We start from the raw sequence: 44,821 nt of genomic DNA on the forward strand, positions 1-44,821 counted from the left end.
GTCCGGTGGATCGCGTCACTACGCGCACGTTCCGATTTTTTGAGGTTTCTTTATGTTTGATTATTCCGCCCGCCCTGAATTGCTCAAGGACCGGGTCATCCTGGTTACCGGCGCTGGTCGCGGCATCGGCGCCGCCGCCGCGAAAACCTACGCCGCCCACGGTGCCACCGTGCTGTTGCTGGGCAAGACCGAAGCCAACCTGACTCAGGTCTACGACGAAATCGAGGCCGCCGGTCATCCACAACCGGCGGTAATCCCGTTCAACCTGGAAACCGCCCTGCCCCATCAATACGATGAGTTGGCGGCGATGATCGAGACCGAATTCGGCCACCTCGACGGCTTGCTGCACAACGCCTCGATCATTGGTCCGCGCACGCCGATCGAACAGCTCTCCGGCGAGAACTTCATGCGTGTCATGCAAGTCAACGTCAACGCGATGTTCATGCTCACCAGCACCCTGTTGCCGCTGCTCAAACTGTCGCAGGACGCTTCGGTGGTGTTCACCTCCAGCAGCGTCGGCCGCAAGGGTCGTGCGTATTGGGGCGCTTATGGCGTCTCCAAGTTCGCCACCGAAGGCCTGATGCAAACCCTGGCCGACGAAGTCGACACCGTCGCACCGGTGCGCTCCAACAGCATCAACCCCGGCGCCACCCGCACCAGCATGCGCGCCCAGGCTTATCCCGGTGAAAATCCGCTGAACAACCCGACACCTGAGGAGATCATGCCGGTCTACCTCTACCTGATGGGCCCGGACAGCACCGGCATCAACGGCCAGGCATTCAACGCGCAGTAACACCGTGCGTCGCTTTTGTGCCGTGGCGAATTACCGTCACGGCACTTAAAAAGCGTCGCAACCGCACCTGTTTTTAGTCAAATAAATGTCATGAAACGGGCCAGACAAAGCCAAAAACACTTTCAAGGCATTGATTTTCAACAGCTTTTATTCAAATGAACCGAATGGCATGACTTTCGCTCTATATCTGCTCAGACACGCCGAGTGAGTGAAAGCAGTCGGGCAGGCCTTCGAGTCGATAGGTTACTAATCTTCAGCAAAGCAGATTAGACTTGCGCCAAATGTCCTACGGGACTGATGGACCAGTATGACGCGCAGCCCAAAGCCGCTCTCACCCAGCCTGTAAGACAGCCTTACTGCTTAGGGGCGCACGCCATATGAAATCACCTTCCCAGACCAACGCAATTGACTTCGATAGCGCCAAATTGCAACGCCTGGGCTTTGGTCAGCAGCCCCCTCTTCTGGAGAGGCCGGTCAGCCTTGCGCAATTGCGCCAGCAACTGAGTTTGCAGCTGCAAACCAGTCTTGAGCCACAACGCATTCTTGGGCTCTTCTACCGTGAAATTCAGCGTCTCGTACCGCTCGACGCCTTGAGCTACCAGCACAAGGCCAGCGACTTGCGCCTGGAATACGGCCAGCGCGGCCACCACTCGATCAGTTACACCCTCAGCCACGAAGGCGAGCAGCTGGGTGAACTGGTGTTCCGTCGCAATCAGCGTTTCAGCGAGCAGGAACTGGGCAACCTTGAGTCGCTGCTGTCCGCATTGCTGTACCCGATGCGCAACGCCCTGCTCTACCGCGCCGCCACTCAAAGCGCCTTGCGCGACCCTCTCACGGACACCGGCAACCGCATTGCCATGGACCAGACGCTGCAACGGGAAATCGACATGTCGCGTCGGCACCTGCAGCCCTTGTCGCTGTTGATGCTGGACATCGACCATTTCAAACAAATCAACGACACCCATGGCCACAGCGCTGGCGATGACGTGCTTAAGGGAGTCGCCGCCTCGATCAAAAGCCAGCTGCGCAACGTGGACATGGTGTTCCGCTTTGGTGGCGAGGAGTTTTTGATTCTGCTGTCCAACACCGGCCGGGAAGCCGCCGCCATGGTCGGCGAGCGCCTGCGACTCGCGGCGCAAGCCAAGGATTTTTCGGCTGATGGCAACCTGATCGAGCTGACCGTCAGCCTCGGCTGTTCGACCCTGCTGCCCGGCGAATCGGCCGAGAGCCTGCTGCGTCGGGCCGACAGCGCGCTTTATGTGGCCAAGCGCGAAGGACGCAACCGCTTGGCGATGGCGGGCTGACTCCCGCCAGCACGGGCTCGCGACAGTAGCGGCCCGCATCGACAGGGATCAGCGGACAGCGCCGCGCAACTCTCCGACCATCCCTTGCAGCTTCGCCGGCTCCGCCGCTTCTACCGCCACCGCCGGCCCCGCCACCAGAGTCACCCGCGACCACAACCGACGGAACAGACCCTTGTCGGGATCGCGACTGAAGAAACTCCCCCACAACCCCTGCAATGCCAGCGGAATCACCGGCACCGGCGTCTCTTCGAGAATCCGCGTCAACCCGCCCTTGAACTCGTTGATCTCGCCATCGGCGGTCAATTTGCCTTCAGGGAAGATGCACACCAGCTCACCGTCCTTCAGATATTGAGCAATACGCGTGAAGGCCTTTTCGTAAATCTGAATGTCTTCCTGACGTCCTGCGATCGGAATTGTCCCGGCCGTGCGGAAGATAAAGTTCAGCACCGGCAGGTTGTAGATCTTGTAATACATCACAAAGCGAATCGGCCGACGCACCGCGCCGCCAATCAGCAGCGCATCGACGAAAGACACGTGGTTGCACACCAGCAACGCCGCGCCTTCATCCGGAATCAGCTCCAGATTGCGATGCTCCACGCGGTACATGGAATGGCTGAGCAGCCAGATCATGAAACGCATGCTGAACTCGGGGACGATCTTGAAGATGTAGGCGTTGACGCCGATGTTCAGCAGCGACACCACCAGGAACAGGTGCGGGATCGACAGCTTTGCCAGGCTCAGCAGCACGATCGAGACAATCGCCGAGACCACCATGAACAGCGCGTTGAGAATATTGTTGGCGGCAATCACCCGTGCACGCTCGTTCTCTGGGGTGCGCGACTGAATCAGCGCGTACAGCGGCACGATGTAGAAACCACCGAAAACCCCAAGACCGAGAATGTCGATCAATACCAGCCAGGTGTGGCCAAAGCCGAGGATTTCGATCCAGCCATGGCCGTCGACACTCTCGGGAATTCCACCGGAATGCCACCACAGCAGCAAACCGAATACTGTCAGACCAAACGAGCCGAACGGCACCAGACCGATCTCGACTTTGCGTCCGGACAGTCTTTCGCAGAGCAGCGAGCCAAGTGCGATACCCACCGAAAACACGGTAAGAATCAGCGTCACCACGGTTTCGTCGCCGTGCATCCATTCCTTGGCGTACGCCGGGATTTGCGTCAGGTAAATCGCCCCGACAAACCAGAACCACGAGTTGCCGACAATCGAGCGCGACACCGCCGGCGTTTGCCCCAGTCCCAGTTTCAAGGTGGCCCAGGATTGACTGAAGATGTTCCAGTTCAGACGCATTTCCGGCGATGAGGCCGCCGCCCGCGGAATGCTGCGACTGGCCAGGTAACCGAGCACGGCAATGCCGATGATCGCCGTGGACACGATGGGCGCGTAATGCGCGGAGGACATCATGATCCCGGCGCCGATGGTCCCGGCGAGGATGGCCAGGAAGGTGCCCATTTCCACCAGACCGTTGCCGCCCACCAGCTCCTCTTCATGCAAGGCCTGGGGCAGGATCGAGTATTTCACCGGCCCGAACAGCGCCGAGTGCGTGCCCATGGCGAACAGCGCCAGCAGCATCAGCGACAGGTGATCGAAGACAAACCCCACCGCGCCGACCGCCATGATGGCGATTTCCCCGAGCTTGATCAGACGGATCAGCGCATCCTTGGCGAACTTTTCGCCAAACTGCCCGGCCAACGCCGAAAACAGAAAGAACGGCAAGATGAACAACAGCGCACACAAATTGACCCAGATCGAGCGATCCCCCTCGATGGTCAATTTGTACAGAATGGCGAGGATCAACGATTGCTTGAAGACGTTGTCGTTGAACGCCCCGAGGGACTGGGTCACGAAAAACGGCAGGAAGCGCCGGGTGCGAAGCAAGGTGAACTGTGAGGGGTGACTCATCTTCCGTGTGCCCTGATGTTGTTAGAGAGTGGCGTGGATACTGTGATTGGAATGCCGCACGCCGATCCAGGCCACACATTACCCGGTTATTTGTTTAAACCTGCAATGCACGGCGAGACAAACAACTCCCCCCGCCACGCGCCTTGTACCGTGCGTTTGGCAACGATCAGCCACATCACCGCCAGCAACGCCACCAGCACACAGCCAAAGGCATTGAAAAACGCCAGGTTCAACGTGCTTCCCAGTTTCAACGTTGCCAGAGAATAGACGCCCAGCGGAAAGGTGAAACCCCACCAGCCAAGGTTGAACGGGATCCCGGCGCGCAGGTAACGCCCGGTGATCAGCAGCGCAATCAGCATCCACCACAAACCGAAGCCCCACAGCGTGATCCCCGCCACCAGCCCCAGCCCCGCCGCGATTTCACCCAGGCCGGCAAACCCGTTGGCGGCGAAGATGGCCGGCGCGTCGGCGCCCAGCAGCAACATGCCCAGCGCCCCGGTACCAATCGGGCCGAGCGCCAGCCAGCTCGACGCTGCCATGTTTTCGTGAGGCAGTTTGTGCAGCGCCATGCGCAGCATGAGAATGGTCAGAATGCTGAACGCCACCGGCAGGGAAAATGCCCAGAGCACGTAGCTGGTCACCAACACCACCAGTTGCCCATGAGCCTCGGCCAAATGCGGCGCCAGCAACCCGCCACTGGCGGCCGCCACTTCCGCCGCCACCACTGGCAACAGCCAAACGGCGGTCATCTGATCGATGCTGTGCTCCTGGCGGGTGAACATCATGTAGGGAATCAGCACACCGCAGGCCAGCGACATCGCCACGTCCAGCCACCACAGCAGCGCAGCCACATGGACGACACCTTCGCCCCAGCGCGGCAGGCCAAACAGCAGGAAGCCATTGATGATGGTCGCCAACCCCATGGGAATCGTGCCGAAAAACATCGAGACCGTGGAGTGCCCGAAAATCCGCCGGGCCTCATCGAAGAACAGCACCCAGCGCGCCGCGTACAGCGCCGTGAACAAGATGAACAGACCGATATTGAACAGCCAAAGGGCTTCGGCGATCGCGTGCAGACCTGGGGTCGCGCCAGGCAACTGGGCCAAGGCCAGCGCCAGGACGCCCGTGCCCATGGTCGCGGCGAACCAGTTAGGCGTGAACTGGCGGATGACCTCGCGCGGGTGCTGCAAGTGGCTGAAAGGTTTGTAAACGGGGGTGGCGTTGGGGCATGTCATAGCGAACTCCTGTCCTCTGTTGAGGTGGAGTTCAGGGTAGGTCCAAATCGAATATCTATATAACGGGTAATATCTCTAACTGTTATCTATTTTGTAGATATAGCGTCAAACGCTGCCTTCCGATTCGATCACCAATATCCTCGCCACCCCCAGCGGATGCGCCACATGCTCGGTGCCCACCGAGGCATAAAAGATATCGCCGACCGCCAACATCACCGCTTTCTCCAGGCCTGCTTCGCGATAGCGCATTTGCACCTGGCCATCGAGCACAACGAACACTTCCTCGCCATCATTCACATGCCACTTGTATGGTTGATCGGTCCAGTGCAGACGCGTGGTGATGCCGTTCATGTTGGCGATGTCCAGAGCTCCCCAGGCACGGTCAGCGGTGAAGGATTGGCTGCGAATGATCTTCATGGGCGGTCCGTCGAAAGAAATGGCGTGCCAAGGCTAACCCAAACCGGCGAACAGCTGCGCCAGCCAATCGATAAATACCCGAACCCGGTTACTCAGGTGCCGGTTCGGCGGGTACAGCACGTGAAACGGATACCGGGGCGGGCGCCAGTCCTGAAGAATCGGCACCAGCTCGCCACGCTCGATGTGCGGTTGCACGGTGTAAGTGAACGTGTGGATCACCCCAAGACCCGCCAGCCCCGAGGCCAGGTGGGCATTGCTCTCGTTGACACTGAATGCTCCCTGCCCCCGAATCTCGAACTTTTCACCGTTGCGCTCGAATCGCGCCGGCATTACCCGCCCGGTACGCGCCGAGTGATAACTGACGATGCGATGATTTTTCTCAAGGTCTCGCGGGTCCGTCGGGGTGCCAAAACGTTCGAGATAGCCTGGGGTGGCGCAGGTGGTCCATGACGACAGGCCCAGAGGGCGCGCAGCCATGGAGAGTTCGGTCAATGGCCCGCCGCGAATCACGCAATCGACGTTTTCGCTGATCAGGTCCACGGGCCGATCGCTGACACCCAACTCGACCTGGATGTCCGGGTATCGGGCATAGAAATCCGGCAATGCGGGGATGATCAGGATCGTCGCCACCGAGCCGCCGACATCGACGCGAATCCTGCCGCGCGGGTGGCCCTGGGCACTGGCGAAACTGTTGTCCAGATCGTCCAGCTCCACCATCAACTGCAAGGCGCGCTCGTAGTAAGCCATGCCATCCGCCGTCACCGTCAACCGGCGCGTGGTGCGCTGTAACAGCCGCGCACCGAGGTGTTCTTCAAGCTCGGCCACCAGTTTGCTGACCGAGGTTTTTGGCATGTTCAGCGAGTCGGCGGCCCTGGTAAACGAACCGGCCTGCACGACGCGGGAGAAAACACGCATGGCCAACAGTTGATTCATGACAGACATCTCAAGGGACGAGCCTTGAGTATTGTCCACAACCATGTACAAACAAACCCGATTCAGGCGATTTTTCCGATGAATCTTCCGGCATAGAGTTTGTTCAACGGCGCACGACAGTGCCAGGAACTTCCTTAACGACTCAGCGGAGATTCACCTCATGAGCAACACACTCACAGGCAAGGTTGCACTGATCACTGGCGGCACCACCGGCATCGGCCTGGCATCGGCTCAAGCGTTCGTCGACCAAGGCGCCACGGTGTTCATCACCGGCCGCCGCCAGGCCGAGCTGGATGCGGCGGTCAGCAGCATCGGTCACAACGTCACCGGGATTCAGGGCGACGTCGCGAACCTTCCCGACCTGGACCGCATCTTCGACGTGATCAGGACCAAGGCCGGTACTCTGGACATCGTCTTTGCCAATGCGGGCGGTGGCGACATGTTGCCCCTCGGCGCGATTACCGAGGAACACTTCGACCGGATTTTCGGCGTCAACGTCAAAGGCCTGCTGTTCACCGTGCAGAAATCACTGCCGCTGCTCAAGGACGGCGGTTCGGTGATTCTCACCGCGTCCACGACCGCCACCAAAGGCACGGAAAACTTCAGCGTCTACAGCGCCAGCAAAGCCGCCGTGCGCAACTTTGCCCGCTCCTGGTTGCTGGATTTGAAAGCCCGCAGGATTCGCGTCAATGTCATCAGCCCCGGCCCGATTCACACGCCCGGCCTGACTGAACTTGCGCCAGCAGATCAGCAACAGGGGTTGCTGGATTACCTCGCCAGCCAAGTGCCGATTGGCCGTCTTGGAACGCCATCGGAGGTGGGCAAAGCCGCGGTGTTCCTCGCCTCGGATGACAGCAGCTTCATCAATGGGATCGAGTTGTTCGTCGATGGCGGATTTGCACAGATTTGATCGCTGCACACAAAAACGCGGCGCCTTGAACGGCGCCGCGTTTTTTTATGGATGACCGGTCGCGCGGCACACTTCGGCAGACCGCGGCCGCATCAGCGCCAGCAACGCGCCGACAGACAGGACGATCAGCACGGCACCATAACCATCGGTGGTCGCCACCAGGCCAAACGTGCGCGTCAGATTCCCCGCCAGCAACGACGGCAAGCAGAACGCCAGGTAACTGAGCACGTAATACGCCGACATCAACCCGGCCCGCTCATGGGGCTGCGCCAGCGGAACCAGACTGCGCACCGCGCCAAGGAAACCGGCGCCGAATCCGCAACCGGCCACCAGCGTGCCGAGGAAAAACAATGGCAGGCTGGCGCTGTGCACGCCCAGCAACAGCAACACGAGGCCGATGGGCAGTAACGTGCCGCCCAGCAATAGCCCTTTGGCGGCAGGCCGGTTGCGCAGGGTAAAGATCATCAGCGCGCCGGTCAGCGTCAATGCGGCGACTGCCGCTCCCCCCATCAGGTTCGAGGTGGAACCGGTGGCCGTGCGCAGCAACGAAGGGCCGAGCGAGGCATAAAAACCGCCGAGCGCCCAGGTCGCGATATTCAGCGGCAACACTCGCCACAAGGTCGAGCGAGCCTGGGTCGGCACATGCAGGGTCGGACGCAACGAGGCCCATGCCCCCGGTTGCGAACTGACGCTTTCCGGCAGGCGCCAGACATACAGCGCCTGCATCACAAACAACGCGAACAACACCCAATAAGTGAGCTGCAGCGGCAACGGCGCAAACTCGGCCAGCAAGCCGCACCCCACGGCGCCAACCGCCATACCAAGCAGCGGCGCGACACTGTTGATCAGCGGCCCCTGCTGGCGATCGGTGTCCAGCAGCGCGGCGCTCAATACGGCGGTGGCCATCCCGGTCGCGAACCCCTGAAGCACCCGCGCGCCGATCAACCACGCCACGCTGTCGGCATTGATAAACAGCAGCATCGCCAACAGGTTCAGCAGGACGGCGCTGAAAATGACCGGCTTGCGTCCCAGGTAGTCCGAGAGCGAACCGACCGTCAGCAGCGCCACCAGCAGACTGATGGCGTAGATGCCGAAAATCACGGTCAAGGTTGCTGCCGAGAAATGCAGCTGCTCCTGATACAAGTGATACAACGGCGTCGGCGCCGTGGAAGCGGCGAGAAAACTCAGTAAAGTGATCGCCAGAAACCACAGGGTTGAACGGTTGGAAACAGAACTCGACATGCGCACACTCCGCAAAAGCTAACTTTTTGCTTTTGTGGAGTGTGCTACTCGTCTGCGCTTAAAGCAAATTCTTTGTGTTAAGGTCCGTTCCATGGCTATTAAAGAAGGTTTACGCCCCGGCGGCCGCAGCGCCCGGGTGCAAGAGTCGATTCATTCGGCGGTCCGCGCGCTCCTCGAAGAACAGGACCGCTCCACCGTGACCGTCCCGCAAATCGCGGCTCGCGCGGGGGTTACGCCGTCGACCATCTATCGGCGCTGGGGCGATCTGTCGGCGTTGCTGGCGGATGTCGCCCTGGCGCGCATGCAACCCGATAGTGAGCCTGCCAACACCGGCAGCCTGCGCGGGGATGTGCAGGCCTGGGCCGAGCAGTATCTGGACGAGATGAGCTCCGAACCTGGTCGCAACATGCTGCGCGATGTGCAATCGAGCCCGACGCCGGGTCTGTGTGTGACGATCATTGGCGGGCAGTTGCAGATGATTCTGGATCGTTATCCGGATCAGCTGAAACCGGGTGTTGATCGGCTGATCAATCTGATGGCGGCGCCTACGGTGTTTCGCATTCTGTTTTCGCCGGCGCCTTTGGAGGTTGAGGAGTTGCATCGGTTGATCGAGATTGCGTTCAGTCAGTGATGACGCCTTCGCGGGCAAGCCTCGCTCCCACAGGTTTGTGCTGACCGCATGATTTGGATACGACACAGAACCTGTGGGAGCGTGGCTTGCCCGCGAAAAGGCCAGCACAAGCACCTAAAATCTGACTGACGCTCCACCCTGCGACACCCCGCCACTCCACGACCTTGGTCGACACTGACTAACGCGGACGGTCGTGCGAGACTGTCTGTCCGGGCTGTCGTCCCGTGTGTCTTTTGTCTGGAGTTTCCATGTCGCTGTCCAGCGGGCTGATCGCCGCCGTCGCCCTGGCCTATATGGCCATCATGTTCGCCATCGCCTTCTACGGTGACCGTCGCAGCGCGCCGCTGCCGCCGCGAGTGCGCGCCTGGGTGTACAGCCTGTCGCTGGCGGTCTATTGCACCAGTTGGACGTTCTTCGGCGCCGTCGGCCAGGCCGCCGAACAACTCTGGTCGTTCCTGCCGATCTACCTTGGGCCTATCCTGCTGCTGGTCTGCGCGCCGTGGGTCCTGCAAAAAATGGTGATGATCAGCAAGCAGGAGAACATCACCTCCATTGCCGACTTCATCGCCGCCCGATACGGCAAATCCCAGTCACTGGCGATTGTCGTGGCGCTGATCTGCCTGGTCGGCGTGCTGCCCTACATTGCGCTGCAACTCAAAGGCATCGTGCTCGGGGTAAACCTGTTGATCGGTGCCGGTGCCGACGCCATGGGCACCCGCGCCCAGGACACGGCGCTGATTGTGTCGCTGGTGCTGGCGCTGTTTACCATCGTCTTCGGTACGCGCAACCTCGACGCCACCGAACACCACCGCGGCATGGTGCTGGCGATTGCGTTCGAGTCCCTGGTCAAGCTGTTCGCGTTTCTCGCGGTGGGTGCGTTCGTGACCTACGGCTTGTACGACGGTTTCGACGACCTCTTCGACCAGGCCATGCTGGCCCCGCGCCTCGAAGCCTACTGGAAGGAAACCATCAACTGGCCATCGATGGTGGTGCAGACCGGCGTGGCGATGATGGCGATCATCTGCCTGCCCCGGCAGTTCCACGTGACCGTGGTGGAAAACATCGACCCGCAGGATTTGCGCCTGGCCAAGTGGGTGTTTCCGGCGTACCTCGCGTTGGCGGCATTGTTTGTCGTGCCGATCGCACTGGCCGGCCAGATGCTGCTGCCAAGTTCAGTGTTGCCGGATTCCTTTGTGATCAGCCTGCCACTGGCCCAGGCCCATCCCGCACTGGCGATGCTGGCCTTTATCGGCGGTGCTTCGGCGGCGACCGGCATGGTGATTGTTGCCAGCGTGGCGCTGTCGACCATGGTCTCCAATGACATGCTGTTGCCGTGGCTACTACGTCGCAACAACGCCGAGCGGCCGTTCGAAGTGTTCCGCCAGTGGATGCTGTCGGTGCGCCGCGTCAGCATCGTGGTGATTTTGCTGCTGGCGTACGTCAGCTATCGACTGCTGGGCTCGACCGCGAGCCTGGCGACCATCGGCCAGATCGCCTTTGCCGCCGTGACCCAACTGGCCCCGGCCATGCTTGGCGCGCTGTACTGGAAACAGGCCAACCGCCGTGGCGTGTTCGCCGGCCTCGCCGCCGGTACGTTCCTGTGGTTTTACACGCTGATTCTGCCTATTGCCGCGCATAGCCTCGGCGTGTCGTTGAGCACGTTCCCCGGGCTGGCGTGGCTACACAGCAATCCGCTGAACCTGCCGCTCACCCCGCTGACCCAAGGCGTGGTGTTGTCGCTGGCGGCCAACTTCACGCTGTTCGCCTGGGTGTCGGTGCTGTCACGCACAAGGGTTTCGGAGCACTGGCAGGCCGGGCGTTTCATCGGCCAGGAAATCAGTGCCCGCCCCAGCGCGCGCTCAATGCTGGCAGTGCAAATCGAAGATCTGCTGCAACTCGCGGCACGGTTTGTCGGTGAAGAACGCGCCCGTCAGAGTTTTATCCGTTTCGCCTATCGCCAGGGCAAAGGCTTCAACCCCAACCAGAACGCCGACAGCGAGTGGATCGCCCATACCGAACGTTTGCTGGCCGGTGTACTGGGTGCTTCTTCGACCCGGGCGGTGGTAAAAGCCGCCATCGAAGGTCGGGAAATGCAACTTGAGGACGTCGTGCGCATCGCCGACGAAGCCTCGGAAGTGCTGCAATTCAACCGCGCCTTGCTACAAGGCGCGATCGAGAACATCACCCAGGGCATCAGCGTGGTCGACCAGTCGCTGCGACTGGTGGCGTGGAACCGGCGTTATCTGGAACTGTTCAATTACCCGGATGGCTTGATCAGCGTCGGTCGGCCGATTGCCGACATCATTCGCTACAACGCCGAGCGTGGTCTGTGCGGGCCGGGTGAAGCTGAAGTGCACGTCGCACGCCGATTGCACTGGATGCGTCAGGGCCGTGCCCACACGTCTGAAAGACTTTTCCCCAATGGCCGTGTGATTGAGCTGATCGGCAACCCGATGCCGGGCGGCGGTTTTGTCATGAGTTTCACCGACATCACCGCGTTCCGCGAGGCCGAGCAGGCGCTGACCGAAGCCAACGAAGGCCTGGAGCGACGGGTCACCGAGCGCACCCACGAGCTGTCGCAACTCAACGTGGCCCTGACCGAAGCCAAGGGCACCGCCGAGTCGGCCAACCAATCGAAGACCCGCTTTCTCGCGGCGGTCAGCCACGACCTGATGCAACCGCTGAACGCCGCCCGACTGTTTTCTGCAGCCCTGTCCCATCAGGACGATGGCTTGTCCAGCGAAGCGCAGAAACTGGTTCATCACCTGGATTCATCACTGCGCTCGGCCGAAGACCTGATCAGCGATTTGCTGGACATTTCCCGCCTGGAAAACGGCAAGATCAACCCGGAGCCGAAACCGTTCGTGCTCAATGAGCTGTTCGATATTCTTGGCGCGGAATTCAAGGCGCTGGCCCGGGACCAGGGGCTCAAATTCCGCGTTCGCGGCAGTACGCTGCGGGTCGACAGTGACATCAAACTGTTGCGGCGGATCTTGCAGAACTTCCTGACCAACGCCTTTCGCTACGCCAAGGGGCCAGTGCTTTTAGGGGTTCGCCGGCACAAGGGTGAACTGTGCCTGGAGGTCTGGGACCGTGGTCCGGGGATCCCGGAAGACAAACTGAAAGTGATTTTCGAGGAATTCAAACGCCTCGACAGCCACCAGACCCGTGCCGAGAAAGGCCTGGGCCTGGGCCTGGCTATTGCTGACGGGCTGTGTCGCGTTCTGGGCCACACCTTGCAAGTGCGCTCCTGGCCGGGGCGCGGCAGCGTGTTCAGCGTCAGCGTGCCGTTGGCTCAGGCGCAAATCGCGGCGCCGGACAACGTCACCGAACTCAACGGCAAACTCCTGAGCGGCGCGCAGGTGCTGTGCATCGACAACGAGGACAGCATCCTGATAGGCATGAACAGTTTGCTGACCCGCTGGGGTTGTCAGGTCTGGACAGCGCGCAATCGCGACGAATGCGCGGCGTTGCTCAGCGATGGCGTACGTCCGCAATTGGCACTGGTGGATTATCACCTGGACGACGGCGAGACCGGGACCGAGTTGATGGCGTGGCTGCGCACCCGTTTGGGCGAGCCGGTGCCCGGTGTGGTGATCAGCGCCGATGGACACCCCGAGACGGTGGCGCAGGTGCATGCGGCGGGGTTGGATTACCTGGCCAAACCGGTGAAACCGGCGGCGTTGCGGGCGTTGTTGAGTCGGCATTTGCCGTTGTAGGTTGGCAGTTTTTTAGCCATGTTGTGTTGCAACGGACGCCATCGCCGGCAAGCCGGCTCCTACAGTTGAGAACGCGGTTTACTGTAGGAGCTGGCTTGCCGGCGATGCTTTTGAGATTACTCAGGCAACTCGACCAGACCATCGACATCCGTCATCGCCCGCTCCAACAGGTCCGCCGGCAGACTCTTGCTGGCCCGCGCGCCGAGCAACTTGAGCTGCTCGCTGCGGCTGACCAGGTTGCCACGGCCTTCCGTCAGCTTGTTTCGCGCAGAGCTGTAGGCCTTGTCCAGTTGCTGCAAGCGATTGCCGACTTCATCCAGATCCTGAATGAACAACACGAACTTGTCGTACAGCCACCCTGCCCGCTCGGCGATTTCCCGGGCGTTCTGACTCTGCCGTTCCTGCTTCCACAGGCTGTCGATGACACGCAGGGTGGCCAGCAACGTGGTCGGGCTGACGATCACGATGTTGCGGTCGAACGCTTCCTGAAACAGCGTAGGCTCCGCCTGCAACGCCGCGGAAAACGCCGCTTCAATGGGCACGAACAGCAAGACGAAATCCAGGCTGTGCAAGCCGTCGAGCCGTTTGTAATCCTTGCCGGCCAGACCTTTGACGTGGTTGCGCAGCGACAGCACGTGCTGCTTGATGGCGATCTGGCCGATGGCATCGTCTTCGGCCGCCACGTATTGCTGATAGGCCGTCAGGCTGACCTTGGAGTCGACCACCACCTGTTTGTCGCCCGGCAAATAGATGATCACGTCCGGCTGGAACCGCTCGCCGTCCGGGCCCTTGAGATTGACCTGGGTCTGGTACTCGCGCCCCTTCTCCAGACCGGCGTGCTCAAGCACCCGCTCGAGAATCAGCTCACCCCAGTTACCCTGGGTCTTCTGCCCTTTCAAGGCGCGGGTCAGGTTGGTCGCTTCGTCACTCAGGCGCAGGTTCAGCTGTTGCAGACGCTCCAGCTCCTTGGCCAGCGAAAAGCGTTCGCGCGCTTCGGCCTGATAGCTTTCCTCGACGCGTTTTTCAAACGACTGGATGCGCTCTTTCAACGGATCGAGCAACTGCCCCAAACGCTGCTGACTGGTTTCGGCGAAGCGCTGCTCGCGCTCGTCGAAGATCTTGCCGGCCAGCTCGGCGAACTGGGCACGCAGCTCATCCCGCGAGCCTTGCAGGTCACTGAGGCGCTGCTGATGGCTTTCCTGTTGCTCACGCAGCTCGGCATTCAGCGAGGCGGCTTGAGCGTCCAGGCGACGCAACTCAACGTCTTTGCCGGCGCGCTCGATGTTCCAGGCATGAGCGGCGTCGCGGGCGTCATCACGTTCGATCTGCAGCAGTTCGACTTCACGGCGCAAGGCGGCGAGGTCTGCCTGCTTGGCGGCGTTGGCCTGCCCCAGGTCCGCGATTTCGTCGCGAGCAGCTTCGAGCTGGGCATTCAACCCGTCCTGTGCCAGGTTGGCCATGGCCAGACGCTCTTCCAGCAGTGCAACCTCTGACTGCGTGGTGCTCGCACGGCGCTGAAGTTGCCAGGCCAATACCAGCAACGGCAGTGCAGCACCTGCCAGACCGAGCAATATGCTGGTCAAGTCCATCGCCATAGCCAATCCTGCCCGTTCGATAAAGCTTGAAGGTTAACCAAGGTGTCAGGTCTTGGACAGCTCAGTCTTCGATCAGACCGAGTTCCTGTTGAGCGCGCCGATCCCCGGCTCGCGCGGCCTGACGCAAGAGGTCCTGGCCGATACGGCGGTCCCGGGCATTCCCACATTCGCGGCACATCAACTGACCGAGACGGCTCTGCGCGGCCACCACGCCTTCACGCGCCGGCTGCTTGAGCAAACGCCCGGCGAAATGTTTGACGTTGTGGTTTTCACCCAGGCGCGGGCTGTCCAGCAGCCATTCGGCCACACGCATCGAAAAGCGCTTGGGTGGGGTGACGCTGGTAGGTGTCGAGGTTGCGGGAGCTGGTACTGAGCGAAACTTCATAAAGCACTGTGGGGCAGATCGGAAGGCGCGCCACTCTACTCTTTTTTTCTTACAGGTAAAGCCTAAAAAAACCCGGCACGCCCGTCCTAGAGCAAGCGCTCGGGACAATCCACAGAAGCTGTGGATAACTCAGTGGACAACCGCCCTTGAACTCTCGCAAAGCCCTGTGGAATGGGGCTCGCAGTCAAACTGACGATTTTTTCACCAGTAAAAAAAACCGATGTTTTTCATTGACTTAAATTTTGGTTACAGGCACCCACTACGTTTGAAGGGCAGATGACAGTGGGGTGACAGTCCGCGCAACTTATGTGCACAAGTACCTTCGAGGCAGTTATATCCATGCGCTTTTTCGGCGCATCTTCTCACCTGACTTGGGGATAAACCCTGGCGAACCCATGATCCAGACCGGTTTCGAACCGACGAACGTCGACGACCGATGGTCGGAATCTGTGCCATTACGGGGCGAAACCGGCGCTCTCTGGCTGTGGGTAAGCGCCAGTCCGCACATGAATGGCGGCATTCGGGAGATGTTTTTGACTAACACACTTCCTTTCTGCAATTCAATCCGTTAGTATCCGCGGCGTTAGTACCAAGCTGAAAGTCAATTCTGGTCGAACAAATCCTCCCGGTCAGCCTTCCCAAAGGAAGCCTCAACCGAACAAGCGGGATCGACCACCTCGATGGTTTCCAGGTAAACCTTGCGCCAACACAGCCTTTGAATCGAAAGCAAAGGGTGTTGCGAAGCTCACTTACTCTGACCGAACCAGCCTGCAAATTGATCAGGATCTTCACCCCGGGCCCAGAACCTTTGCCCTTGATGTGTTGCCTGCCCTCCTAAGTACCTACCTGCCAGCCCAAGCGCGCCAACTTAATCAGCGCTTCAAACTGGCTGCTTTGTTCCAGTCGGGTTCTTCGTTCGACCAATGGTGGTCGTCGTCACTGGAACGTTTTAATTTTGCACGGTTCTTATCCGTGTCGCTTGTAGGAACACCCATTAATGACTACTCAAATCCACACCCAGGATGCCATTCGCACCCTAACCAACGCTTTTGCACCAATGAACTGCCTGATCATGGCCGCTCGCAAAGGCTGCTTCAGCTTCACTCTGGTCAACGAACACGGCATCGCTCGTCACAGCGAACGCCTGTACCCCGATCAATACTCCAGCGCCGAGCCGCTGCAGGCCGTGATCGAGCGTACCCGTCAGGCACTGGTTGCCTGAGACGCCAGAAACGCTGAAAACCTCAAAAGCCTCGCCTTGAAAAGCGGGGCTTTTTATTGTCTGTTGTTTGTGTGTGGGCTTTGGTTGGGTTTTGGTGGTGAGTACATATCCGTTTCTTCGGTCACGGCCGCTATGGGTTTCGCCCTTACGGCGAGTCACTTGGAAGAGCCCCAAGTAACCAAGGGCTCTTGCCCCTTTCGTTCGGTGCCTCGCCATGGCTCGGCATGCCCTCGCTCCGGTCCTGCTCCGTGGGCCCGCCGCCATCGGCCATCCATGGCCGGGGGCGGCTAACCCGGCATCCATGCCGGGTTGCCCACTACGCAGAACCTGCGCTCGGCCTCTCGAGGGGGCGCGCACCTCAAGATCAAAAGCTGAAGGCGAGCTAACGCTCGGCCTGATGAGTGGTGGAAATCAAAAGCGTATGGGATTCCCTGTAGGAGCCGGCTTGCCGGCGAAAATCGTCTGGACAACGCGTTCATTCAGACAGCCCGCGTTATCGTTGACGTCCATCGCCAGCAAGCTGGCTCCTACAAGGGAAATGCAGATGTGTTTGGATAAATACGATCAACTGTAGGAGCCGGCTTGCTGCGGGCGGCGTTCCGACGATAGCGGTGGGTCAGTCAACGCATTTATCGCCTGAAAGGACGCCATCGCCAGCAAGCCGGCTCCTACAGGGGAGCGGTATACATATCCGGAATGAGTGAACGCATCAGAGAAGGACAACGCGGACATCTAAAGAGCCAGGTCGGCTTTCAGGCCGCCTCGGCGGCTGTGGCGGTAGTCGCCCCCTCGAGAGGCCGAGTGGAGGTTCTGCGCAGTGGGCAACCCGGCATGGATGCCGGGTTAGCCGCGCACGGCCAAGGATGGCCGATCGCGGCGGGCCCACGGAGCAGGACCGGAGCGAGGGCATGGCGAGCCTAGGCGAGGCACCGAACGAAAGGGGCAAGAGCCCTTTGGTTACTTTGGGGCTTTTCCAAAGTGACTCGCTGTAAAAGCGAAACCAATAGCAGCCGTTACCCCAAGAATGGATATGTACCCAAACAAAAGAACACCCGCCCCCCCCTAAAAAACGAATCTTTTTATTGCCCGATATTTCCCTTTTCACAGCCGCCGCGTAAGCACTAACCGATATAACGGTTATAACTGTCTGCCGGAAATATTTTAAAAACAGACCTTTACAGCGCGAATATGACACTACACTTCAACTCAAGCGGCTTGAACCGCTTACGGCGAGCCTGAGTCGATCCACCCGCTGCCAACGCTAAGTTCAGGACTCGCCGACCACTTCTTGTTCGAGGGTTTTATGGGTATCGCTGCCAGCGAACTGTGCCGTTATGTGATCCGTCCGACACTGATCTACCTGGGACGCCATAGCGCGACCGCCGAATCCCTGCTGCTGGGCATCGCCGCCAGTCAGTCAGCCCTTGGTTCCGCCCTGCATGACCGCCGTGGACACGGCTTGTACCGAATCGCCGAACCCCGCCACCAGGCACTCTGGGACCATTACCTGGCACTTGATCCGGAACGCGCGAGCCTGGTGCGCGGACTGGCCAGCCAGCATGCGTTCCTCAGCGGCCCGCACCTCGAATTGACCGTAAACCTGCGTTACGCCACAGCCATCGCCTGGCTGCTGGTCGAAGAACAGAACACCCCCCTCCCCGAAGCAGACGACTTGCTGGGAATGGCCCGAATCTGGCGCCAGACCTTCCAGCCTCAAGGACGCCTGAGAGATTTCACCTACGCCTGGCAAACCTGTGTATCACCGTTGAATCAAGTCGCCTGCTGAACCCCTCGCTTAACAAGATCGCCCAACAGGTCGCGATTTTGGTCGGATTGTCCTACAAAACCGCTCTAAATCAAGCAATACAGCCTATAGCGCTGGGACGAAAATGTTGGTAATTTTCGCCCCGGTGATCACCAGGAGTTCTAATAATGAAAAAAGTAATGCTCAAAACCACCCTTAGCCTCGCCGTTGCCTTGGCATCCACCCAAATCTTCGCAAGTGGTTTTGCCCTCAACGAACAAAGCATCAGTGGGATGGGCACTGGTTTTGCCGGGCGATCTTCTGCTGCCGACGACGCATCCACCGTTTTTGGCAACCCTGCCGGTATGTCTCGCCTCAAGCGCGAACAAGTGACCGGTGGTGTTGCATTTATCGACGCGCACGCTGACATCAGCGATGCAAGCTCCCGCCCGAATAGTGGTACCAACAAAGGTGACATGGTCCCTTTCATGGGCGTACCCATGGGCTACTACGTAAAGCCAATCGATGACCAGTGGGCTGTCGGTTTCGGCGTCTACGCACCATTCGGCCTGGTGACCGACTACGAGAACGGCTTCGCCGGCAAATACTTCGGCAGCAAGAGCGAAGTCACGATCGTCACCCTGCAGCCAACCGTCAGCTACGCATTCAACGACAAGGTGTCGATCGGTTTCGGTCCGACCATCAACCGCATCGACGGCAAGCTGGAATCGAACCTGTCGCTGAACCCGCAGGCAGCGGACGGTACCGTCAAGATCAAGGGTGACGACACCGCTATCGGCTACAACATCGGCATCATGGTTCAAGCCCTCGAAAGCACTCGCCTCGGCCTGACCTATCACTCGAAAGTGAAGTACAAGCTCGACGGTGACACCAAGGTCAACTACGGCGTGCTCGCGGCGCTGGGCCAGAACCCGAACCAGAAGTTCGACGCTTCGCTGGACATCACCACGCCTGAGTCCGTGGACTTCTCGGTCACTCATCAGCTGGACGATAAGTGGACCCTCTACGCAGGCAGCACCTGGACTCGCTGGAGCCGCCTGAAAGAAATCACCGTCGAGAACGAAGGCGTTCCTGCCGCTCTGGCAGCGCGCGGCCTTCGCACGATCACTGAAGAGCAGAACTGGCACGACACCTGGGCTCACGCCATCGGTGCTTCCTATCAGTTGAACAAGCAATGGGTGCTGCGTACCGGTCTGTCCGTCGACCAGGCGCCGACCAACAACGAAAACCGTTCCCCGCGCATTCCGACTGGCGATCGCAAGATCTTCAGCCTGGGCGCTGGCTGGAGCCCGACCGACGACCTGACCATCGACGTAGCGTATTCGTACCTGCGCGAAGAGTCGGTCAAGGTCAACAACAGCAACGGTGCTCCTCGCAACCAGACCTACAACGCCAAGTATGAAAACTGGGCGAACGGTTTCGGCATTGGTGCGACCTACCGCTTCTGATGTGATTCACGGCGAGCCTGAACCCCTCGCCGCCTGAATCAAAAAAGCCCCGCGCTCTTTACAGAGGCGGGGCTTTTTAGTGGGCGTCGATCAGGGTTGTGAAGCCAGGGCTTTTTCCACGGCGGCGATGAACTCTGGATCGTCAGGCGTGGTGAGGCTGGAGAAGTTGGCGATCACCTTGCCTTTGCGATCGACCACATACTTGTAGAAATTCCACTTCGGCGCATCGCTTTGGGCGGCAAGCACCTGGAACAGATGAATCGCATCATCACCGCGAACCTTCTGCGTCTCGGTCATGGTGAAGGTCACGCCGTAATTCACGTAGCAAACCTTGGCGGTTTCCGCACCATCCTTGGATTCCTGCTTGAAGTCATTGGAAGGCACACCGATCACCTCCAGCCCCTGCCCCTTGTAACGCTGATTCAGCGCCTCCAGGCTTTTGAACTGCGGGGCGAAACCGCAAAAGCTCGCGGTGTTGACCACCACCAGCGGTTTGCCGGCGAAGCGCTGGCACAGGTCGATCGTTTCCTTGGCCCGCAGCTTGGGCAACGAGCCTTGCAAAAGCTCAGGGCACTCGTCGGCCGCTTGAGCCAATCCGGTAAACGCCATGAGTAACGCGGGAACGGCAAACCAGCGCATCAGCATGTCCATGCATCCTTGAAAAGTCGTCTGCATTGAACTTACTCGCCCTCACATCGTGCTAGCAAGCGCCCATGCCCAATTGCATCAACGCCAGCCCGCCCTGATGCCAGCCCCACCACGCCAGGGCCAGCAGCAACAGGCCGCCCGCTGCCACGGCGATTCGTGGCCAGAGGCTGTTCATGTCGCGCTCATCCGGGTTTGCAGGCGCGCCACCGGCCGCTCACGCACCGGCCAATTCAAGGCAGCCGCCAACAGGCTCAAAAGAATCGCTACTTGCCAGATCAAGTCATAACTCCCGGTTCGGTCATACACCACCCCGCCCAACCAGCCACCCAGGAACGATCCGAGCTGGTGGAACAGGAAAACGATCCCACCGAGCATGGACAGATTTCTTACGCCGAACAAGGTCGCCACAGTGCCGTTGGTCAACGGCACCGTCGACAGCCACAGGAAGCCCATGGCCATGCCAAACAGATACGCCGTGGTTGTCGTCACCGGCGCCCACAGAAACAGGACAATCACCACGGCCCGCAGCACGTACAGACCGGTGAGCAAACGCGGCTTGGACATCCGCCCGCCGAGCCAGCCCGCCGTGTAAGTACCGAAGATGTTGAACAACCCGATCAGCGCCAGCACCGTCGTGCCGACCGTGGCGGGCAAATGCTGATCCACCAGATACGCCGGCAAGTGCACACCGATGAACACCACCTGGAAACCGCAGACAAAAAAGCCGAACGACAGCAGCCAGAATCCCGAATGGGAACAGGCTTCGCGCAAGGCTTCGGAGAGGGTCTGCTCGTGACCGAGAACCGGTAATGGCTTGTCCTTGAGCATGCTCACCAGCGGCACGATCAGCGCCACCAGCAGGCCCAGCGCCAGCAATGCCGCCGACCAGCCGAGCCAACCGATCAAACCCAGCGTGCCCGGTACCATCGCGAACTGGCCAAAAGAGCCGGCAGCACTGGCGATGCCCATGCCCATGCTACGTTTCTCCGGGGGTACCACGCGGCCAACCACGCCCAGGATCACCGAAAATGAGGTGCCCGACAGCCCGATACCGATCAATAGGCCCGCGCTCAGCGACAGGGTTACTGCCGAATCGGACAAGCCCATGAACAGCAGGCCCATCGCGTAGAGCACGCCGCCGATAAGCACCACTTTCGCCGCGCCGAAGCGGTCGGCCAACGCGCCGGTAAAGGGCTGCGCCAGGCCCCAGATCAGGTTCTGCAAGGCGATGGCAAAGGCAAACGTCTCACGCCCCCAACCGAACTCGGCACTCATCGGCGCCAGAAACAGCCCGAAGCCGTGTCGCACGCCCAGAGACAACGCAAGGATCAGCGCACTCCCCACTAAAACCCAACCGCAAGTACGCCACATCGATGTCATTCTTATTCTCCGGTAGCGGGTATATACCCGCTTAAGATCGGAAAAACTGGCGTCAGGCCAGTTCGTCCAGCAGCTTCAGCAAAATTTCGCGTTTTTCGGCGCCCAGACGATCAACCAGTCGCTGCTGCGCCGCCTCCCAGGCCGGCAAGGCCGATTTCAGGCGTTCAGCGCCGGCCTCGGTCAACCTGACGATGCGATTACGCATGTCTTCGCCCTCGACCAGCATGACCAGGCCGTCGCCTTCCAATACCCGCAGATTGCGCCCGAGGGTGCTGCGGTCCAGGCCCATGGCTTCCGCCAGGGTGGAAATACTCGGTTCATTCAGACGCTGCAGATTGCACAACAAAGAATACTGGGCAACGTTGATTCCGAAGCCGTCGAGAGCGCCGTCGTAGTGCCTGCTGACGCCACGGGCGGCGCGACGCAGGTTGATGCATAAACATTGAGAGTCGAGCATGGTGCGTGTATATACCCGCGGTTGAATGAATGCAAATTTTTGATACAAAACCCTGTAGGAGCGAGGCTTGCCCGCGAAGAACGATAACTCGGTTTTTCTGTTAGACCGCAGGGCACTCTTCGCGGGCAAGTCGGATCGCCGCACCGCTCACTCCTACAGGAACAGTGCAAGGCCAATCAGTAAAACCACCTCCAGCAATTCCAGCAACGCCCCCGCCGTATCGCCCGTGGTCCCGCCCAATCGCCGCAGCATCACCTGCCGCAACCAGACAAACACCAGCGCCGCCAACACCAACGCCACGACACCGCCGAGCCCTGCAATCAGCACACAAGCCAATGCACTGAACGCCAGCACCTGCTTGCCGGCCAGACGCGGCAGATGATCGGCCAGCGCCTGCCCCAAGCCTCCTGCCCGCACATACGGCGTAGTCAGGAACAACCCCAGCAACGCAGCACGGCCAATCAACGGAACGATGATCAGGAAAACGCTGTGCTGCTGCTCAATCAATGCCAGCAACGCCGCGAACTTCAGCAGCAACACCAATACCAGCGTGACCACCGCTATCGGACCGCTGCGCGGGTCCTTCATGATCGTCAGCGTTCGCTCGCGATCGCCAAAACCGCCGAGCCACGCATCAGCGCTATCAGCCAGGCCGTCGAGGTGTAACGCACCGCTGAGCAACACCCAAACCGTCAACAGCAACGCCGCGTGCAGCAACAACGGCGTGCCCGACAACGCCCAGTTCAACGCCCACAAGATCCCGCCGAACAACAGCCCCACCAGCGGATAAAACAGCAGCGAGCGCCCCAGTTCCTGCGGCGCCGGCATGCCCGGCAGACGAATCGGCAGGCTGCTCAGAAATTGCAGGGCGATCCAGAACGGCAACATGATCAGATCGCTTCCTTGAGAATGACGCCGGGTTCGACGCTCAACGAAAACAGCGAACCATGGCCCACTTCAACGTTGAGCAACTGCTCGCGCGGCAATCCCCGCGCCTGCGCCAGCAACAAACGCATGACGCCGCCATGACTGATCAGCAACACACGCTCGCCCGCGCAGGCAGCCTGCAAACGCCCGACCGCGGCCAGTACTCGCGTCGAAAAATCCTCGACCCGCTCACCCTGCGGCGGCGTGAACGAATAGGGATCGGCCCAGAACAAACCCAACGCTTCGGCATCCGTTTCCATCAGCGCCGCTGCGCTCTGCCCTTCCCAGGCACCGAAATGCAGTTCTTGCAGATCTTTTTCCAGCTGCACTGGCAAACCCAGTTGCGCCCCGAGTTCTTCGGCGAACCGCGCACAACGTTGCAATGGCGAACTGACCAGACGATCCCATGGCCCCTGCGCGACCACCGCTGCGCGCATCTGCGCCCAGCCTGTGGCGGTCAGTGCATCGTCGAGGCTGCCGCGCAAACCGCCGCCCAGTTCGGTTTCGCCGTGACGCAACAGGTCCAGGCGCAAGGTCATGCCGGACGGTCCGCCACGGCGGCTTCGGCGAAGGTCGCCATTTGCCCGTGGAGGTCACACGCCAGGCGCAGCAACGGCACGGCCAACGCCGCGCCACTGCCCTCGCCCAAGCGCAGACCGAGGTCCAGCAAGGGTTCGGCGTTCAGGGTTTCCAGCACATGGCGATGACCCGGCTCGGCACCGCGATGCCCGAACAACAGCCACTCGCGGCAATGCGGATTCAAGCGCACCGCTACCAATGCGGCGACGCTGCAAATGAACCCGTCCACCAGCACCGCGACACCTTCCTGGGCACACGCCAGATACGCGCCGACCAGTGCGGCGATTTCAAAACCACCGAGGTTGAACAGGGTTTGCAGTGCATCGCCACGCTGAGCGCTGTGCAAGGCCAAAGCACGTTCGATGACCTGAGCCTTATGACTCACACCCGCCGCGTTGAGGCCGGTGCCCGGCCCGGTCAAGTGCACCACCGGACAATCCAGCAAGGCACAGGCCAACGCACTGGCCGCCGTGGTGTTGCCGATGCCCATCTCGCCGCCGATGAACAACTGCGCGCCCGCCGCAATGGCGCGCTGCACGCTGTCGCGACCGGCCTGCAAGGCGAGTTCACTCTGGGCTTGAGTCATGGCCGGGCCGTCGACAAAATTCGCGGTGCCGGCACCGATGTTCAAATGGCGCACACCCGGCAGGTTCAACGACGGCGTGACCGTGCCGAGGTCGACCACTTCGAGCGACGCGCCGAGCTGGCGCGCCAACACACTGATCGCCGCGCCACCGTTGACGAAGTTGTGCAGCATCTGCCCGGTGACTTCCTGGGGAAACGCCGACACACCTTCGGCGACCACGCCATGGTCGCCGGCAAAAATCGCGATCCACAGCTGATCCAGCTTCGGCTTGACCTGCCCCTGCAATCCCGCCAACTGCACCGCCACCGACTCCAGCCGCCCAAGGGAACCGGCCGGTTTGGTCAGTTGCTGTTGCCGGGCTTCAGCCTGCTCGACGGCTTGGGCATCGATCGGCTTGCACGGGTTCAGCCACCAGGATTGAGTCATAACGCAGTTCCTTTCAGAGTCAGGGGCAGGCCGGCGACGGTCAGGACGACTCGCTGACAGCGCTCGGCCAAAGCTTGATGCAGCCAACCGGCTTCATCGACGTAGCGGCGAGTCAATTCGCCCAGCGGCACGACACCCATTCCGGTCTCGTTGCTGACAAAAATGATTTCACCCGGCAGTTCGGCCAGGCAGTCCAGCAGCGCTTCACGTTCGGCCGTCAGGCGCTCGACGTCGTCGAGCATCAGCAGATTGGTCATCCACAGGGTCAGGCAATCCACCAGCAGGCAACGCTCGGCACGGGCGGTTTCACGCAGGACGCGGGCCAGCTCCACGGGCTCTTCGATCAGCGCCCATTCGGCTGGACGACGGGCGCGGTGGTGGGCGACCCGCTCGCTCATTTCACCGTCCAGCGGTTGGCTGGTGGCGATGTAGGTCACCGGGAGCTGGCTGTCTGCTGCCAGTTTTTCGGCCAGGCGACTTTTGCCGGAACGGGCGCCGCCGAGGATCAGTTGCAGCATGGTTCATTCCTTCAAATAGGCGGTGCGGTCAATGGCCTCTTCGCGGGCAAGCCTCGCTCCTACGGGTTTGCGCGACTCTCGATCTTGTAGGAGCGAGGCTTGCCCGCGAAGGGGCCAGAACAGCCACCTCAAATCCCGCAGAGCTCACGCAACAGTCGGGTATCCAGATGCTTCTCCACCAAATCCGCCAGCCGCTCGATATCTCGCTCACGCAACCCGTGATAATCCACTTCCTGCACATCCTGCAAACCCGCCCAGCGCAACAGCGCACTGCACGCCGCCGGCGATTCAAACAGGCCATGCAGGTAGGTGCCGAAAATCTGCCCGTCGCCACTTTGCGCGCCATCGCAACGGCCATCGTCCAGCTGCACGGCGGCATTTTCCAATGCCGGGCCGGTGGTGACGCCGGCATGAATTTCGTAGCCGCTGACCGGCGCATCTTCCAGCGCCAGACGCCCGCGCACATTGCGCAACTGCTTCTCTTCTTCCAGTTGCGTTTCGAACGCCAACAACCCCAAACCGGCGCTGGAGCCCGGCGCACCTTCAAGGCCCAACGGATCGCGCACCTGCTCGCCGAGCATTTGCAGGCCGCCGCAAATACCCAGGACTTTTCCGCCGTAGCGCAAATGTCGGCTGATGGCGGTTTCCCAGCCGTTGACGCGCAGATACGCAAGGTCGCTGCGCACGCTTTTCGAGCCAGGAAGAATGATCAGGTCGGCGGGCGGAATCGCCTGGCCGGGGCCGATGAATTGCAGGTCGACTTGCGGGTGCAGGCGCAGCGGATCGAAGTCGGTGTGGTTGCTGATGCGCGGCAACACCGGCACCACCACTTTGAGCACTTGATCGGCCTTGTCGGTCTGGCGCTGATCGATGCCGTCCTCGGCTTCCAGGTGCAGGTCCATCACGTACGGCAGAACGCCAATCACCGGTTTGCCGGTGCGTGCTTCCAGCCAGTCGAGGCCCGGTTGCAGCAAGGCAATGTCGCCGCGAAAACGGTTGATGATGAAGCCTTTGATCCGTGCCTGCTCGCTCGGCGACAGCAGTTCGAGGGTGCCTACCAGATGCGCGAACACCCCGCCGCGATTGATGTCGGCGATCAATACAACTGGGCAATCCACTGCCTCGGCGAACCCCATGTTGGCGATGTCGCCGGCGCGCAGATTGATCTCGGCCGGTGAGCCTGCGCCTTCGACCATAACCACTGGATACGCCGCGCTCAGCCGCGCATGGGAGGCCAGCACCGCTTGCATGGCGATGGCTTTGTAGTCGTGATAGGCGACCGCGTTCATGGTCGTGACGGCGCGCCCATGGATGATCACCTGGGCACCGGTGTCGCTGTTGGGTTTGAGCAATACCGGGTTCATGTCGGTGTGCGGTTCGAGGTTGGCAGCCTGAGCCTGCACGGCTTGCGCGCGGCCGATCTCGCCACCGTCAGCAGTCACGGCGCTGTTGAGCGCCATGTTCTGCGGTTTGAACGGCACCACGCGCACCCCCTGCCGCGTGACCCAGCGACACAACGCCGTCACCAGCGTGCTTTTACCGGCGTCCGACGTAGTGCCTTGCACCATCAGCGTAGTCATCGGCTTTCCTTGGCGTAATCTGTAAACGCTTGCGCGAGACGGGTCCAGTCGGCTTCTTCGCCGGGCAGGCCGAAACGCAGGCTGCTGTTGTGGGTGAACAACCGCAGCAGAATGCCGCGTCGGGCCATGAACTCATGCAGCTCTTCGGCGCACTCGGTCACCAGCCATTGAAACAACGCGCAACCGCCCTGAGGTTTGAAGCCGTGTTCTTCAAGCAACAGCGCCAGCCGTTTGCTGGCTTCTTCGGTACGCAGACGTTGTCTGGCGTGGCCTTCGGCATCCTTCAGGCAGGCTTGCCCCAACACGCGGGTCGGCCCGCTGACGGCCCAGGGGCCGACTTGTTCGGCGAGCAACTTGAGCAACTTGCGCTCCGCCAGTACGAAGCCCAAGCGCACCCCGGCCAGACCAAAAAACTTGCCGAAGGAACGCAGCACGATCAAGCCCACCATATGGGCACATGGCGCCAGACTCAGTTGCGGCGTGTTGTCCATGAACGCTTCGTCGACCACCAGCCAGCCGCCGCGCTGCGCCAGCCTGGAATGCCAGTCGAGCAGACGGCTCGGGGTCAGGCTCAAACCCGTCGGATTGTTCGGATTGACCACCACCAGCACATCGAGACTGTCGAGAAAGAAGTCGACTTCCTGCTCCAGCACTTCACGCACGATGTAACCGTTGCGACGCCAGGCTTCGGCGTGCTCGGCGTAACACGGCGACAGCACGCCCACCTTGCCGTCCCGCCGCAAACGCGGCAGCAACTGGATTGCCATTTGCGAACCGGCCACCGGCAACACCTGCGCGGTGCCGTAATAATCACAGGCGGCCTGCTCCAGACCGTCATCGTTTTCCGGTAACCGCGCCCAGGCGCGCAACGGAATGTCCGGGACAGGAAACGGCCAGGGCGCGAGGCCGCTGGACAGGTCAAGCCAATCGGCTTCGGCGATACCGTATTCGAGCGCAGCCTTGCGCAACCGTCCACCGTGTTCAAGCATAGAATTCAGCTCCCACGCAGAGAATCAGCAGCCATAACCATACCCCGCGCTGGACCAATTGCCAGCCACGGTCAATGGAGTCGGCATCCGCCGGCACGCCTTCGCCCAGCTGCGGACGCTGATGCAATTCGCCGTGATAAATCGCCGCCCCGCCCAACTCGACGCCCAGCGCACCGGCTCCCGCAGCCATCACCGGCCCGGCGTTCGGGCTGTCCCAGGTCGGCCCCTGGGTGCGCCAGCATTTCAGTGCAAGTCGGGTTTTGCCCAGCAGCGCGTAGGTCAACGCCACCAGCCGCGCCGGAATGTAGTTGAGTACGTCGTCGATTTTCGCCGCCGCCCAGCCAAACCGTTCGAAGCGTTCGTTGCGATAGCCCCACATCGCATCCAGCGTATTGCTCAATCGGTAGAGCACCACGCCGGGCGCACCGGCCACGGCAAACCAGAACAGCGCAGCAAACACCGCGTCGCTGCCGTTCTCCAACACCGATTCGGTAGCGGCGCGGGCCACTTCGGTTTGATCCAGTTCGCTGGTCTGGCGACTGACCAGATAGCCAACGCGTGTGCGCGCCTCCTCCAGATCATCACTGCGCAGGGCCTTGGCGACCGGCTCGACGTGTTCACCGAGACTGCGCAGGCCGAGGGCGCAATAGAGCGCGAGAATCTCGACGACCCAGCCAACGTAAGGCGCCCAGGAAAACGCCGTGGCCAGCAAGGTCAGCGGCAACACCGCAATCACCCATGCCGTGACGCCGTGGCTGCGCCAGCCGCGCCCGCCACCATTGAAACGTTGCTCGATGCGGTCGGCAAAACGGCCGAACGCCACCAGCGGATGCCAGCGTTTGGGTTCACCCAGCAGCGCATCCAGCGCAACCGCGGCGACACTCAACAACGCCACACTCATTGACTCACTCCCCAATAGTTTTCGTACAGCATTTCACAGAGCGGGCGCGCTTGCGCCCAGCCTTCGAGTACCAACATCGGCGCCGGATAGAATTCCTTGACCGGGCCCAGGCAAAGAACAGCCAAAGGCTTGGCCCCGGCGGGCAAACCCAGCAGGTCGGCCAGGGCTTGCGGCTCGAACAAAGAGACCCAGCCCATGCCGAGTCCTTCGGCACGGGACGCCAGCCACAGGTTCTGGATCGCGCAGGACAACGACGCCATGTCCATTTCCGGCAAGGTGCGACGGCCAAAGATGTGCCGCTCGCGATCGTCCATCAGCGCAGCGACCAGCACCTCGGCGCAGTCGTTGATGCCTTCGACTTTCAACTTCATGAATTCGTCGGTGCGCTCGCCGAGGGCTTCGGCGGTGCGCATGCGCTCCTCTTCCACCAGCAACTGGATCTTGCCGCGCAGGGCCCGGTCACTGATGCGGATGAACCGCCAGGGCTGCATCAAGCCGACGCTTGGCGCCTGGTGCGCGGCGTCGAGCAGACGCCGGAGCAACTCGGGGTCGACAGTGCCGCCGCTGAAGTGGCGCATGTCGCGGCGTTCGGCGATTGCTCGGTAGACCGCTTCGCGTTCGGCCTGACTGAATGCGTTGTCAGTCATGGCCTCTTCGCGAGCAAGCCCGCTCCCACATTTGAGGCTGTACCACCTGAAGAAACGCGGTCCCCTGTGGGAGCGGGCTTGCTCGCGATGGCGGTCTGAAGGTCAGGCGCAAACAACGCGGCAATCGCGGTCGGATTCGACGGAAAATAAAAATGCACATAAGAAGCGGTCATCCGCCCCTCACGATAAACCGCCTCCGCCCCACGCCCGCCATTCGGGCTCAGGCCGCGAGCAATCGGCTCAAGCTCGGTACTGGTCAACGAATGGTGATAGGTGTGCCCGCGCAGCGAACCTTCCGGCAAGTCAACCGCCTGCAACGCCAGTGCCGCCAATCGTTTCTGCATCACCGCATCACCGGTCAGCAAACCAACCAGCTCCGCCCGCGTGCCTTCGACATCGGTCAGCGAATCGAGCAAATACAACATGCCGCCACACTCGGCCAGCAAGGGTTTACCCGCCGCGTGATGAGCGCGGATGGCGTTGAGCATTTGAGTATTCCGAGACAGCGCCACATGGTGCAATTCCGGGTAGCCGCCCGGCAGATAGAGACTGTCAGCCTCCGGCAATTGCGTGTCGCGGATCGGCGAGAAGAATGACAATTCGGCGCCCATGGCCCGGAGCAAATCCAGGCTCGCACCGTAGGTGAAAGCGAACGCCTCATCACGGGCCACGGCGATTCGGACACCGGCCAGCAACGGCTCTGCGGCGATCACTTCTGGAGCGGCGAATTCCACAGGCGGCGGCAGTGTAACGTCGCAGCTGTTGGCCAGCGATTCGGCCGCCGCGTCGAGGCGCAGGTCGAGGTCGTTCAGCTCGCTGGCTTGCACCAGACCAAGATGCCGACTCGGCAGCTCGATCCCGGTTTCCCGGGACAACGCGCCGTACCAGCGCAAACCTTCCGTGAGGCTGCCTTCGAGCAATTGCGCATGGCGCAAGGTGCCCACGCGGTTGGCCAGCACGCCGGCGAACGGCAAGTCCGGCTGATACTTCGCCAGCCCCAGCGCCAGCGCACCAAAGGTCTGCGCCATCGCCGTGCCGTCGATCACCCCGAGCACCGGCACACCGAAGTGCCGCGCCAGATCGGCGCTGGACGGCGTGCCGTCGAACAGGCCCATGACACCTTCGATCAGGATCAGGTCCGCTTCACCGGCGGCTTCCCACAACAGTCGACGACTTTCCTGTTCGCCGACCATCCACATGTCCAGTTGATACACCGGTGCACCGCTGGCGCGCTCGAGAATCATCGGGTCGAGAAAGTCCGGGCCGCATTTGAACACGCGCACCTTGCGTCCCTGATTGCGGTGCAAACGGGCCAGCGCGGCGGTGACGGTGGTCTTGCCCTGACCGGAGGCCGGCGCGGCAATCAAGACCGCCGGGCAATGACGTGGTTGATTCACAGCTCGACGCCTTTTTGCGCTTTGATCCCGGCCTGGAAGGCGTGCTTGATGACACCCATTTCAGTGACGGTGTCGGCCAGCTCGATCATTTCCGGCTTGGCGCCGCGACCCGTGACGACCACGTGTTGCATCGGCGGACGCGCCTGCAAGTCGCTGAGCACCTGATCGAGGTCGAGGTAGCCGTGCTTGAGAGCGATGTTCAGTTCATCGAGCACCACCAGGCCGATTGACGGATCGCGCAACAGTTCGCGGGACACTTCCCACGCGGCTTCGGCGGCGGCGATGTCACGCTGGCGGTCCTGGGTTTCCCAGGTAAAGCCCTCGCCCATCACATGAAAACGCACCTGCTCCGGGAAGCGTCGGAAGAACAACTCTTCGCCCGTGCTGCTGCGCCCCTTGATGAACTGCACCACGCCACACTGCATGCCGTGACCCATCGAGCGGGCGAGCATGCCGAAGGCCGAGCTGCTTTTGCCCTTGCCATTGCCGGTCAGCACCAGCAGCAGGCCGCATTCATTCGGGGAATTGGCGATGCGTTCGTCGATCACGGCTTTTTTGCGCAGCATGCGCGCCAGATGGCGTTCGTCACGATCGGGAGTATCAGTCATGGGGGAGCTCTCCGTTGAGGCTGGATAACGGCGGGCAGGCACAAGAATAGACGGCAAGAAGCCTGGCATCGCCCACCGTGATGCCGCTGAATGGATCAGGCCGGTCTCCGGGCTCATGAGCGGCGTTTCGCCTGACTGCGCGCCTTCCCATATCGACATTCGACACAGTGGCTCAAGGCGCAGCCTTCACTCATTTACCGTTGCGGGGGCAGCGCCGGGATCGTGGTTGTTCATGAGTTGAACGAGCGCACACACCGGCTTCCCTGTTTCACTCTGTCGACCGACGCCACAGAGCACCTGAAACAAGCCGCGAAGGTTAGAGGGTTGGGGGTGGAGCGTCAATTAAAGCCGGGAGACCGCCGGGCGAATAACTGCCGTCGATCAATAAAATGACGCCAATCTTGTGCCACACTCCAAGCAGTGATATCAAAGCGCCACAACCTGACAACACAATAACAAGGGTGAGCCACATGCAAGGCATGACCATCAGCAATCCGAAGCTGGAATTCCTGCGCCCGGTGCTGGAGCGCTGGTTTGACTGTATCGACCGCTACAACGCGGTGCGCGGCGATAACGACACGCCTTACTGGTACGACGAAAAAGCCAACCTCGGCTTGCTCTCGGCTGCCGCGTGGATGGCGGAAATGGTCACGCTGCAGAACACACCCACCCGCAAACAAAACGAGGAAGGCGAACGCAACGCCCGAGCCGACCTGTTCATCGCCAGCAGCGAAGAACGCGCCTACCTCCAGGCCACCCAGCGCTGGCCACGGGTCAACAGCTTGAACCTGACGCAGGCCCTGGCCGATATCACCAGCGACGCCAAGCGCATTAGCTACGCCAGCGACCTGAAACTCGGCTGCCTGTTCGTCGCCCCGCAAAAGGCCCAACACGGCGCCACGCCGGAAGAACTCCAGGACATGGTCGACGACCTGCAAAAGGAACACAGCTGCGCGGTTGCCTGGTATTTCCCCTACGCCTACCGCAAGTTGCGCAACGAAGCGGGCAACTATCACCCCGGCATCGCCGTACTGTTCAAGGAAGCCCGCGGCTGACCGGTTGAACCATCGCGGGCTTGCACTTCTCTATTGATCAGGTCACTGCATTTATAGGGAAGATCAGCATGCACAAGCCCCGGCTCGTTCTCGTCATCGCCCTCACAGGAGGTCTCGCTGCCTGCAGCGAGACCTCCACCCTGCAAGTCTCCGACGGCACCGGCCCGTCCCCTCGACTGCCAGAACCGAACAAGACCCTGATCCCGACAGTGAACATCGCCCCGGCAATCGGCTGGCCGAACGGCGCGAAACCCACGGCGGCAGCGGGTACGCAAGTGGCGGCATTTGCTGAAAACCTCGATCACCCGCGTTGGCTCTACGTGCTGCCGAACGGTGACGTGCTTGTCGCCGAAACCAATGCGCCGCCCAAACCCGATGATGGCAAAGGCGTTAGAGGCTGGGTCATGAAGAAAGTCATGGGCCGCGCCGGTGCCGGCGTGCCGAGCCCGAACCGCATCACATTGCTGCGCGACAAAGACCACGACGGCATCGCCGAAACTCGCACGGTGTTTCTGGAAAACCTTAATTCGCCCTTCGGCATGACCCTGGTCGGCAATGACCTGTATGTCGCCGACACGGACCGCTTGCTGCGATTTCATTACGAGGACGGCGCCACGACCATCAAGTCGCCGCCGATCAAAGTGGTTGATCTGCCGGGCGGCACGCTGAATCACCACTGGACCAAAAACGTGATCGCCAGCAAGGACGGCAGCAAGCTGTACGTCACGGTGGGTTCCAACAGCAACGTCGCCGAAAACGGCATGGATCAGGAAGAAGGTCGCGCGGCGATCTGGGAAGTGGATCGCGCCACCGGCAAGCATCGGATTTTCGCCTCGGGCCTGCGCAATCCCAACGGCATGGCCTGGGAACCGCGGAGCGGCGCGTTGTGGACGGCGGTCAACGAGCGGGATGAAATCGGCAGCGACCTGGTGCCGGACTACATCACCTCGGTCAAGGACGGCGGGTTCTATGGCTGGCCTTACAGCTACTACGGCCAGCACGTCGACATTCGCGTCGAGCCGCAAAACCCGGACCTGGTGGCCAAGGCCATTGCTCCGGACTACGCGGTCGGCCCGCATACCGCCTCACTAGGCCTGACGTTCGCTGAAGGCAACAGGCTGCCAGTGCAATTCAAGGAAGGCGCGTTCATTGGCCAGCATGGTTCATGGAACCGCAAGCCGCACAGTGGTTACAAAGTGATTTTCGTGCCGTTCAGTGCCGGCAAACCGAACGGAAGCCCGGTTGATGTGCTCACGGGCTTCCTCAATGACGAGGAAAAAGCCATGGGCCGGCCGGTGGGTGTGGTGATTGATCAGCAGGGTGATTTGCTGGTGGCGGATGATGTGGGGAATAAGGTGTGGCGGGTGTCGATAGCGAAGTAATCCCGCCATCTGTAGGAGCGAGGCTTGCCCGCGAAGGCCTTTTGCCTGACACACCGCTTTCGCGGGCAAGCCTCGCTCCTACAGTTTGCGGCACAAAGTTAGACCATCGCCCAGCGGCAACAACGACAGATCCACACGCGAGTCATCCTTCAAGGCGCGATTGAGCGCCTGGATAGCACGGGTGTCTGCGCTTTCGGGATTCGGCTCAAGCACCCGCCCGCTCCACAGGGTGTTATCGAACACCGCCAGACCACCGATGCGCAGCAGACGCAACGCGTGCTCCAGGTAGGCCGGATAGTTGGCCTTGTCGGCATCAACGAAAATCAAATCGAATTGCCCTGGCTGATCCAGCCGAGCCAGGGTTTCCAGCGCGGGCGCCAGGCGCAGGTCAATTCGTTCGGCAACGCCCGCTTCCTTCCAGTAACGGAGCGCCGTGGCGTTGTAGTCGCCGGGGATATCACAGCAAATCAGCGAACCGTCATCCGGCAATGCCGCCGCCATGCACAACGCGCTGTAACCGGTGAAGGTGCCGACTTCCAGCAAACGCCTCGCGCCGGTGAGTTTCACCAACAATGCGAGGAACTGCCCCTGCTCCGGCGCCACCTGCCAGCGCGCCATCGGCAGCGCCTGGGTTTCATCGCGCAAACGCTTGAGCAGCGGCGTTTCCCTAAGGGAAACGTCGAGCAGGTATTGATACAGGGAATCGTCGAGATTGAGTGTGCGGGCGGTCATGACGACCTCTGCGAACTAGGGGTTACGCGCCAGATGCTCGGGTTGCAGAACACGCTTGGCGCTCAGGTAAGCTTTCTGCCAATACGCTTTGGACAAGCTGTCGAGCTTCACCGTGCCGCCAGTGGCTGGCGCATGGACGAAACGGCCTTCGCCAACGTAGATCCCGGCATGGCTGACCTGGGAGCCGCCATTGGTGGCGAAGAAAACCAGGTCGCCGGTTTGCAGGCCTTCCTTGCCGACATTGGCTGCCTGCATGCTGATCATCTCGCGCGTGGTGCGTGGCAGGGATATGCCCGTCACGTCACGGTAGACATAACCGATCAGGCCACTGCAATCGAACCCGGAATCTGGCGTATTGCCGCCCCAGCGATAAGGCGTGCCCACGAGGCCCAAGGCGCGAAACAACACGTCTTCCGCCTCAGGCGAAAAGGGTTGCGCGGAGCCGAAGACAATGGGGGCGCGAACCACCGGCGCAGGTGGCGGTGTGCGGCTGGCGCAGGCACTGAGTAGCGCTGCGAAGAACATGAGTGCGAGGCGGGCCGACATCGTCATAAGCAGAACATCCTGATCTGGCTGCGGCTTTTTCCACCGCAAAGGCAGAAAAGAAAACCGCCTGCGCAGGACGCAGGCGGTTTGCCATCAATAATAGATCAGGATTCTAGCGGGTACGCGGCAAACTTCAAGTAAGACTTTAAGTTCGCCTTACAAACTGTCCGCCTACTCTGTTGCAGAGAGGCCGTTGCCGCCACTGATGTGGCGACAGGCTGGACAATTACTTGCGTGCCGTGACCACGGTCGGGGCCATCGCGAGTGCGCGCTTGGCTTCGATGAAGGTTTTGCTCCAATAGCTGTCGCCCAGGCTATCGACCCGGACACCACCGCTTTTGCGGCTGCTGGAGTGGATGAACTGGTTGTCACCCAGGTAGATCCCGGCGTGACTGACACGACCGCGGCGACCATTGGTGGCGAAGAACAGCAGATCGCCCGGCTTGAGCGCGCTACGGGAAACCAGTGGCGCGTCAACGTTGATCATTTCGCGAGTGGAGCGCGGCAGGTTCATGCCGGCCTCTTCACGGAACAGATAACCGATGAAGCCGCTGCAATCGAAGCCAGCCTCGGAGGTGCCGCCGAAACGGTAACGGGTACCGATCAGGGACATGCCACGCTCGAGGATGCTGTCGGCCAGAACCGGAAGCTGGTAGGACTTGCCGTCGGCGAAGTCTGCCAGTTCTTTATCGGTGGCCAGTTCTTCCTGGAAAAGAACGGAAGAAGATTGCGCGGTAACTGAATTTTTAACCTGCTGTTGTTGCTCTTGCTGGGACACTGGAGAGTGAGCAGCGCAACCGAACAACAGGGTGACGAGTGCGAGAGGCACGAGGGGTGCGAAGCGATTTAGCATGGGCACGACCGTGGCTGATAGTTGTAAAGAAGCCGAGACTATGCCCGCTATCAACCTCATTTGCAAATTCAATCGAACTTTATGTGACTTCTTGGTTTCGCGTTTACATCTAAGCGCTTAAGCCCCATTTAGACGCTCGCGCAGCCTGCCCCGTGCAGGAAAGCGGATTTTGTGGCGCCTGAAATATGCCGCAACCCGTGAAAAACCTGGGCCTTACCAACCCAACGTTTCTTTCAGGAACGGAATCGTCAGCTTGCGCTGAGCTTGAAGGGAGGCCTGATCGAGACGCTCAAGCAGCTCGAACAGCGCGCTCATGCTGCGAGTACCGCGAGTCAAAATAAAATGCCCGACTTCGTCGGTCAGGTGCAGGCCGCGACGGGATGCACGCAGTTGCAAGGCACGCAATTTGTCTTCGTCGGACAGCGGACGCATCTGGAAGATCAGCGCCAGGGTCAGGCGGGATTTCAGGTCCGCCAGCTTTACCGGCAATTCGCGCGGCGAGGTCGATGCCGCAATCAGCAAACGCCGACCGCTGTCACGCAGGCGATTGAACAGATGGAACAACGCCTCTTCCCAATCCGCGCGCCCGGCAACCGCTTGCAAGTCGTCGAGGCAGACCAGTTCGTATTGTTCGAGGTTGTCGAGGATTTCGATACCGCGATCCAGCAGCTCGGCCAACGGCAAGTACACCGCCGGCTCCCCCAACTGCTCAAAGCGCAGACAGGCCGCCTGCAGCAGATGCGTACGCCCTACCCCGTCCTTGCCCCAGAGATAAATCAGGCTTTCGGTCCAGCCGGCGTCGGCTTCGCAAAGCCGCTCGACATAGCCGAGTGCAGCGGCATTGGCGCCTGGGTAGTAATTGATAAAGGTAGCGTCATCACGCAGACGCACACCTAGGGGCAGCTGAATCGGTTTCATGCTGACTGAACAGTTCCAAAGGAACCGTTAGTGGCCTCTGTGTAAAGTTTGCGAAGTTTATACCCGTGACGCTGACCGCACAATGCGACAGACCATAAGCAAAATCAAAGGTTTGCGTTATCGCACCGGTTTTATGACAGTTTCTTTGGCGGCGCATGTGACAGCCACGCAAGGGATACGGGCCAGCCTGGTACTGAACCAGGCCGCCCGCGACGGGCCATCAGCGAACCTTACAGCTCAGGTTCATCGACGCCACTGTAGATATCAGAATCTTTATACAAATCATGCACATGGCGCACCAGCACCATGATCACCGCCGCCACCGGGAGCGCCAGCAGCACGCCGGTAAAACCGAACAGTTCACCGCCGGCCAGAATCGCAAAGATCACCGCCACCGGATGCAGGCCGATCCGGTCACCCACCAGCAACGGCGTCAGCACCATGCCTTCCAGCGCCTGGCCAACCATGAACACCGCAACGATGCCAATCATCGGGTACAGGTCGCCACCAAACTGGAACAGGCCGGCAATCAACGCCGCGCCAATCCCGATGACAAACCCCATGTACGGCACAATCGCCGCCAGACCGGCGATCATCCCGATCAGCAACCCCAGCTCGAGCCCTACCAGCATCAGGCCCGCCGAATAGATCACACCCAGCGCCACCATGACCAGCAATTGCCCGCGTACGAACGCCCCCAGCACCTCATGGCATTCGCCGGCCAGAATCACGACGCGCTCTTCACGAGCGCGGGGTAACAGGCTGCGGATCTTGGCCATCATCACGTCCCAGTCCCGCAGCAGGTAAAAGCTCACCACCGGGATCAGCACCAGATTGGCCAGCCAACCGATCAACGCAAGGCCGGAAGCGGTCGCCTGACTCAACACCATGCCGACAATGTCGGTGGTCTGGCCCATGTGTTCGCTGATTGCCGCCTTGAGTTTGTCGAATTTCCAGAAACCATCCGATAACCCGAACTTCGATTGCGCCCACGGCAATGCAGTGTGCTGCAACCAGTCGAGCATCTGTGGCGCCAGCTCATACAAGCGAAACAACTGCTTGGCGAGCATCGGCACCAGCACCAGCAACAACGTGGTGAAAATCAAAGAGAACAACGCAAACACCGCCACCACGCCCCAGGTCCGCGAGAGCCCGGCCTTTTCCAGGCGATCCACCAGCGGGTCGAACAAGTAGGCCAACAACAGCGCCACCAGGAACGGCGTCAGAATCGGATGCAACAGCCAGATAAACGCGCAGAGCAGAACCACTCCACCCAACCAGAACCAACGCCGCGTATCGGCCATGTACCACTCCATATGCATCTATATAAAGAAAGAAAACCTTACCAACGGAAACGCAGTTGCGGCACCGGTGCAGGCGCTGGCGCAACAGCGGGCGCCGAACCCTGGACCACCGGCTGGACAGGCGCCGTCGGAGCCGGTGCCTCACCCGCCGGGACCTCCTGCAACTTCGCCAGCGACAACTGCGAGCGCAACTGCTCGGCGCTGCCATTGACCCGGTAGAGAATACGGTTACCGTCAACACTTTGCAGACGCGCGCCGAACGGCTCAAGCAAACGCCCCAGCGTTGCGTAGTGCTCCAGATTCATGCCCTGCACTTCCAGCAATTGCTCACCCGAAGTACCTGGCTTGACCACAAACCGTGGCGCCAGACGCTGACTGACCGCCAGCAGCACCGCGTCAGCCACAGCGGCCTGATCCGCGCCCTGCACGCTGCCCGCCTCCTTCTGATCGCCCAGCCACAAATGCCATTTGGCCTGCCACTGACCGCCCTCTTCCCGGGCATGCACCGCCAGCAAGGCATCGGCGTTGTAACGCTCCGATGCACCGCGCAGTGGCGCTGCATCCGTACCTTCCAGATTCGGTGCAGTGGCGACCAATTGTTCACTCAAGTCCGCCAATGGCAGACGCAGCGGCAGACCACGATGCTGTGCGGCACGACGCAGCGGCGCAGCAGCGGCCTGACCATCACCGACCAGGCTCGAACCTTCTGCGGAGTCATTCAACCACCAACCGAGGATCGACGGCCGGTTTGCCCCCCACAGCGACAGCCCGGCACGGCGCAACGCCTGCTCGGTGGAGGCCGGGTCGAAATCGACTTTCAGCACTTCCGGCGGGCCGGCGTCGAAGCCGTACTGACTGATGATCTGCTGCGGGTCCTTGCGGACGGCCGCCAGCCCCGGACTTTGCGCCGCCTTGGGATCGCCGGTCAGGCGCAACACCAGCGTGTCGAGCGCACGCTGGGTGGCTTGATCGCGCTCTTCAGGCGCCTGACTGGTGACTGGCTCGCGCACCTGATAAAGGCCTTTTACGGTTTCAGCATGACTCGCCAGGCTGACCAGGGACAAACAACCCACAAACAATGATCTGAAAAAACGCATGGAGGATTCCTGACGACAAGAGCGGCTGGAACTGACCGCATGAAGACAATCGAGCAAGGCTGTGACCATCGCCCGACGCAAAACATTCACACGTCCCGGTTAAGTTTTTCGCACTGCCATAACGATAGACGGTTAATCGCGATACCTTATACAGCCAAGCGGGAGACGACCAACACGGGCAATTACGGTTTTTTTGTATCGATATGCCCCTGCTGTCGGCCTGAGGATGGCCGCTGCCCCTCAAGCCTGATAAAATCGCGCGCCTTCGCAGACCGGCAACAGCCGGGCAGTGTCGGAATAGCGCGCATGGCACTCGCCTTCGTCTGTTCCGACAGTCCCACTGGACCCGGTCGTTACCCCTGAATCCCCCCTAAAGGCCTGGATCATGAGCAAGCAACCCTCCCTGAGCTACAAGGACGCCGGTGTAGACATCGACGCCGGTGAAGCATTGGTCGAACGCATCAAGAGCGTCGCCAAGCGCACTGCGCGCCCGGAAGTCATGGGCGGCCTGGGCGGTTTCGGCGCCCTCTGCGAAATCCCGGCCGGCTACAAGCAGCCTGTGCTGGTTTCCGGCACTGACGGCGTCGGCACCAAGCTGCGCCTGGCGCTGAACCTGAACAAACACGACAGCATCGGCATCGACCTGGTGGCCATGTGCGTGAACGACCTGGTGGTCTGCGGCGCCGAGCCGTTGTTCTTCCTCGACTACTACGCCACCGGCAAACTCAACGTCGAAACCGCGACCCAGGTCGTGACCGGTATCGGCGCAGGCTGCGAACTGTCCGGCTGCTCCCTGGTCGGCGGCGAAACCGCTGAAATGCCTGGCATGTACGAAGGCGAAGACTACGACCTGGCCGGTTTCTGCGTCGGCGTCGTGGAAAAATCCGAAATCATCGACGGTTCGAAAGTCGCTGCCGGCGATGCCCTGCTCGCCCTGCCGTCTTCCGGCCCGCACTCCAACGGCTACTCGCTGATCCGCAAGATCATCGAAGTGTCGGGTGCCGACATCGAAAACATCCAGCTCGACGGCAAACCGCTGACCGACCTGCTGATGGCCCCGACCCGCATCTACGTGAAGCCGCTGTTGAAGCTGATCAAGGAAACCGGCGCGGTCAAAGCCATGGCCCACATCACCGGTGGCGGCCTGCTGGACAACATCCCGCGCGTACTGCCAAAAGGCGCTCAAGCGGTGGTTGACGTGGCGAGCTGGAACCGCCCTGCCGTGTTCGACTGGCTGCAAGAGAAAGGCAACGTCGACGAAAACGAAATGCACCGCGTACTGAACTGCGGCGTCGGCATGGTGATCTGCGTGGCTCAAGAGCACGTTGAAACCGCGCTGAACGTACTGCGTGAAGCTGGCGAGCAGCCTTGGGTCATCGGTCAGATCGCCACCGCTGCCGAAGGCGCGGCCCAGGTTGAACTGAAGAACCTCAAGGCACACTGATGCAAGAGCGGATGTCCGTCACCTGTGATGTGGTGGTGCTGTTGTCCGGCACCGGCAGTAACTTGCAGGCCTTGATCGACAGCACGCGGACCGGCGACAGCCCGGTCCGCATCGCTGCGGTGATTTCCAACCGCGCCGACGCCTACGGCCTGCAACGCGCCAGGGACGCGGGTATCGACACCCGTTCCCTGGATCACAAGGCTTTCGAAGGCCGCGAAGCCTTCGATGCCGCGCTGATCGAACTGATCGACGCTTTCAATCCCAAACTCGTGGTCCTGGCCGGTTTCATGCGCATCCTCAGCGCTGACTTCGTGCGTCACTACGCGGGTCGCCTGCTTAACATCCACCCCTCGCTGCTGCCCAAATACAAAGGGTTACACACTCATCAGCGCGCGCTGGAGGCCGGCGATACTGAACACGGCTGTTCCGTGCACTTTGTCACCGAGGAACTCGATGGCGGACCACTGGTCGTACAGGCAGTAATACCGGTAGAGTTGCACGATTCGCCGCAGAGTCTGGCGCAGCGAGTTCATACCCAGGAACACCTGATCTACCCGATGGCCGTACGCTGGTTTGCAGAAGGTCGCTTATCACTCGGTGAACAAGGTGCTTTACTGGATGGCAAGTTACTCGCGGCCAGTGGCCACTTGATTCGAACCTAGGAGATTTTATGCGTCGCGCCCTGCTCTTCGCTTGCGCTCTGCTTGCCCTGCCTTTCGCGCAGGCTGCGGAACTTCAACCCTTCTCCGCCAGCTACACCGCCGACTGGAAGCAGCTGCCCATGAGCGGCACCGCCGAGCGCAGCCTGACCAAGGAAGCCAACGGCGTCTGGAAGCTCAGCTTCAAGGCATCGATGATGATTGCCAGCCTGACCGAAGAAAGCACCCTGACCCTGGACAAGGACACCCTGCTGCCACAGTCCTACCACTTTGAGCGCGGTGGCCTGGGCAAAGCCAAGAAGGCTGACCTGGATTTCGACTGGACCACCAAAATGGTCACCGGCACTGATCGCGGCGACGCGGTCAAGATCCCGCTCAACCGCGGCATGGTCGACAAATCCACTTACCAGTTGGCCCTGCAGCATGACGTGGCCGCCGGCAAGAAAAGCATGAGCTATCAGGTGGTCGATGATGGTGAAGTCGATACTTATGACTTCCGCGTGCTGGGTTCGGAAAAAGTCGACACCAAGGCTGGCCAGATCGACGCGATCAAGGTCGAGCGCGTGCGCGACCCGACACAAAGCAAGCGCATCACCGTGCTGTGGTTCGCCAAGGATTGGGATTACCTGCTGGTTCGCCTGCAACAGGTCGAAACCGACGGCAAGGAGTACAACATCATGCTCCTGGATGGCAAGGTCAACGGCAAGGCTGTCAAAGGCAGCTGATCCATAGCGATACGAAAAAGCCCCGCAATTGCGGGGCTTTTTTTAACATAGAAGGAAGGTTAACCAGGCACCTCAGGTGGTCAGCCCGTAAAGCCAGGACGATCTACCACCAGAATCATGCACAGCCGTTACCCAACGACCGCTGGACTGGACAACGCAATCAACAGGATGTCCGGGGTGATACATGAAGCCCGACCATCCAAAATCGGTGTCGATTGCTCCGCTGGGTAAGAATCGAGAGCACACGAGCTCAGCTCCTCCAGACTCACCAATGACAAGCAATTTACCATCATCTTGCTCGCTAATTGAGTGCCATCTGCCAAGCAACCGCTGAGTTATTACTGGCTGCCCACCATTAAAACCCTGCTCTAGTTTGCCGTTCTTATCCAAGCCCACCAGCAATGCCCCGATACCCGCATTTTGAGCGCTGCCACCCACGCAACGGATGCGGTCATCCCGCAGAACCAACAGGTCGATAAAGGCAAACTCTGTACCCTGCGCCGCAAAAAACCAAAACCCCTGGTCTGCGAAAGTGATATCCAAGGTGCCACCAGCTGTAAACCCTGCTACAAAGCTTTGGCCTGTCATATACCCCACAACAATGATTCGCCCACTGTTCTGGACCAAGACCCTTCGCGAGAACATAAAAGCTGCAGAAGAGGGAATTTCAGCTTTACCGGCGACGCCAAACGTCAGATCCAGCTCTCCATCGGCCAACAGCCTGACCAGCACCGAAATATACTTGCCGCCTACCGAATAATGGCAGGTCACAATTATCTTGCCGTCCGGTTGCAAGCATCCATGGAAACCATTCAAGAGAGTGTGCGAGTCAGGATACAAGCTGTGTATTTTTCGCCCGAAGACAAGATCCGGACTTCCACTGGAATTAACGCGAGTCAGGGCCAGCCGTGATTTACCCCCTTGGTCGGAGTTACCAATCAACAGGATTTTCCTGTCAGGTTGTAGCAATGCCTCTCCCAGGATAGAAGAACCCGCATCTTCAAAACGCCATTTCAGCACTCCTCCGGTGCCAAAGGTTTGGTCCAACACACCGTTTTTACTCACGCGGCATAGAAAGAAGTCGCCGCGCGTTGGCGTTGGCGCTGTCATCGCCAGCGTCATCGACTCGCCTTCTTCCAAGAGTGACACCACTTTGCCTGTGCCCGCCGGTGCCTGAAATTTTCCGCCTGTGGCAAAAGAAGGGTCGAGCTCACCGCTCGCCGCCACGCCGGGTGTATCGTTATGCGTCACCATTGCTTCTCTCCTTGAACTTGAAAAAGGGAACATCTTGCCTTGGGCAAGAGCGTGCATAACACCCATTGAGCTCCGCCCCATGCAGAAAGGACTGCGTTCAGTCGAGTCGATTCAAACACGCGGAACGTAGCCAGGCTACTGTCATAAATGACAGCTACCCCCCACCCCTGGAAAGCAAGTAGGACGCATCTCAGGAGGAATGCTCTATACCTTCAAGGTCTTTTTTGATCGAATGACTATTCCTACTGCCGAGGTTCCCCATGACAGTCACCGTCAATACCGTTTCCGCCGAAGGCTTCCGCCACAGCGTACAAATCGATGACCACGAACTCTTCGCCGATGTGCCGGCATCGTCCGGTGGCGAAGGCTCGGCGCCTGAGCCACACGACTACTTCGATGCAGCGCTGGGCGCATGCAAGGCCCTGACCCTGAAGCTCTACGCGAAGAAGAAAGGCATCCCGCTGACCGGTGTTGGCGTAGAGGTCAAGCGCGACAACAGCCAGGAGCAAAAAGGCAAATACGCCCTGCACGTCAAACTGACCCTCAAGGGCGTGCTCACCGACGCCCAGCGCGACGAACTGCATCGCGTGGCCGACCGCTGCCCAGTGCACAAGCTGATGACCACCAGCGAAGTCAGCATCGAAACCCACCTCTCCGAAGGCGCGTTCAGCCAATAGCGGCAAGGCTTGGGCAAGCGGGTTATGCTCCACGCGTCACCCGCTCAGCCTGGAATGCACCATGAACACTCCGCTCGTGATTCGCCCCCGCGCCGAAGATGTCGAAGGCCAACCGATTCTTCGCCCGTTGCCGTCAGCCAAATGCCGCAGCGTCGGGCCTTTTGTGTTTTTCGACCACATGCTGGAAACCCGTTATCCAGCGGGCAAAGGCATGAACATCCGTCAGCACCCGCACATCGGCCTGTCGACCCTTACCTACTTGTTCGAAGGAAAAATCCAGCACAAGGACAGCCTTGGTTCCGATCAGGTGGTAGAGGCCGGCGACGTCAGCTGGATGACCGCTGGCAGTGCCATTGCCCATGTCGAGCGCACGCCCGAAGCCCTGAAGGCCAGCGGTTTCACGATGCACGGCTTGCAGATCTGGCTGGCATCGCCCAAGGATCATGAGCAAGGCCCGGGCCACTACAGCCATCACCCGGCAGCCACGTTGCCGGTCAGCGATAACCTTGGCGTAAAGATCCGGATGATCGCCGGGTCAGGCTTTTGCCTGGAATCGCCAGTGCCGGTGCTTTCTCCTACGCTGTACGCGGAATTGAACCTGCAAACAGCAACCACGCTGCTGATTCCCACCGAGCACGAAGAGCGGGCGTTGTATGTGTTGAGTGGTGAGGCACAGCTCGATGGCGAGCCGATAGAGCCGTACTCGCTAGTGGTGCTGCCTGCCGGGGAAGAAATGACGCTGTTCGCCGAGAGCGACTGTCATGCGGTGTTGTTCGGCGGCGCGCCGCTGGATGGACCGCGACGGATCAACTGGAATTTTGTGGCGAGCGATCCGGCGGCTATCGACGAAGCGCGGCGACGCTGGGCGGCCGGGGATTGGCCGACGGTGCCGGGGGAAAGCGAGCGTATTGAGCTGCCTTGAGATTTGTGGCGTTATTGCCGCCGCCATCGCGAGCAGGCTCACTCCTACAGTAGACCGAGCCGCAATCACTGTTCCCACATTGGAATGC

Annotated in this window: 43 protein-coding genes and 1 riboswitch; of the genes, 15 read left to right on the forward strand and 28 right to left on the reverse strand. The window is 60.5% G+C overall.

Annotated elements, in window-relative coordinates; translation table 11 throughout:
- The first annotated feature begins 52 nt into the window (after positions 1-52).
- Both ACM6IO_RS19755 and ACM6IO_RS19760 read left to right on the forward strand, forming a co-directional pair.
- Positions 53-793 carry a YciK family oxidoreductase gene (locus ACM6IO_RS19755; RefSeq protein ID WP_008031809.1) on the forward strand — a complete coding sequence of 247 codons (741 nt, stop codon included), beginning with the start codon at positions 53-55 and terminating at the stop codon, positions 791-793.
- 377 nt (positions 794-1,170) lie between these two features.
- Positions 1,171-2,097: a GGDEF domain-containing protein gene (locus ACM6IO_RS19760; protein WP_008031811.1), complete on the forward strand. Its 927-nt coding sequence runs from the start codon at positions 1,171-1,173 to the stop codon at positions 2,095-2,097.
- Between the two features lie 48 nt (positions 2,098-2,145).
- On the opposite strand, the gene ACM6IO_RS19765 is transcribed toward ACM6IO_RS19760, so the two are convergent.
- The 4 genes from ACM6IO_RS19765 to ACM6IO_RS19780 all read right to left on the reverse strand — a co-directional run bounded on the left by ACM6IO_RS19765 (position 2,146) and on the right by ACM6IO_RS19780 (position 6,605).
- Positions 2,146-4,020, reverse strand: a complete 1,875-nt coding sequence (locus ACM6IO_RS19765) for an MFS transporter (protein WP_008042106.1) — start codon at positions 4,018-4,020, stop codon at positions 2,146-2,148.
- An 86-nt stretch (positions 4,021-4,106) separates the two neighbouring features.
- Positions 4,107-5,255, reverse strand: a complete 1,149-nt coding sequence (locus tag ACM6IO_RS19770; protein ID WP_414912062.1) for a TDT family transporter — start codon at positions 5,253-5,255, stop codon at positions 4,107-4,109.
- Positions 5,256-5,360: 105 nt separating this feature from the next.
- On the reverse strand, positions 5,361-5,672 hold the full coding sequence (locus ACM6IO_RS19775; RefSeq protein ID WP_192226140.1) for a cupin: 312 nt from the start codon (positions 5,670-5,672) through the stop codon (positions 5,361-5,363).
- Positions 5,673-5,705: 33 nt separating this feature from the next.
- Complete coding sequence (locus ACM6IO_RS19780) at positions 5,706-6,605, reverse strand: LysR family transcriptional regulator (RefSeq protein ID WP_008031819.1); 900 nt, start codon at positions 6,603-6,605, stop codon at positions 5,706-5,708.
- Between the two features lie 160 nt (positions 6,606-6,765).
- On the opposite strand from ACM6IO_RS19780, the gene ACM6IO_RS19785 reads away from it, so the two are divergent.
- Positions 6,766-7,515: an SDR family NAD(P)-dependent oxidoreductase gene (locus tag ACM6IO_RS19785; RefSeq protein WP_414912063.1), complete on the forward strand. Its 750-nt coding sequence runs from the start codon at positions 6,766-6,768 to the stop codon at positions 7,513-7,515.
- 45 nt (positions 7,516-7,560) lie between these two features.
- Here the strand turns inward: ACM6IO_RS19785 and ACM6IO_RS19790 are convergent, their stop codons facing one another.
- Positions 7,561-8,757 carry an MFS transporter gene (locus ACM6IO_RS19790; protein WP_192226136.1) on the reverse strand — a complete coding sequence of 399 codons (1,197 nt, stop codon included), beginning with the start codon at positions 8,755-8,757 and terminating at the stop codon, positions 7,561-7,563.
- 91 nt (positions 8,758-8,848) lie between these two features.
- Here ACM6IO_RS19790 and ACM6IO_RS19795 point away from each other — a divergent pair, with 91 nt between their 5' ends.
- Together ACM6IO_RS19795 and ACM6IO_RS19800 are read left to right on the forward strand one after the other, a co-directional pair.
- The gene (locus ACM6IO_RS19795; RefSeq protein ID WP_414912064.1) at positions 8,849-9,388 is read left to right on the forward strand and encodes a TetR/AcrR family transcriptional regulator; all 540 of its coding nucleotides are present in this window, start codon (positions 8,849-8,851) and stop codon (positions 9,386-9,388) included.
- A gap of 248 nt (positions 9,389-9,636) precedes the next feature.
- Positions 9,637-13,107, forward strand: a complete 3,471-nt coding sequence (locus ACM6IO_RS19800) for a NahK/ErcS family hybrid sensor histidine kinase/response regulator (RefSeq protein ID WP_414912065.1) — start codon at positions 9,637-9,639, stop codon at positions 13,105-13,107.
- Between the two features lie 116 nt (positions 13,108-13,223).
- On the opposite strand, the gene rmuC is transcribed toward ACM6IO_RS19800, so the two are convergent.
- Together rmuC and ACM6IO_RS19810 are read right to left on the reverse strand one after the other, a co-directional pair.
- Positions 13,224-14,588, reverse strand: a complete 1,365-nt coding sequence (gene rmuC / locus ACM6IO_RS19805) for a DNA recombination protein RmuC (protein WP_177318191.1) — start codon at positions 14,586-14,588, stop codon at positions 13,224-13,226.
- A gap of 175 nt (positions 14,589-14,763) precedes the next feature.
- A complete protein-coding gene (locus ACM6IO_RS19810; RefSeq protein WP_032832831.1) occupies positions 14,764-15,087 on the reverse strand; it encodes a sel1 repeat family protein in 324 nt (107 codons plus the stop codon).
- A gap of 997 nt (positions 15,088-16,084) precedes the next feature.
- Between ACM6IO_RS19810 and ACM6IO_RS19815 the strand changes: the two genes are divergently transcribed.
- The 3 genes from ACM6IO_RS19815 (at position 16,085) to ACM6IO_RS19825 (ending at position 19,522) form a co-directional block, all read left to right on the forward strand.
- Complete coding sequence (locus tag ACM6IO_RS19815) at positions 16,085-16,309, forward strand: hypothetical protein (protein ID WP_008031832.1); 225 nt, start codon at positions 16,085-16,087, stop codon at positions 16,307-16,309.
- 1,303 nt (positions 16,310-17,612) lie between these two features.
- On the forward strand, positions 17,613-18,095 hold the full coding sequence (locus ACM6IO_RS19820; RefSeq protein ID WP_008033583.1) for a hypothetical protein: 483 nt from the start codon (positions 17,613-17,615) through the stop codon (positions 18,093-18,095).
- A 146-nt stretch (positions 18,096-18,241) separates the two neighbouring features.
- The gene (locus ACM6IO_RS19825; RefSeq protein WP_008039174.1) at positions 18,242-19,522 is read left to right on the forward strand and encodes an OmpP1/FadL family transporter; all 1,281 of its coding nucleotides are present in this window, start codon (positions 18,242-18,244) and stop codon (positions 19,520-19,522) included.
- 90 nt (positions 19,523-19,612) lie between these two features.
- Here the strand turns inward: ACM6IO_RS19825 and ACM6IO_RS19830 are convergent, their stop codons facing one another.
- The 14 genes from ACM6IO_RS19830 to cobO all read right to left on the reverse strand — a co-directional run bounded on the left by ACM6IO_RS19830 (position 19,613) and on the right by cobO (position 31,165).
- Positions 19,613-20,161 carry a glutathione peroxidase gene (locus ACM6IO_RS19830; protein ID WP_404943247.1) on the reverse strand — a complete coding sequence of 183 codons (549 nt, stop codon included), beginning with the start codon at positions 20,159-20,161 and terminating at the stop codon, positions 19,613-19,615.
- 61 nt (positions 20,162-20,222) lie between these two features.
- Positions 20,223-20,345 carry a hypothetical protein gene (locus ACM6IO_RS19835; RefSeq protein ID WP_008033574.1) on the reverse strand — a complete coding sequence of 41 codons (123 nt, stop codon included), beginning with the start codon at positions 20,343-20,345 and terminating at the stop codon, positions 20,223-20,225.
- A complete protein-coding gene (locus tag ACM6IO_RS19840) occupies positions 20,342-21,550 on the reverse strand; it encodes an MFS transporter (protein WP_008033572.1) in 1,209 nt (402 codons plus the stop codon). The genes ACM6IO_RS19835 and ACM6IO_RS19840 overlap by 4 nt, the downstream gene beginning before the upstream one ends.
- A gap of 52 nt (positions 21,551-21,602) precedes the next feature.
- Positions 21,603-22,007, reverse strand: coding sequence for a MarR family winged helix-turn-helix transcriptional regulator (locus tag ACM6IO_RS19845; RefSeq protein ID WP_192226132.1), 405 nt, complete (start codon positions 22,005-22,007; stop codon positions 21,603-21,605).
- A 153-nt stretch (positions 22,008-22,160) separates the two neighbouring features.
- Entirely contained in the window at positions 22,161-22,895 is a 735-nt protein-coding gene (locus ACM6IO_RS19850) for an adenosylcobinamide-GDP ribazoletransferase (RefSeq protein ID WP_414912066.1), read from the reverse strand.
- 2 nt (positions 22,896-22,897) lie between these two features.
- Positions 22,898-23,473: an alpha-ribazole phosphatase family protein gene (cobC, locus tag ACM6IO_RS19855; protein WP_414912067.1), complete on the reverse strand. Its 576-nt coding sequence runs from the start codon at positions 23,471-23,473 to the stop codon at positions 22,898-22,900.
- Positions 23,470-24,525 (reverse strand): nicotinate-nucleotide--dimethylbenzimidazole phosphoribosyltransferase, encoded by a 1,056-nt coding sequence (cobT, locus tag ACM6IO_RS19860; protein ID WP_414912068.1) that lies wholly within the window; start codon positions 24,523-24,525, stop codon positions 23,470-23,472. Before cobT ends, cobC begins: the two co-directional genes overlap by 4 nt.
- Complete coding sequence (gene cobU / locus ACM6IO_RS19865) at positions 24,522-25,043, reverse strand: bifunctional adenosylcobinamide kinase/adenosylcobinamide-phosphate guanylyltransferase (protein ID WP_192416983.1); 522 nt, start codon at positions 25,041-25,043, stop codon at positions 24,522-24,524. Before cobU ends, cobT begins: the two co-directional genes overlap by 4 nt.
- A 128-nt stretch (positions 25,044-25,171) precedes the next feature.
- Positions 25,172-26,623 (reverse strand): cobyric acid synthase, encoded by a 1,452-nt coding sequence (locus tag ACM6IO_RS19870; RefSeq protein WP_414912069.1) that lies wholly within the window; start codon positions 26,621-26,623, stop codon positions 25,172-25,174.
- Positions 26,620-27,612: a threonine-phosphate decarboxylase CobD gene (gene cobD, locus ACM6IO_RS19875; RefSeq protein WP_008039193.1), complete on the reverse strand. Its 993-nt coding sequence runs from the start codon at positions 27,610-27,612 to the stop codon at positions 26,620-26,622. Before cobD ends, ACM6IO_RS19870 begins: the two co-directional genes overlap by 4 nt.
- Positions 27,605-28,513 (reverse strand): adenosylcobinamide-phosphate synthase CbiB, encoded by a 909-nt coding sequence (gene cbiB / locus ACM6IO_RS19880; RefSeq protein ID WP_192226120.1) that lies wholly within the window; start codon positions 28,511-28,513, stop codon positions 27,605-27,607. Before cbiB ends, cobD begins: the two co-directional genes overlap by 8 nt.
- Positions 28,510-29,160 carry a 5,6-dimethylbenzimidazole synthase gene (bluB, locus tag ACM6IO_RS19885; protein WP_414912070.1) on the reverse strand — a complete coding sequence of 217 codons (651 nt, stop codon included), beginning with the start codon at positions 29,158-29,160 and terminating at the stop codon, positions 28,510-28,512. Before bluB ends, cbiB begins: the two co-directional genes overlap by 4 nt.
- Positions 29,157-30,557, reverse strand: a complete 1,401-nt coding sequence (locus ACM6IO_RS19890; RefSeq protein ID WP_414912071.1) for a cobyrinate a,c-diamide synthase — start codon at positions 30,555-30,557, stop codon at positions 29,157-29,159. Before ACM6IO_RS19890 ends, bluB begins: the two co-directional genes overlap by 4 nt.
- Positions 30,554-31,165, reverse strand: coding sequence for a cob(I)yrinic acid a,c-diamide adenosyltransferase (gene cobO / locus ACM6IO_RS19895; protein WP_008033559.1), 612 nt, complete (start codon positions 31,163-31,165; stop codon positions 30,554-30,556). The genes ACM6IO_RS19890 and cobO overlap by 4 nt, the downstream gene beginning before the upstream one ends.
- 80 nt (positions 31,166-31,245) lie before the next feature.
- Positions 31,246-31,481, reverse strand: a riboswitch (cobalamin riboswitch).
- A 154-nt stretch (positions 31,482-31,635) separates the two neighbouring features.
- Between cobO and ACM6IO_RS19900 the strand changes: the two genes are divergently transcribed.
- On the forward strand, positions 31,636-32,220 hold the full coding sequence (locus ACM6IO_RS19900) for a hypothetical protein (protein WP_008033558.1): 585 nt from the start codon (positions 31,636-31,638) through the stop codon (positions 32,218-32,220).
- A 68-nt stretch (positions 32,221-32,288) separates the two neighbouring features.
- Positions 32,289-33,602 carry a PQQ-dependent sugar dehydrogenase gene (locus ACM6IO_RS19905; protein ID WP_414912072.1) on the forward strand — a complete coding sequence of 438 codons (1,314 nt, stop codon included), beginning with the start codon at positions 32,289-32,291 and terminating at the stop codon, positions 33,600-33,602.
- Positions 33,603-33,680: 78 nt separating this feature from the next.
- On the opposite strand, the gene ACM6IO_RS19910 is transcribed toward ACM6IO_RS19905, so the two are convergent.
- The 6 genes from ACM6IO_RS19910 to ACM6IO_RS19935 all read right to left on the reverse strand — a co-directional run bounded on the left by ACM6IO_RS19910 (position 33,681) and on the right by ACM6IO_RS19935 (position 39,052).
- The gene (locus tag ACM6IO_RS19910; protein ID WP_414912073.1) at positions 33,681-34,334 is read right to left on the reverse strand and encodes a class I SAM-dependent methyltransferase; all 654 of its coding nucleotides are present in this window, start codon (positions 34,332-34,334) and stop codon (positions 33,681-33,683) included.
- A 15-nt stretch (positions 34,335-34,349) separates the two neighbouring features.
- Positions 34,350-34,886: a C40 family peptidase gene (locus ACM6IO_RS19915; protein ID WP_008033547.1), complete on the reverse strand. Its 537-nt coding sequence runs from the start codon at positions 34,884-34,886 to the stop codon at positions 34,350-34,352.
- 220 nt (positions 34,887-35,106) lie between these two features.
- Complete coding sequence (locus tag ACM6IO_RS19920; protein ID WP_008033546.1) at positions 35,107-35,733, reverse strand: C40 family peptidase; 627 nt, start codon at positions 35,731-35,733, stop codon at positions 35,107-35,109.
- Between the two features lie 213 nt (positions 35,734-35,946).
- Positions 35,947-36,651, reverse strand: coding sequence for a DnaA regulatory inactivator Hda (gene hda, locus ACM6IO_RS19925; protein WP_008033543.1), 705 nt, complete (start codon positions 36,649-36,651; stop codon positions 35,947-35,949).
- Between the two features lie 230 nt (positions 36,652-36,881).
- On the reverse strand, positions 36,882-37,955 hold the full coding sequence (locus tag ACM6IO_RS19930) for an AI-2E family transporter (RefSeq protein WP_008033540.1): 1,074 nt from the start codon (positions 37,953-37,955) through the stop codon (positions 36,882-36,884).
- Positions 37,956-37,993: 38 nt separating this feature from the next.
- Positions 37,994-39,052, reverse strand: a complete 1,059-nt coding sequence (locus ACM6IO_RS19935; protein ID WP_414912074.1) for a DUF2066 domain-containing protein — start codon at positions 39,050-39,052, stop codon at positions 37,994-37,996.
- A gap of 385 nt (positions 39,053-39,437) precedes the next feature.
- Here ACM6IO_RS19935 and purM point away from each other — a divergent pair, with 385 nt between their 5' ends.
- The 3 genes from purM to ACM6IO_RS19950 are packed head-to-tail and all read left to right on the forward strand — an operon-like array spanning position 39,438 to position 41,880.
- Positions 39,438-40,496, forward strand: coding sequence for a phosphoribosylformylglycinamidine cyclo-ligase (gene purM, locus ACM6IO_RS19940; protein WP_008033526.1), 1,059 nt, complete (start codon positions 39,438-39,440; stop codon positions 40,494-40,496).
- A gap of 11 nt (positions 40,497-40,507) precedes the next feature.
- Entirely contained in the window at positions 40,508-41,158 is a 651-nt protein-coding gene (gene purN / locus ACM6IO_RS19945; protein WP_008039219.1) for a phosphoribosylglycinamide formyltransferase, read from the forward strand.
- An 8-nt stretch (positions 41,159-41,166) separates the two neighbouring features.
- Positions 41,167-41,880 (forward strand): DUF3108 domain-containing protein, encoded by a 714-nt coding sequence (locus ACM6IO_RS19950; RefSeq protein ID WP_008039220.1) that lies wholly within the window; start codon positions 41,167-41,169, stop codon positions 41,878-41,880.
- A 72-nt stretch (positions 41,881-41,952) separates the two neighbouring features.
- Here ACM6IO_RS19950 and ACM6IO_RS19955 read toward each other — a convergent pair whose 3' ends face one another.
- The gene (locus ACM6IO_RS19955) at positions 41,953-43,134 is read right to left on the reverse strand and encodes a hypothetical protein (RefSeq protein ID WP_414912075.1); all 1,182 of its coding nucleotides are present in this window, start codon (positions 43,132-43,134) and stop codon (positions 41,953-41,955) included.
- 260 nt (positions 43,135-43,394) lie between these two features.
- Between ACM6IO_RS19955 and ACM6IO_RS19960 the strand changes: the two genes are divergently transcribed.
- Both ACM6IO_RS19960 and ACM6IO_RS19965 read left to right on the forward strand, forming a co-directional pair.
- On the forward strand, positions 43,395-43,811 hold the full coding sequence (locus ACM6IO_RS19960; RefSeq protein WP_192226105.1) for an OsmC family protein: 417 nt from the start codon (positions 43,395-43,397) through the stop codon (positions 43,809-43,811).
- Between the two features lie 61 nt (positions 43,812-43,872).
- Positions 43,873-44,733, forward strand: a complete 861-nt coding sequence (locus tag ACM6IO_RS19965; RefSeq protein ID WP_414912076.1) for a pirin family protein — start codon at positions 43,873-43,875, stop codon at positions 44,731-44,733.
- Positions 44,734-44,821 lie beyond the last annotated feature (88 nt).

Origin of the sequence: Pseudomonas sp. IT-P44 (assembly GCF_949768225.1) — a bacterium.
Classification (GTDB): Bacteria; Pseudomonadota; Gammaproteobacteria; order Pseudomonadales; family Pseudomonadaceae; genus Aquipseudomonas; species Aquipseudomonas migulae.

Bases quoted from the DNA above. Each gene is read 5' to 3' on its own strand.
- ACM6IO_RS19840 (WP_008033572.1), bottom strand. From the start codon at position 21,550: ATGACATCGATGTGGCGTACTTGCGGTTGGGTTTTAGTGGGGAGTGCG.
- ACM6IO_RS19820 (WP_008033583.1), top strand. From the start codon at position 17,613: ATGGGTATCGCTGCCAGCGAACTGTGCCGTTATGTGATCCGTCCGACA.
- ACM6IO_RS19870 (WP_414912069.1), bottom strand. From the start codon at position 26,623: ATGACTACGCTGATGGTGCAAGGCACTACGTCGGACGCCGGTAAAAGC.
- ACM6IO_RS19905 (WP_414912072.1), top strand. From the start codon at position 32,289: ATGCACAAGCCCCGGCTCGTTCTCGTCATCGCCCTCACAGGAGGTCTC.
- cobD (WP_008039193.1), bottom strand. From the start codon at position 27,612: ATGCTTGAACACGGTGGACGGTTGCGCAAGGCTGCGCTCGAATACGGT.
- ACM6IO_RS19760 (WP_008031811.1), top strand. From the start codon at position 1,171: ATGAAATCACCTTCCCAGACCAACGCAATTGACTTCGATAGCGCCAAA.
- ACM6IO_RS19825 (WP_008039174.1), top strand. From the start codon at position 18,242: ATGAAAAAAGTAATGCTCAAAACCACCCTTAGCCTCGCCGTTGCCTTG.
- ACM6IO_RS19785 (WP_414912063.1), top strand. From the start codon at position 6,766: ATGAGCAACACACTCACAGGCAAGGTTGCACTGATCACTGGCGGCACC.
- ACM6IO_RS19810 (WP_032832831.1), bottom strand. From the start codon at position 15,087: ATGAAGTTTCGCTCAGTACCAGCTCCCGCAACCTCGACACCTACCAGC.
- ACM6IO_RS19780 (WP_008031819.1), bottom strand. From the start codon at position 6,605: ATGAATCAACTGTTGGCCATGCGTGTTTTCTCCCGCGTCGTGCAGGCC.
- ACM6IO_RS19850 (WP_414912066.1), bottom strand. From the start codon at position 22,895: ATGTTGCCGTTCTGGATCGCCCTGCAATTTCTGAGCAGCCTGCCGATT.
- ACM6IO_RS19830 (WP_404943247.1), bottom strand. From the start codon at position 20,161: ATGCGCTGGTTTGCCGTTCCCGCGTTACTCATGGCGTTTACCGGATTG.
- ACM6IO_RS19960 (WP_192226105.1), top strand. From the start codon at position 43,395: ATGACAGTCACCGTCAATACCGTTTCCGCCGAAGGCTTCCGCCACAGC.
- ACM6IO_RS19955 (WP_414912075.1), bottom strand. From the start codon at position 43,134: ATGGTGACGCATAACGATACACCCGGCGTGGCGGCGAGCGGTGAGCTC.
- ACM6IO_RS19910 (WP_414912073.1), bottom strand. From the start codon at position 34,334: ATGACCGCCCGCACACTCAATCTCGACGATTCCCTGTATCAATACCTG.
- cbiB (WP_192226120.1), bottom strand. From the start codon at position 28,513: ATGAGTGTGGCGTTGTTGAGTGTCGCCGCGGTTGCGCTGGATGCGCTG.
- cobT (WP_414912068.1), bottom strand. From the start codon at position 24,525: ATGACTCAATCCTGGTGGCTGAACCCGTGCAAGCCGATCGATGCCCAA.
- cobO (WP_008033559.1), bottom strand. From the start codon at position 31,165: ATGACTGATACTCCCGATCGTGACGAACGCCATCTGGCGCGCATGCTG.
- hda (WP_008033543.1), bottom strand. From the start codon at position 36,651: ATGAAACCGATTCAGCTGCCCCTAGGTGTGCGTCTGCGTGATGACGCT.
- purM (WP_008033526.1), top strand. From the start codon at position 39,438: ATGAGCAAGCAACCCTCCCTGAGCTACAAGGACGCCGGTGTAGACATC.
- ACM6IO_RS19755 (WP_008031809.1), top strand. From the start codon at position 53: ATGTTTGATTATTCCGCCCGCCCTGAATTGCTCAAGGACCGGGTCATC.
- ACM6IO_RS19835 (WP_008033574.1), bottom strand. From the start codon at position 20,345: ATGAACAGCCTCTGGCCACGAATCGCCGTGGCAGCGGGCGGCCTGTTG.
- purN (WP_008039219.1), top strand. From the start codon at position 40,508: ATGTCCGTCACCTGTGATGTGGTGGTGCTGTTGTCCGGCACCGGCAGT.
- ACM6IO_RS19800 (WP_414912065.1), top strand. From the start codon at position 9,637: ATGTCGCTGTCCAGCGGGCTGATCGCCGCCGTCGCCCTGGCCTATATG.
- cobU (WP_192416983.1), bottom strand. From the start codon at position 25,043: ATGCTGCAACTGATCCTCGGCGGCGCCCGTTCCGGCAAAAGTCGCCTG.
- ACM6IO_RS19930 (WP_008033540.1), bottom strand. From the start codon at position 37,955: ATGGCCGATACGCGGCGTTGGTTCTGGTTGGGTGGAGTGGTTCTGCTC.
- ACM6IO_RS19950 (WP_008039220.1), top strand. From the start codon at position 41,167: ATGCGTCGCGCCCTGCTCTTCGCTTGCGCTCTGCTTGCCCTGCCTTTC.
- ACM6IO_RS19815 (WP_008031832.1), top strand. From the start codon at position 16,085: ATGACTACTCAAATCCACACCCAGGATGCCATTCGCACCCTAACCAAC.
- ACM6IO_RS19900 (WP_008033558.1), top strand. From the start codon at position 31,636: ATGCAAGGCATGACCATCAGCAATCCGAAGCTGGAATTCCTGCGCCCG.
- ACM6IO_RS19920 (WP_008033546.1), bottom strand. From the start codon at position 35,733: ATGCTAAATCGCTTCGCACCCCTCGTGCCTCTCGCACTCGTCACCCTG.
- ACM6IO_RS19795 (WP_414912064.1), top strand. From the start codon at position 8,849: ATGGCTATTAAAGAAGGTTTACGCCCCGGCGGCCGCAGCGCCCGGGTG.
- ACM6IO_RS19765 (WP_008042106.1), bottom strand. From the start codon at position 4,020: ATGAGTCACCCCTCACAGTTCACCTTGCTTCGCACCCGGCGCTTCCTG.
- ACM6IO_RS19775 (WP_192226140.1), bottom strand. From the start codon at position 5,672: ATGAAGATCATTCGCAGCCAATCCTTCACCGCTGACCGTGCCTGGGGA.
- ACM6IO_RS19845 (WP_192226132.1), bottom strand. From the start codon at position 22,007: ATGCTCGACTCTCAATGTTTATGCATCAACCTGCGTCGCGCCGCCCGT.
- ACM6IO_RS19770 (WP_414912062.1), bottom strand. From the start codon at position 5,255: ATGACATGCCCCAACGCCACCCCCGTTTACAAACCTTTCAGCCACTTG.
- ACM6IO_RS19790 (WP_192226136.1), bottom strand. From the start codon at position 8,757: ATGTCGAGTTCTGTTTCCAACCGTTCAACCCTGTGGTTTCTGGCGATC.
- ACM6IO_RS19915 (WP_008033547.1), bottom strand. From the start codon at position 34,886: ATGACGATGTCGGCCCGCCTCGCACTCATGTTCTTCGCAGCGCTACTC.
- ACM6IO_RS19965 (WP_414912076.1), top strand. From the start codon at position 43,873: ATGAACACTCCGCTCGTGATTCGCCCCCGCGCCGAAGATGTCGAAGGC.
- cobC (WP_414912067.1), bottom strand. From the start codon at position 23,473: ATGACCTTGCGCCTGGACCTGTTGCGTCACGGCGAAACCGAACTGGGC.
- ACM6IO_RS19935 (WP_414912074.1), bottom strand. From the start codon at position 39,052: ATGCGTTTTTTCAGATCATTGTTTGTGGGTTGTTTGTCCCTGGTCAGC.
- bluB (WP_414912070.1), bottom strand. From the start codon at position 29,160: ATGACTGACAACGCATTCAGTCAGGCCGAACGCGAAGCGGTCTACCGA.